Genomic DNA, 44629 nt, shown 5'->3' with positions numbered 1-44629 from the left:
TGACCATCGCCTGCCTGCTGGCCAACACCGTCACCGCCTGCTGCCGGGCGAACGGCCTGGCCGAGCCCGAGGGGCTGACGGCCTGATCCCTGCGGGTGCCGCTCAGAGCGGCACCATCGTCCCGGTGAGAAGGGCGGCGTGGGTCTCGGCCCCGTCCGCCACCGCGAAGACATCCGCCGTGACGATCACCAGCCTGCGGCCGGGTTTCACCACCCGGCCCCGGGCCACCAGCGTCTCGCCCCGGGCGGGGGCCAGCAGGTGGATCTTCATTTCCGAGGTCACCACGTCGTGGTCCTCGGGAATCACCGTGAGCGCCGAGTAGCCGGCGGCGCTGTCGCCGATGGCGAAGGCCAGCGCCGCGTGGGCGAAGCCGCGCTGCTGCTGCAGGTCGCCGCGGACCGCCGCCTCGATGCTCACCGCGCCGGGTGCCACCGAAACCAGCCGCGCGCCGATCGTCTGCATCATCGTCTGCCGGTCGAAGCTCGACCTTATCCGTTTCTCGAGATCCATGCCGCGCAGAAGGCCATGCGACCCGGCGCTTGGCAAGCCTCAGCCGCGCGGCATCGGGATCGCCACAGGCGACGGCCCGGTGAGAATCGCCGTGGCCCCGGGTGCCATGAGCCCGGTCAGCACCGCCGCGTCACAGTGCAGCCCTCCGGTGTAGGCACCATAGGCGGGCAGGATCAGCCGTGCCCGGTCCACGAGGAAACAGGGCCGCGTCAGGGCCCTGCCACGCAGCCGCAGCCGCGCCTTGGGGTGGTAGTGCCCCGAGACCTCGCCCTCGGCGTCGGGCGTGGCGATGTGCCGGAACGCAAGCTCGCGGACCCGCAACTCGGCGCGGTGACTGCCGCCAAGCGCGACCGGGCCCGGGTCGTGGTTGCCCTCGATCCATGTCCAGTCCCGGCCCGCCTGCAGCCGCGCGATCCAGAGCCGTTCGCGCTCGGGCATCTCGTCGGCGATGCCGCGGGCGTCGAAGCTGTCGCCGAGGCAGATCACCCGGGCAGCCCCGGTCTCGGCCAGATCCGTCTCGAGCCGCAGCAGCGTCTCCTGCGTCTCGTAGGGTGGAAGCGCCGCGCCGCCGATCGCCGAGAGCCGGGCGGATTTGCCGAAATGCAGGTCCGAGACCACCAGCAGCCGCTCGTCTTCCCAGTAGAGCGCGCCCGAGGGCAGCGCGGCAAGCTCGGCGCCGCGGAAGGTGAAGCGGAGGGTGTTCATGGGATGTTCCTTGCCGCAATCGGGGGAGCGAGACAAGGGGGCGGCGATCACTCGGGCGATACGCACATGACACGGCCGAGCGCACGCACGATCCACCACCACGCCAGCAGGCCGAGGACAATGCCGGGCAGAATCCACCAGCCCTTTGGAAATGGATTTCTTGGAAATCGCGTCATCGCTCTAAAAACAAAGAATCTGTCACCAAGGGTCGCCGACTTGGCGCCGGCAACGCAAGCAATTGAGTCCCTGGAGGCGACACTCTGCCTGAGCGGTAATCACTTTGCCTTGTCAATCAGCGCGAGGCCCGAGCTGTCGAGAAGCGCCGTCACCTCGTCGCGCAGCAGCCGCTCGTCCGCGCTGCCGGCGATCGGCACCCGTCCGGGCTCGAGGAAGAGCGGCGCCGAGAGCGGCGAGACCCGGTCCAGCCGCAGCAAGTCGATGCGGTCGCCCACCCGTTCGCACATCTCCCGGATGCGGGAGAAATCGACCATGCCGCGCATCGCCTCCTCGCGGGTGATCTGCAGCAGGATGTGGTCGGGGTCGTATTTGACGAGTGTGTCGTAGAGAATGTCCGACGACATCGTGGCCTGCCGCCCGCTCTTGCGCTGGCCCGCGGTGTTGCGCTCGATGAGCCCGGCGATGGTGGCCGAGGCCCGGAACGTGCGCTTCATCACCGCGTTGCCCTGCAGCCATGTCTCGAGCCCTGCCTCGAGCTTGGCGAGGTCGAAGAGCGGCGCGGGATCGGTCACCGCGTCCAGCCCCCAGATCAGCACCGCGTAGTCCGAGGACACGAAGCCCATGGGGGCGAGCCCCTCTTCCTCCATCCGCTTGGTGAGCAGAAGGCCCAGCGTCTGCATGGCGTTGCGCCCGGCGAAGCCATAGGCCACAAGCTGCTCGCGCCCGTCGTGGGGGAAGCTCTCGATCAGCAGGCGGCCGGGCTCGGGCAGGCGGCTGACCTCGCGCTGAAGCGCCAGCCACTCGGCGGTGTGGGCGGGCAGGCCGGGCCAGCCGGGCTGGCGGAACATGCGCAGGATGCGGTGCGAGAGCTGGGTCGAGGTGGCGAACTTGGTGCCCATGAAGGTGGCGATCTTGGGCTTCTTCGCGGCGTCGCGGGTGACCTCGACCACCATTTCGCGCAGGCCCTCGTAACGCACGATCTGGCCTCCGATGAGGAAGGTGTCGCCGCGGCTGAGGGAGGTGGCGAAGCCTTCCTCGATCTCGCCCAGCGGCGCGCCGCCACGGCCGCGCCAGCGGACTTTCAGGGTGTCGGTGTCCTGGATCGTCCCGATGTTCTGCCGGATGCGCGCCGCCGAGCGCGGGTCGCGCAATTGCCAGAGCCCGTCCGGGCGCTGCAGCAAGCGCTGCCAGCGGTCGTAGGCCCGCAGCGCGTAGCCGCCGGTGGCGCAGAAGGCGAGGCAGGCGTCGAACTCGGCCCGGGTGAGGTCGGCGTAGGCCCCGGCCTGCGTCATCTCGGCGTAAAGCGCATCGGCCCCGAACGGCCCGGCGCAGGCGGCGATGAGGATGTGCTGGCAGAGCACGTCGCGTGGCCCGCGTCCGCGCCACTCGCCGTCGAGATCGTGCTCCTTCACCGCCTCTAGCGCGGCGAGGCATTCGACCACCTCGAAGCGGTTGGCGGGCACCAGCAGCGCCTTCGATGGCGCGTTGTAGCGGTGGTTGGCCCGGCCAATGCGCTGCACCAGCCGCTTGACGTTCTTCGGCGCGCCGATCTGGATCACCAGGTCCACGTCGCCCCAGTCGATCCCGAGGTCCAGCGAGCCGGTGCAGACGATGGCGCGCAGCTCGCCCCGGACCATCGCGGCCTCGACCTTTTCGCGCTGGCCTCGGTCGAGCGAGCCGTGGTGGATGCCGATGGGCAGCGCGTCCTCGTTGGCGAGCCAGAGGTTGTGGAAGAAGATCTCGGCCTGCGCCCGCGTGTTGTGAAAGATCAGGGTGGTGCGGTGCTGCTTCACCTGCTCGAGCACCGCGGGAATGCTGTAGGCGGCGCCGCCCCCGGACCACGGCGGTGCGGCCTCGGTGACCAGCATCGAGATGTCGGGCTCGGGGCCGGGGTCGGCCTCGACGATCTCGCAGGGGTCGGGATGGCGGGCGAGCAGCCGGGCGATGGCCTGCGGATCCTCGACCGTGGCCGAGAGCCCGACACGGCGCAGGTCGGGGCACATGCCCTGCAGCCGCGCCAGCGCCAGCATCAGCTGGTCGCCGCGCTTGCTTTCCGCCAGCGCGTGGATCTCGTCCACCACCACCCGCTGCAGCCCCGCGAACATGCGCGGCGCGTCCTCGTAGGAGGTCAGCAGTGCGAGGCTCTCGGGCGTGGTGAGCAGGATGTGCGGTGGGTCGGCGCGCTGGCGCTTCTTGCGGCTGGCGGGGGTGTCGCCGGTGCGGTCTTCGACCCGGATCGGCAGCCCGGCTTCTTCGATGGGGATCAGCAGGTTGCGCCGGATGTCGGCGGCCAGCGCCTTGAGCGGCGAGACGTAGAGCGTGTGCAGCCCGCTGCGCGGCGCCTCGGTCAGCTCGGCCAGCGTCGGCAGGAACCCCGCCAGCGTCTTGCCGCCGCCGGTCGGCGCGATCAGCAGCAGGCAGGGCGCGTCCGCCCGCTCGAGCATGGCGCTCTGGTGCGGGTGGATCTGCCAGCCTCGCCGGTCGAACCAGCCTTGGAGGGGGGGGGGAAGCGCTCTCATGTCGGGGAAGATAGGGGCGCACGAACAGAAGGGAAACGTGCGCTGCGCCGCGACGTCCGGAATCCCCCGTCTGACGAAGGCGCAGCGGCGGCGGCTGCCGTTCCCTGCCCATCGCCAGTTCCGGGCGCGCGCCCGTCGGCATGGTCCCGATGCGCGACATCCCGTCCCGGGACCGCCTCATGGCCGGGCATTTCCGCGACAGATGCGACCCGGCCGCCTGATCTCTGTCCTGCGCGTCCGGGCGCGAGGGACCTGTGCAGCGTGGCACAGGTCCGGGTCTGGCATTTCCCCGATGCGTCGTTACGTTTCACGGGGAACAATCGGAAGGGAATGCGCCAATGACCGAAGAGTACACCCCGCCCCGGGTCTGGACCTGGGAAAAGGAGAACGGCGGCCAGTGGGCGTCGCTCAACCGTCCCATCGCGGGGGCGACCCACGACAAGGAGCTGCCGACCGGAGAGCACCCGTTCCAGCTCTACAGCCTCGCCACGCCCAACGGGCAGAAGGTGACGATCCTGTTCGAGGAACTGCTCGCTGCTGGCCACGCCGCCGAATACGACGCGTGGCTGATCAAGATCGGCGACGGCGATCAGTTCGGCTCGGGCTTTGTCGAGGTGAACCCGAACTCCAAGATCCCGGCGCTGCTCGACCGCTCCGGCGACAAGCCCGTGCGGGTCTTCGAATCCGGCGCCATCCTGATGCACCTCGCCGAGCAGTTCGGCGCCTTCCTCGGCAAGCCCGAGGACCGGGCCGAGATGCTCTCGTGGCTGTTCTGGCAGATGGGCAGCGCGCCCTACCTCGGCGGCGGCTTCGGGCATTTCTATGCCTATGCGCCCTACAAGATGGAATACCCCATCGACCGTTTCGCCATGGAGGTGAAGCGCCAGCTCGACGTGCTCGACCGCAACCTCTCGGACCGCAGGTTCGTCACCGGCGACGACTACACCATCGCCGACATCGCGATCTGGCCGTGGTACGGGCGCACCGTGCATGGCGGCGCCTACGACGCGGGCGAGTTCCTCGACGTGCAGAGCTACAAGAACGTGATCCGCTGGGCCGACGAGATCGCCGAGCGTCCGGCGGTGCAACGCGGCCGCATCGTCAACAAGACCTCGGGCGAGCCCTCGGAGCAGCTGCACGAGCGTCACGCGGCCTCGGATTTCGACAGCCGGACGCAGGACAAGATGCCGGCCTGACACAGGTCCCCCGGCCGTCCCCTGCCGCATGGACAAGGGACGGCCAACCGCTATAGTGCGGGCTTCTTTCAGGGCAGAGGGCACGGAATGGCGGAAGAGGCGGTCAAGGTCGGGATCATCATGGGCAGCCAGTCGGACTGGCCGACCATGGAAGAGGCCGCACGGATTCTCGACGAACTGGGCGTGCGCTACGAGGTGAGGATCGTCTCGGCGCATCGCACGCCGGACAGGCTCTGGAGCTACGGCAAGACCGCGGCCGAGCGCGGACTGCAGGTGATCATCGCCGGCGCCGGCGGTGCCGCGCACCTGCCCGGCATGATGGCCTCCAAGACCCGCGTGCCGGTGCTCGGCGTGCCGGTGCAGACGCGCGCGCTCTCGGGTGTCGACAGCCTCTATTCCATCGTCCAGATGCCGCGCGGCTTCCCGGTCGGCACAATGGCCATCGGCGGTGCCGGCGCGGCCAACGCAGGGCTCATGGCCGCGGGTATCCTCGCGCTGCAGGACCCGGCTCTCGCCGACCGGCTCGACGCCTGGCGCGACGCGCTGTCCGCCTCGATCCCCGACGAGCCCGAGCGCGGCTGAGGCGGGCCCGGCGCCGCTCCGGCGGCGCGTCCGGGGCAATGCCCGCTTGCCTGCGGCGGCGTTTCGCGACAGAACCGCCCCGAGACACCCAGCACCGGAGGCAGACCATGTCCGACCAACTTCCCCAAGGAGCGACCATCGGCATTCTCGGCGGCGGACAGCTCGGCCGGATGCTCTCGGTCGCGGCCAGCCGCCTCGGCCTGCGCACCCACGTCTTCGAGCCGGGGGCGAACCCGCCCGCCGGCCACGTGGCCGATGCTGTGACCACCGCCTCCTACGAGGACCACGACGCGCTGGCGGAATTCGCGGCCTCGGTCGACGTGATCACCTACGAGTTCGAGAACATCCCCACCGCGGCGCTCGACGTGCTGCAGGAGCTGCGCCCGATCCGTCCCGGACGCGAGGCGCTGCGCGTGAGCCAGGACCGGCTCACCGAGAAGACCTTCCTGACCGATCTGGGCCTCAGGACCGCGCCCTTCGCAGACATCACCGACGCCGACAGCCTCGCCGCGGCGCTCGAGGTGATCGGCACGCCCGCAATCCTCAAGACCCGCCGCTTCGGCTACGACGGCAAGGGCCAGGCGCGAATCCTCGGACCCGAGGACGCCGCAAAGGCACTCGAAGACATGCGCGGCGCGCCCGCCATCCTCGAGGGCTTCGTCGAGTTCTCCTGCGAGGTCTCGGTGATCGCCGCCCGCAGCGCCGACGGCTCGGTGGCCTGCTTCGACCCGGGCGAGAACATCCACCGCGAGGGCATCCTGCGCACCACCACCGTGCCTGCGCGCCTCTCCGGCAAGCAGCGCACCGACGCGGTGCTGCTCGCGGCGCAGATCCTCAACGCGCTCAACTACGTGGGCGTGATGGGCGTCGAGCTCTTCGTGACGCCGCAGGGCCTGCTGGTGAACGAGATGGCGCCGCGGGTCCACAACTCCGGCCACTGGACCCAGAACGGCTGCACCATCGACCAGTTCGAACAGCACATCCGCGCCGTGGCCAACTGGCCGCTCGGCGACGGCAGCCGCTACGCCGACGTGCAGATGGAGAACCTGATCGGCGACGATCTCGACCGGCTGCCGGAACTGGCGCGCGAAGCCGACACCGCGATCCACCTCTACGGCAAGGGCGCCGTCAAGGCCGGTCGCAAGATGGGCCACGTGAACCGCATCATCCGCGGCTGACCCGCGTCTGGACCGGGGCGCCACGCCCCGCCTTCATCTTGCCCCTAAACTCCGGGGAGCGCGAGGGGCTGGCCCCTCGCTCCTGCCCCCGCCACGGGCGCGGCCCTCAGATCAGCCGCCCCGCCAGAGCCCCCGAGAGCCAGGCCACCTGCCCGCCGGCCACGGTCATCGAGATCCGCCGCGTCGCGCGGTCCATCACCACCAGATCCGCCCGCAGCCCCGGCTCCAGCCGTCCGCGATCGGCCAGCCCCAGCAGCCGCGCCGGCCCGTCGGAGACCAGCCGCCACGCCTCGGGCGCGTCCAGCAGCCCCAGCTCAACGCAGCGCCACGCCGCCCGCGCCGGCGCCGGGTAGTGGTAATCCGAGGCCAGCGCATCGCAAAGGCCCCGCCCGATCAGCTCGCTCGCCGCCACGTTGCCCGCGTGGCTCGCCCCGCGCACCACGTTGGGCGCGCCCAGCACCACCGCGTCGCCGCCATCCCGTGCCGCCTGCGCCGCCTCGATGGTCTCGGGGAACTCCGACACACGCACGCCCCGGGCCCGCCACCCGGCGCGCGCCCCGGCGGTCCGGTCGTCGTGGCTGCCCATGCGCACGCCCCGCGCTGCCAGCCGCGCACAGAGCCCGTCCAGCGCCTCGGGGACCTCGTCGGCGCGGGCGTGCAGCGCCTGCATCAGCGCGAGATGGGTCTCGGGCGAGCGCCCGGATTTCAGCGCCTGTCCGGTCAGCCGCGGCGGCTTGCGCCCCTCGGCAAGCCGGGCGTGGGGCAGGTGGTCGTTGAACACCACGTAGCCGATGCCGTGCCGCGCCACGGCGGCCTCGGCCTCGGCAAACCTGTCGAGGAAATGCGTCTCGAGCCGCAGCTGCAGCCGCAGGTCCACCGGCACCGTGGGGGCAACCGCGCTGACCGAGGTAAAGACCTCCTCGGCGAACTCCGGCCCGCGCATGCCGCCTTCCCACGACCAGAACTGCGCCAGCATCGCCGTGGTGATGCCGTTGGCGGCAAGCTCCGCCGCGCAGGCCACCATGCCTGACTCGCGTTCGCGCAGCGCCCCGCGGCGCGGTGCCATGTGGCGTTCGAACCCGTCGCCATGGGCGTCGACGATGCCGGGCAGGATGTCGTAGCCCGTCAGGTCAACCCGGCGCCCGGCGGCGCCCTCGACCACCCGCCCGCCGTCGATGGCCAGAGGCGCGTCGTCCCAGCCGTCCGGGCGCATCACCCGCGCCCCCTCGAAGGTCAGCGACAGCATCGGGGCACCTCGTGGCAGGTCGGCGGAAGAAAGGCGAAAAAACCGGTCATGGAGGGGGGAATACGGCCTTCCGCCCCGCCGCGAAAGGTGCAAACCTCCGCGCCATGTCACGCCCTCACCGCCTCGCCTGTCGCGCCGTCATCCTGCACGAAAACCGCCTGCTGCTGGTCAATGCCTGGCCCGGCGGGCACAGCGACCTGTGGTGCGCCCCGGGCGGCGGCGCCGAGACCGGCGCCTCGCTGCCCGACAACCTCGCCCGCGAGGTGCACGAGGAGACCGGCCTCACCGTGGCCGTCGGTCCGCCCTGCCTCGTGAACGAATACCACGAGCCCCGCAGCGGTTTTCACCAGGTCGAGATCTTCTTCCGCTGCACCATCGAAGACGGCACCCTGTCGGACGCCTGGCGCGATCCCGAGGGCGTGGTCCACACCCGCCGCTTCGTCACCCGCGACGAGATGGCGGGCCTGCGCTTCAAGCCCGACAGCCTTCCCGAGGTCGCGTGGGGCACGGGGCCGGGCTACGACCCGCTGGAGCTGCTGGCGCGATGAGCGGCACATCCTCCGCCCGCGCCGCCTAGGGAGCGGACGATGCTTGCCTACGCCCTGAAACGGCTGGTCATCCTCGCGCTCAGCCTCGCGCTTGCCTCGCTGGTGATCTTCCTTGTGGTCGAGGTCGCGCCCGGCGATCCGGCGAGCTACATGCTGGGCATCAACGCCCGTCCCGACACCGTCGCCGCGCTGCGGGCCGAGCTCGGGCTCGACCTGCCGCGGGCCGAGCGCTACCTCGCCTGGGTCGGCGGCATGGTGCAGGGCGACTTCGGCACCTCCTATACCTACCGCGCGCCGGTCTCGCAGATGGTGGCCGAGCGCATCCGGGTGTCGCTGCCGCTGGCGCTCTACGCGCTGACACTGTCGGTCGTCATTGCCTTCCCGGCAGGCATCTTCGCCGCCGCGCGCCGCGGCCGGGCAGGAGATGCGGGGGTGATCGCGGCGACGCAGCTCGGCATCGCCATCCCGAACTTCTGGTTCGCCATGCTGCTCGTGCTGCTCTTCGCCATCAAGCTGCGCTGGTTCAGCGCCGGCGGCTTCCCCGGCTGGGACGACCCGCTGATGGGGCTGAAGGCTCTCACGCTTCCCGCCGTCGCGCTCGCCCTGCCGCAGGCGGCGATCCTGACCCGGGTGATGCGCTCGTCGCTGCTCGACATCCTGCACGAGGATTTCATCCGCACCGCCCGCGCCAAGGGGCTCACGCGCCGGCAGGCGCTGTGGCGGCACGGGGTGCGCAACGCGATGATCCCGGTGCTGACCATCATCGGGCTGCAGTTCTCGTTCCTGCTGGCGGGGGCCATCATCATCGAGCAGGTGTTCTTCCTGCCGGGGCTGGGGCGGCTGATCTTCCAGGCCATCACCCAGCGCGACCTGATCGTGGTGGAATCGGTGGTCATGCTGCTGGTCTTCGCGGTGATCTCGGTGAACTTCCTCACCGACCTCGCCTATGCGGCCGTCGACCCGCGGCTGAGGACAAGCCGATGACCCGCAACCTTGTGCTCGGCGGTGCGCTCACCGCGCTCTTCCTCGCCGCCGCGCTGCTGTCCTATGTCTGGACGCCCTACGACACCGAGGCGATGCAGATCGCCAACCGGCTGCAGACCCCCTCGGCGGCGCACTGGTTCGGCACCGACCATTTCGGCCGCGACATCCTGAGCATGATCATGGTGGGCGCGCGTACTTCCATCGCGGTTGCGCTGGTCGCCGTGGGCATCGGCATGGGCGCGGGCGTGCCGCTGGGGCTTGCCGCCGCCGCCCGCCATGGCGGCTGGCTCGACGAGGCCATCATGCGGATGAACGACCTCGTCTTCGCGTTCCCGAGCCTCGTGATCGCCATCCTCATCACCGCCATCCTCGGGCCCGGCGCCACCAATGCCATCATCGCCATCGGCATCTTCAACATCCCGGTTTTCGCGCGCCTCTCCCGCGGCGCCGCGCTCAGCCTCTGGAAGCGGGAGTTCATCCTGGCCGCCCGGGTCGCCGGCAAGACCGCCCCCCGCATCAGCGCCGAGCACATCCTGCCCAACATCGCCAACCTGCTGATCGTGCAGGGCACCATCCAGTTCTCGCTCGGCATTCTCGCCGAGGCGGGGCTCTCCTACGTGGGGCTCGGCGCGCAGCCCCCGATCCCGTCCTGGGGCCGGATGCTCGCGGATGCGCAGACCATGGTGGCGCTGGCGCCGCACGTGGCGATCATGCCGGGGCTCGCCATTGTCCTGATGGTGCTGGGCCTGAACCTTCTCGGTGACGGGCTGCGCGACCGGCTCGACCCACGCCTGCGGGTGGTGCGCGCATGAGCCTGTCCTCGGTCCGGACATCCCCGCGCGATACGCAGCCCGCAACGCGCCCCTTGCTGCACGTCGACGGACTGTCGATGCGCATTCACGACCGGCAGATCCTTCGCGACGTCTCGCTCACCATCGCGCCGGGCGAGATCGTGGCGCTGACCGGCGAATCCGGCTCGGGCAAGTCGATGACCGCCTTTGCCGCGATGGGCCTTCTGCCCTTCGCCGCCGAGACCACCGGTGCGCTGCGCTTCGACGGCACCGACCTGCTGAGCCTGTCCGAGGAAAGGCTCTGCGCCCTGCGGGGCCGCGACATCGGCATGGTCTTTCAGGAACCGATGACCGCGCTCAACCCGGTGCAGCGCATCGGCGACCAGGTGGCCGAGACCATCCTGATCCACAAGGCCGCCCCGCGCGCCGAGGCCCGCAGGCGCGCCGCCGAGGCGCTGGTGCGGGTCGGCCTGCCGCCCGACCGGGTGCCGCCGACGCGCTATCCGCACGAGCTGTCCGGCGGGCAGCGGCAGCGGGTGGTGATCGCCATGGCCATCGCGCTGCGGCCGCGGCTGCTGATCGCCGACGAGCCCACCACCGCGCTCGACGTCACCACGCAGGCGCAGATCCTCGAGCTTCTGCGCGGCTTCGTCCGGGACGAGGGCATGGGGCTGATGATGATCACCCATGACCTCGCCGTGGTCTCCGAGATGGCCGACCGCATCGCGGTGATGAAGGACGGCGAGATCGTCGAGCAGGGCGAGACCGCGACGCTCTTGCGCACCATGCGCCACCCCTACACGCGGCAGCTCTTCGAGGCGTCGCGCCACCGTGCCGACCTGCCGCCCGCGCGCGCCGAGGCGCCGCTGCTGAGCGTCGACGGGGTCACCCGCCGCTACCCGGGGCCGCGCCGCCTGTTCCGCCCGCGCGAGGATCATGTCGCGGTGAACGGCGTCAGCCTCGAGATCCGGCGCGGCGAGCGCGTCGGGCTCGTGGGCGAATCCGGTTGCGGCAAGTCCACCCTGTCGCGCGCCATCCTCGGGCTCGAGCCGGTGCAGGGGGGCAGCATCAGCCTCGACGGCCGCGCGGTCTTCAGCCATGGTCGCCCCGACCCCGAAGTGCGCCGCCGCGTGCAGGTGGTGTTCCAGGACCCCTACGGCTCGTTCAACCCGCGCCACCGGGTGGGTCGGCTCGTGTCCGAGCCCTTCCACCTGCTGCCCGACCCGCCCAAGGGCGCCGCCCGCGACGCGGCCATCGCCGAGGCGCTCACCGCCGTGGGGCTGAGACCCGAACACGCCGAGAGCTACATCCACGCCTTCTCGGGTGGCCAGCGCCAGCGCATCGCCATCGCCCGCGCGCTCATCATCCGGCCCGAGCTGGTGATCTTCGACGAGGCGGTCTCGGCGCTGGACGTGCGGGTGCGGGCGCAGATCCTCGACCTGATCGCGGGGCTGTCGCGGAGTCACGGGCTCACCTACCTCTTCATCTCGCACGATCTCAGCGTGGTGCGCGGGATCACCGACCGGGTGCTGGTGATGCGCGCCGGCGAGATTGTCGAGCAGGGGCTGACCGACGCGGTATTTGACAACCCGCAGCATTGGTATACCAAATCTCTCATAGCCGCGGCGCCGTCCTTGCCGCAGCCATCGGGAGGAGGAGACACCGATGCTGGACACCCTGTCCCATGAGACCGATCGCATCCTGATCGGTGGCAGCTGGCGTGCGACGCCGGACACCCTGCCTTTGCACGACCCGTCCACCGGCGAAGAGATCGGCCGCATCGCCCGGGGCACCGCCTCGGACATCGACGATGCCGTGGCCGCCGCGCAGGCGGCGCTCGAGGGCGAATGGGGGCGCCTCACTGCCACCGAGCGCGGCCGCATCCTCACCCGCATCGGGCTGCGCGTGCTCGAGCATGTCGACGAGCTTGCCGAGATGGAGGCCCGCGACGTCGGCAAGCCGCTGACGCAGGCGCGGGCCGACGCGGTGGCGCTGGCGCGCTACTGCGAGTTCTACGGCGGAGCCGCCGACAAGATCCACGGCGAGACCATCCCCTATCTCGACGGCTACACCGTCTACACCCTGCGCGAGCCGCACGGGGTCACCGGCCACATCGTGCCGTGGAACTACCCGATGCAGATCATCGGCCGGTCGGTCGGTGCGGCGCTTGCCATGGGCAATGCCTGTGTGCTGAAGCCCGCCGAGGACGCCTGCCTCACGGCGCTCGCCTTCGCCCGCATCGCCGAGGCGGCCGGGTTGCCCGCGGGCGCGCTGAACGTGGTGCCGGGGCTGGGGGCCGAGGCCGGGGCGGCGCTGGCCGGGCACCCGGGCATCCAGCACCTGAGCTTCACCGGCTCGGTCGGCGCGGGCGTCGCCGTGCAGCAGGCGGCGGGGGCCAACGTGGTGCCGGTAACGCTGGAGCTCGGGGGCAAGTCGCCGCAGCTGGTGTTCGCGGACGCGGATCTCGACGCGGCGCTGCCGTTTCTCGTGAACGCGGGGCTGCAGAACGCCGGGCAGACCTGCTCGGCCTCGTCGCGCATCCTCGTGCAGCGCGAGGTTCTGGACGAGGTCAGCCGCCGCATGGCGGAGGCCTATGCCGCCAAGGTGGTGGGCCCGGCCATGGACGACCGCGACATCGGCCCGCTGATCAACGCACGGCAGAAGGCGCGGGTCGAGGGCTTCCTCGGGCAGGGGGCCGACCTGCCGCTGCTGGCGCAGGCGCAGCTTGCCGAGGGGCTGCCCGAGGGCGGCAATTACGTGCACCCGGCGCTCTTCGGTCCGGTGCCGCCGGATCACGTGCTGGCCCGCGACGAGGTCTTCGGGCCGGTGCAGGTCATCATCCCCTTCGACACCGAGGAGGAGGCGGTGCAGATCGCCAACGGCACCGACTATGGGCTCGTGGCCAGCGTCTGGACCCGTGACGGCGCGCGCCAGATGCGGCTCGCGCGGAAGCTGCGGGCGGGGCAGGTGTTTCTCAACAATTACGGCGCCGGGGGCGGGGTGGAGCTGCCCTTCGGCGGTGTCGGCAAGTCCGGGCACGGGCGGGAGAAGGGCTTCGAGGCGCTCTACGGCTTCTCTGTGCTCAAGACCGTGGCGGCGCGGCACGGGTGAGGTGGTTTTCTCGGGGGCCGTCGCGCGCGTGCTGTCGGGTGCGGGCCCCCCGAGAGACGCTTGGAAGGACTGAGGGAGGAGATTTCGATGAGATTGCAGGGGAAATGCGCCATCGTGACGGGCGCGGGATCGGGCTTTGGCGAGGGCATCGCCGTGCGCTTCGCGGCCGAGGGCGCCCGCGTGATGGTGGCGGACATCAATATGGACGGCGCCGAGCGCGTGGCCTCGGCCTGCGGCGGCATCGCCTGCCGGGTGGACGTCGCGGACGGTGCCAGCGTGGAGGAGATGGTCTCGGCCGCGATGGCGGAGATGGGGCAGGTCGACATTCTCGTGAACAACGCCGGGATCACCCACCTGCCGGCGCCGATGGAGGAGGTCTCGGAAGCGGATTTCGACCGGGTCTTCGCGGCGAACTGCAAGTCGGTCTACCTGACGGCGCGGGCGCTGGTCGGTCACATGAAGGAGCGCGGCTCGGGGGCGATCCTGAACGTGGCCTCGACAGCCGGGGTGTCGCCGCGGCCCCGGCTCAACTGGTACAACGCCTCGAAGGGCTGGATGAACACCGCGACGCGCGCCATGGCCATTGAGCTGGCGCCGGCCGGGGTTCGGGTCAACGCGCTGAACCCGGTGGCGGGGGACACGCCGCTTCTGGCGAGCTTCATGGGCGAGGATACCCCGGAGATGCGGGCGAAGTTCCTCTCGACCATTCCGCTGGGCCGGTTCTCGACGCCCGAGGACATGGCGAACGCGGCGCTCTACCTCTGCTCGGACGAGGCGTCGATGGTCACCGGCGTCTGCATGGAGGTCGATGGCGGGCGCTGCATCTGAGGGTCTGTCCGGTTGGTTGCCGTCGTTCTGCGGTGGCGGTTGTCCGGGCGTGTCCGGGGAGTGGGACTTGTCCTGTTGCCGGGAGGTGGCGGGCTCTGATGCATCTGCGTTTCGAGGCTTGAGGCGAGGAAAGAGGGGGCTCTGCCCCCGTCTCCTGCGGAGACTCCCCCGGAGTTTATCTGGCAAGATGAAGGGGCCGGGTTGCGCCAGAGGGAGGCGGTCTTCGCTGGAGAGACGTTCTTCGCGAGGCGGGTGGAGCGAGAACACCCCATCGACGTTTGGCAGGTACAAGCTACGGATGAGCAGCGGGCTCTGCCCCGTCCGCGTGCCGCGGACTCCCCCGGAGTTTATCGGGCGAGATGGAGGGGCGGGGTTGCGCCCGGGAGAGGGACTGCCAAGACTGCGGCAGGATCAGTCTGGAGGATCGACATGCGCCCGGGACCCCGAAATCTCATCACCGACGTGGCCGGTCTTTCGGTCGGCAATGCCCAGGACGCGGCGCTGAAATCCGGGGTGACGGTGATCACGGCGCCAGCGCCGATGGTGGCCTCGGTGGCCGTGATGGGCGGGGCCCCGGGCACCCGCGAGACCGACCTGCTGGCGCCCGACAAGTCCGCGCCCGGGGTCGATGCGCTGGTGCTCTCGGGGGGCAGCGCCTTCGGGCTGGCGGCGGCGCAGGGCGTGATGGACGCGCTGCACGAGGCCGGGCGCGGCTTTGCGGTCGGCCCGGCGCGGGTGCCGATCGTGCCGGCGGCGATCCTCTTCGACCTGTTGAACGGCGGCGACAAGGACTGGGGGGTGAACCCCTACCCGGCGCTGGGGCGGGCGGCGCTCGCGGCGGCGGGCGAGGGGTTCGCACTGGGCAGCGCCGGGGCCGGCACCGGGGCGCTGACCGCGATGCACAAGGGCGGGCTGGGCTCGGCCAGCCTCGTGCTCGAGAGCGGCATCACCGTGGGCGCGCTGGTGGCGGCGAATCCCATCGGCAGCGTCACCACGCCCTCGGGGCGGCATTTCTGGGCGGCGCCCTTCGAGATGGGCGCCGAGTTCGGCGGGCTCGGTGGCGATCCCTCAGGCTACGTGCCGCCGCCCGAGAGCAGGCGGATGGCGGCGATGGCGCAGATGGCGCAGGCCAACACCACCATCGCCGTGGTCGCCACCGATGCCGCGCTCGACAAGGCGCAGTGTCATCGCATGGCAGTGGCGGCGCATGACGGCATTGGTCGCGCCATCGTACCGGCGCATTCGTCGATGGACGGCGATCTCGTCTTTGCCGCGGCGACCGGGGCGAGGCCCCTCGACGGGGCGCCCATGCAGCTGGCGGAGATCGGCCACGCGGCGAGCCTCTGCCTTGCGCGGGCCATCGCGCGGGCGGTGTGGGAGGCCGTGCCCGCGCCCGGGGACACCCTGCCGACGCTGCGGCAGGATCTCGGGCTCTAGCGGGCGCGCCGGGGGATCAGCGCAGGATCGGCGGGCTCTTCGGGTCGGAGCCCGGGGCGATTCGTTCGACCTTGGCCGGGGCCTCGGGCTCGGGCAGGTCGAAGCGCAGGCCGACGCGGGTCAGCGAGGCGGCGAGCGGGTCGCTGTCGCGCACGAAGGCGACGTCGAGCGCGCCCGCCTCGATGCCCGAGAACACCAGCGCCTCGTTCACCGCGCGCGCCAGCGCCTCTTCGGCGCCGGGCACGGTGCCCGCGAAGGCCAGCAGGTGGCTGCGGGTGCCGTCGGAATAGGCGACGCCCGCGAGCCAGGCGCAGCGGGCGAGGCCGGTCGCGGTGGCGAGCTTGGTGTCGAGCGCCGTCACCAGTACCTCGGGCAGGCCGCCGGGGGGGCTTACCTCTTCGATATGGGCCTCGGTCTCCTGCGGGCCGTGGCCGAGGGTCTCGGAGAGCCAGTCCACCGCCTCGGGGGGCAGCAGCATCTGCGAGGGCGCGACCTCGAGGTTGAGGGCAAGCCCGATGCCCTGACCGGCCAGCATGTTGGCGGCGATGCGGCCCGAGAGCGCGGCGTAGGGTGCCTCGCGGCCGACGAATTGCGACAGGCGCTCCTCGCGGTCGAAGACCAGCACGAAGCTGGCGTCGCCGAGTTCGAAGAGCTCGGGCTCGATGTTGTCGCCCTCGGCCTCCTTCGCCAGCAGGACGAAGAGCTCGCCATCGGCCAGCCGTTCGTAGAAGCGCAGGCGCGCCGCGTCGTCCTGCGGTGCGGCCTCCATCGCTGCGTGGGCGGCGTCGAGCGGGGTGATTTCGGTCATTCCATTGCCTCGCGGACACGGGCGCGCAGGACGGGCAGCAGCTCGTCCGCGAACCACGGGTTGCGTTTCAGCCATGCCGTATTGCGCCAGGACGGATGCGGCAAGGGAATTGCGTCGGGCAGGTGGTCGCGCCAGCCCCGGACGGTCTCGGTGACGCCGGTCTTTGCACCGAGGTGGTAGCGGTGGGCATAGCCGCCGACATAGACCCGCAGGCGGATCTCGCCGAGCGCCTCGAAGAGCGCGTCGTGCCAGGTGGCGCGGCAGAGCGGTGGCGGCGGCAGGTCGGCGCCGTTGGCGTCGTAGCCAGGAAAGCAAAAGGCCATGGGCACGATGGCGATGCGCGAGCGGTCCCAGAACTGCGCCTCGGAGAGGCCGAGCCAGTCTCGCAGCCGGGTGCCCGAGGGATCGTCGAAGGGGCGGCCGCGTTCGTGGACCTTGAGCCCCGGCGCCTGTCCCGCGATCAGCAGCCGGGCGCCGCGGTCGAACCAGACCACGGGCCGGGGGGCGTGGCGCGTCGCGGTCGCGGCGAAGCGGTCGGCGCAGAGGCGGCAGCCGGAGAGGCGTGTGGACAGGTCGTCGAGCGTGTCGGTCATGGACTGGAGCTAATGCGCGATGGGGCACGCTGCCAGTCCTGCGTTTATTTCGATAATCGTCGAAATGTTTCTTGCCGGATGCAATCATTTCGATAATGCTAGAAATATGAAACAGGATTCGCCCATCCCATCCGGCCCCGACATGGCGCTGGAAATTGCCGCCTCGAAGTTCTCGGCACTCGGCTCCGAGCAGCGCCTGAACGTGCTCCGGGTGCTGGTGCGTTCCGGCCCCGGGGGGCTGCCCATCGGCGCGCTGGGCAAGCGCGCGGGGGTGACCGGGTCCACGCTGACCCACCACCTCAGGATCCTCGCCGCCGCCGGGCTGGTCACGCAGGAGCGGGACGGCCGCAGCATCATCTGCGCCGCCGCGGCCTATGACGAGGTGCGGGCACTGTCGGAATTCCTGCTGACCCATTGCTGCGCCGATTGCGCCGGGACGGAGAGCGACCATGGTTGACACGACGACACCGACCCGGCGGCTGCCGAGAATCGACCGGGCCTGGGCGGCGAGCGCGGTGCTGCTGGTGCTGGTGGCGATCGGCGAGCGCGGGCAGTTTCTGCCCACGCTTGGCTTTGCGCTGGAAGCGCTGCGAGGCACCGCGCCCTTCATCGTCTTCGCGGTGCTGGCGGTGGCCTTCGTCAAGGCAAGCGGCGCCGAGACCCTGCTGGCGAAGGCCTTCGAGGGGCGCGAGATCCGGATGATCGTCTTCGCGGCCCTGCTGGGCGGGCTGTCGCCCTTCTGCTCGTGCCAGGTGATCCCCTTCATCGCGGCGCTGTTGGCGGTGGGGGCGCCTCTGAGCGCGGTCATGGCGTTCTGGCTGGCCTCGCCGCTGATGGACCCGGCGATGTTCCTGATCACTTCGGGCACGCTGGGCTGGGATTTCGCCATCGGCAAGGCGCTGGCCGCGGTCGGCATGGGGCTTCTGGGCGGCTTCGGGACCATGGCGCTGAAAGGCAGCGTGGTCTTCGCCGATCCGCTGCGGGTGGCGCCCAAGGTGGGCGGCTGCTGTGGCGTGAAGGCGCCATTCCGGGGCCGGCCGGTCTGGCGCTTCTGGCAGGAGAGCGCCCGGCGCGAGACCTTCCGGGACGAGGCCGTGAGCAACGCGCTCTTCCTGCTGAAATGGCTGCTGCTGGCCTATCTGCTCGAGGCGGTGATGCTGCGCCATATCCCGGCCGAGGCCATCGCCGGGCTGCTGGGCGGCAGCGGGCCGTGGCCGGTGCTGCTCGGGGCGCTTGTGGGCGCGCCGGCCTATCTCAACGGCTACGCCGCGGTGCCGCTGGTCGACGCGCTCCTGTCACAGGGCATGGCGCCCGGGGCTGCGATGAGCTTCGTCGTCGCGGGCGGCGTCAGCAGCATTCCCGCCGCCGTCGCCGTCTGGGCGCTGGTGAAGCCGCGGGTCTTCGCGGCCTACCTCGGATACGCGGTGCTGGGCGCGGTGATCGCCGGGCTGTGCTGGGGGCTCTGGGCCTGATCCCGGTCGCGCCGCTCGGCGTCATTCAGGGTTAAGCCGCGCCTGTCATCCCCCGCCCGAACCGGCGGGGGTTTCGCCGTCCGCCCGGCACCGGAGCCGAACAATCGTGACATCCGCAGGGGCAGGAGACTCCTTTGTTTCCGCTCCGGGCCATAATCTCACCAGATTCCCGGCCTAAGACATGCTTAATCACGTTCTGCCATTGCAGGACGGGCAAGAGCCGGGAAACGGTGATGTTAGAGTTCGACATGGTCAGCAAGTCCTTCTGGACCGGCACCCGGCGCAACGTGATCCTTGACCGGGTGTCGTTCCGCGTGGACCTGGGCGAGTCGCTCGGCATCCTCGCGCCCAACGGCACCGGCAAGACCACGCTGATCCGCATGATGGCGGGGCTCGAGAAACCGGACGAGGGCGAGATCCGCCGCAATTGCCGGGTGTCCTTCCCGCTGGGCTTCATGGGCGGGGTGATCTCGAAGATCTCCGCGCGCGAGAACGCCCGCTTCATCGCGCGCATGTACGGCATAGACCCGGATTACGTCGAGAGCTTCTGCCGCTGGCTCTGCGGGCTGGGCGAGTATTTCGAGCAGCCCATCGGCACCTACTCGAGCGGGATGCGGTCGCGGTTCACCTTCGCGCTGATGCTGGCGCTCGATTTCGACATCTACCTGATCGACGAGGGGATGCCGAACTCGACCGATGTCGAGTTCAACCGCAAGGCCGGTGACGTCCTTGCCGAACGGTTGCGCACCACGACCATCGTGATCGTCTCGCACCAGCCGCAGATCCTCGAGCGGTTCGCGCGCAAGGCGGCGGTGCTGATGGACGGCAAGTTGCACATGTTTGAAACCTTGGAAGAAGCGAAGCAGCTCTATGACTACGAAACCCAAGGCTAAGAAATTCCGCACCCGCCGCGGCGTGGCCGGGGAGGGGGCCGCGCCGGACGCGCCGCGCCCCCAGAGCACGAACACGCAAGCCCGCCCCGTGGCTCCCCGCCCGCAGGAGGCGCCGCTGCGCCCCGAATTCGCGTCGCTCGCCGGTGACGACAGCCCCGCCGCGCCCGCGCGGGGCGGCACCGAGGTGGACGCCATCTGCAGCGAAGGGCTCACCGCGCGGCAACTGCGCATGGCGCGCCGGGTGGCGCAGAAGCATGGCTTCGCGCCGGCGACCGATTTCGACGCCGTGCGGCTGCTTCGGGCGCGCGGGATCGACCCGTTCAAGCGCAGCAACATGCTCGAGCTCGTGGTGCCCGACGCGGGCGGGGCCGGGGGTGGCGGGCGGCAGCCTTCCGCCGGGGGAGCCGCGGCTCAGGCCTCGGCCCCGCGTCAGCATCCGCGTGTGCAGTTGCCGCAGACGGTTCCGGCGGGCGGCAAGGCGCATCTGCCCTCGACCCGGATCGCCAGCCCGGCCGAGCGTCGCGCCGCCGAGATCCTGCAGATCCAGCGCGAGCTTGCCACCCGGCGGCGCAAGAAGCTCGTGCTGCTGCTGACCCGGCTGGCGTTCTTCGTGATGCTGCCGACGATCCTCGCGGGCTACTATTTCTACGTGGTCGCGACGCCGATGTTCTCGACCAGGTCCGAGTTCCTGATCCTCAAGGCCGAGAGCTCGGCCAGCTCCATGGGCAGCCTGTTCTCGGGCACCCAGTTCGCCACCAACCAGGACGCCATCGCGGTGCAGAGCTACCTGCTTTCCAAGGACGCGATGCTGCGCCTCGACAGCGACGAGGGGTTCAAGGCGCATTACGAGCAGGACTGGATCGACCCGATCCAGCGGCTCGATCCGGGCGCGTCGAACGAAGAGGCCTACAAGCTCTACAAGCGCAACATCGAGATCGGCTACGACCCGACCGAAGGCGTCATCAAGATGGAGATCATGGCCGCCGACCCCGAGACAGCCGCGCGATTCAGCCGGGCGCTGATCGGCTACGCCGAGGACCGCGTCGACAACCTGTCGCTGCGCAAGCGTTCCAACGCCGTGACCGACGCGGAGAGCGGTCTCGAGGAGGCCGAGCAGGCCCGCTACGACGCGCAGGAGAGGCTGGTGCGGCTGCAGCAGGAGGGCTCGGTGGTCGACCCCGAGGGCCGCATCGCCGCCCTGCGCACCCAGATCAGCAATGTCGAGGTGCAGTTGCAGGAAAAGCAGCTCACCCTGCAGGCGCTGCTCGACAACGCCCGGCCCAACAGCGCCAGGGTCGAGGGCGCCCGGGGCGACGTGCGGCGGCTCGAGACCCTGCTGGCAGAACTGAACGCGGACATGACCAGCGCCACCTCGGGCGAGAACTCGCTGGCCGAGATCGCGGTGCAGATCAAGCTGGCCGAGGCGGATCTCTCGACCCGCGACCTGATGCTGCAGACCGCGCTCGAGCGGCTGGCGCAGGCGCGGCGCGATGCCGACAGCCAGGCGCGTTACCTGACCACCTCGGTGGTGCCTGTGGCCTCCGAGGACCCGAGCTACCCGCGAAAGTTCGAGAACACCATTCTCGCCTTCCTGATCTTCTCGGGCGTCTACCTGATGATCTCGCTCACCGCCTCGGTCCTGCGCGAGCAGGTGGCGAGCTGACGGCCAGAGCGCGCGAGACAATGAAAAAGGCCGCCGAGAAGATCCCCGGCGGCCTTTCCCTGCCCGAAGGCTGATGTATCAGGCGCGTGCCGGAGCCAGCGCCTCGGCCCAGACCAGCAGCTCTTCGAGCATGCCGGTGGTGCCCTTCGCGACTTCCTCGTTCGGCGACAGGGCGCCTTCCTCGGTGATGTCGCCGAAGACCATCGGCATCGGCACGACCTGCTTGATCGGCATGATGTTCATGTTGGCGAGCAGCATGCGCAGCTCCTGCGCGGCGCGCAGACCGCCCGAGATGCCGCCGTAGGACACGACGCCCGCGGGCTTGCGCTCCCACTCGAGGACGAGCGCCTGCAGCGCGTTCACGACCGCGGCCGGCGGGAACGAGTTGTATTCCGGGGTCACGAAGACGAAGGCGTCGGCATCGGCCACGGCGGCGCTGAATGCCTTGGTGTGGTCCTGGGTGTAGGCCTGCATCGCCGGGTGGTTCGGCTCGTCGAGGAGCGGCAGCCCGAAGGTCTCGAGATCGAGGATTTCGACCTCGAACTTGCCATGGGCGGCAGCCTGGGCGGCAACCCAGTTGCTGACGATCGGGCCGATGCGGCCGGGGCGGGTGCTCGAGGTGACGATCTTGAGCTTCAGTGCCATGAGATTCTCCTTTTCGGTGAGACTGTCTGTTGGTGTGGAAGCTAATCACTTGCCGCACTGCGGCAATGGCCGGAACCGCACAGGTCGGGTGCGTGGCTGCACGTGCCGCCCGTTCGTATGTGCAAAAGCAAAAGGCCCGCCGGTGGGGCGGGCCTTCGCGGGTGTTTCGTGAAAGGGGTCAGACCTTGCCGGTGAGTTCGGGCACGGCCTCGAAGAGGTCGGCGACGAGGCCGAAGTCGGCAACCTGGAAGATCGGCGCCTCCTCGTCCTTGTTGATCGCGACGATGACCTTGCTGTCCTTCATGCCGGCGAGGTGCTGGATCGCGCCTGAGATGCCGCAGGCGATGTAGAGATCCGGCGCCACGACCTTGCCGGTCTGGCCGACCTGCCAGTCGTTCGGCGCGAAGCCCGAGTCGACCGCCGCGCGCGATGCGCCCACGGCTGCGCCGAGCTTGTCCGCCAGCGCCTCGATGATCGCGAAGTCCTCTTCCGAGCCCACGCCGCGACCGCCCGAGACGACGATCTTGGCAGAGGTCAGCTCGGGGCGGTCGCTCTCCGCGACCTTGTCTTCGAGCCACTCGGACAGGCCGGGGTTCTCGGCCGCCGCCACGTCCTCGACCGGGGCCGCGCCGCCGGTGGCAGCCGCTTCGAAGGTCGAGGTCCGGAAGGTGATGACCTTCGTTTCATCCTTCGACTTCACCGTCTGCATGGCGTTGCCGGCGTAGATCGGGCGCTCGAAGGTATCCGCATCCACCACCGAGGTGACATCGGACAGAACCATCACGTCCAGCAGCGCGGCAACCCGCGGCAGGATGTTCTTCGCGTCGGTCGTGGCCGGGGCCACGATGTGGCTGTAGTTGCCTGCGAGGCTCACGATCAGCGCCGCGGTGGGTTCCGCGAGGCGATGGCCGTAGATTGCATCCTCGGCGACCAGCACTTTGGCGACACCGGCGATGGTCGCGGCCTCGGCGGCGGCGTCCTTCGCCTTGGAGCCGACGGCCAGGACCGTCACGTCGCCGAGCGGGGCCGAGGCGGCCACGGCCTTGGCGGTGGCGTCCATCGACAGCGCGCCGTCGGTGATTTCTGCAAGAAGAAGAACAGCCATCAGATCGCCCCCGCGTCTTTCAGTTTCGCCACGAGCTCGTCGACCGAGCCCACCATGATGCCTGCCGCGCGCGCTGCCGGCTCGGCGGTCTTGACGACCTCGAGACGCGGCGACACGTCGACGCCGTAGTCGGCGGGCGTCTTCTCGTCGAGCGGCTTCTTCTTCGCCTTCATGATGTTGGGAAGCGAAGCGTAGCGCGGCTCGTTGAGACGGAGGTCGGTGGTGACGATCGCCGGGAGCGAGACCTTGATGGTCTGCAGGCCGCCGTCGACCTCGCGCGCCACGGTGGCGCTGTCGTCCGCGACCTCAAGCGTGTTGGCGTTGGTCGCCTGCGCCAAGCCGGTCAGGGCTGCCAGCATCTGGCCGGTGGCGCCGAGGTCGTTGTCGATGGCCTGCTTGCCGCAGATCACCAGCCCCGGCTCTTCTTCCTTGACGATGGCGGCAAGGATCTTGGCCACGGCGAGCGGCTCGATGTCCTCGTGCACGTCCTCGGCGGCGGTCACCAGGATGGCGCGGTCGGCGCCCATCGCGAGGCCAGTGCGCAGCGTCTCCTGCGCCTGCTTCACACCGATCGACACGACGATCACCTCGGAGGCCTTGCCGGCTTCCTTGAGACGGATGGCTTCCTCGACCGCGATTTCGTCGAAGGGGTTCATCGACATCTTCACGTTGGCCAGATCGACACCGCTGCCGTCCGCTTTCACGCGGACCTTCACGTTGTAGTCGATCACCCGTTTGACAGGCACAAGCACCTTCATCGGCGGTTCTCTCCCTTGATGCGTCGCGGCGGGCGCGACTCCCGAGTTTTGTCTCTCCTGTGGGGTGATAACGAACCAAAGGCAGGGGAAACAGAGCTAAAACGACCTGTTAGCGCCAAATGGACGCCGCGTTTCGTGTCTGTCCGGGTCCCAATCACGCCACGGGTGCCCCGTGTTCTTTCCGAAAATACTCGAAAGAAACACCTTTTGTCTTCCCTGACGTCAATCGCAGATCGACCGGAGCGCCTGCCACTCAGTCTCGGTCAGCGCGGGGCGCGGGGCCAGCTCCGCCGGCGTGGCGTCGCGGGCGGCCTCGATGCGCTCGGCCAGCCGCGGGTGCGAGGCGAAATGCGCCATCGGGCCCGATACGTCGCCGTATTCCTTGCGGAAGGTCTCGAACATCTCGGCGAGCGCCTCGGGCGGCAGGTCCGCCGCGACGAGGGTGTCGAAGGCGAAGGCGTCGGCCTGCGCCTCGGCATCCTGCGTGTAGCTGGCGTTGACCAGCTGTTCGGCCAGCAGCACCATCACCGCGCTGCCGGTGAAATCGCCGAATAGCAGCCCCAGCAGGCCCACCGATCCGGCGGCGCGCAGGGCGTTTCGCGTCGGGTCGCGGTGCGCCACGTGGCCGATCTCGTGCGCGAGCACCGCGGCCACCATGTCGGGGGTCTCGGCGCCCTTGAGCAGCCCGTTCATCACCACGATCTGCCCGCCCGGCACGGCGAAGGCGTTCATCATTCCGTGCTCGATGACCGTCACTTCGAGAGGGTAGCCGATGTCCTGCCCCTCGGTCAGCCGCGCCACCAGCCGGTCGAGCGCGGCGCGGCCAGCGGGCGCGTCGCAGTCGAGCGCGCCGTTCTCCTCGGCACCGAACATGCGCTCCATCTGGGCCTTCACGCTGCGGCCGAAGGCGATCTCCTTCTCGACGGGCAGCAGCTCGGCGAGGGTGCCCGCCAGCGCTGGCAGGATCACGAAGACCATCAGCAGCACCGCCGCGACGGCCCCGCCGAGGCTCAGCCAGATCCGCCGCCACGTGCCGTGGCGCAGGTCGCGCCGGTGCAGGCGCGGGCGGGTGCGGCGCAACCAGGTGACCATCTCGGGGTCGTCGATCACCAGCCTTGCCTGATCGCGCAGGGTCTCGTCCTCGGTGTCGAGATGGCGGGTCAGGATGATCTGGCTGTCGTCCGGATGATCGCCGAGCGCGCGCAGGTCCGGCAGCGGCCAGACCAGCGGCTCGGGCAGGGCGTCGCCGGAGATCACGAGCGCGTCGCGCCGTTCGGTGAGCGTCACGTCGACCCGGTGCCGGATCGCCGAGCGTCCGTCGTAGAGATACGCCTCGCCCTGCACGGGTCAGATCGCCCCGCCGATGTCGAGCGCGTCGGCAAAGCCCTCGGCATCGGCGCCGGGGTCCGAGGCGCGCTGCTGGATCGATGCGAGCGCGGGCAGGTTGATGAGCGTCATCGTGGTCACGTAGTGCTTGATGATGGGCTGGGTGATCGCCGCGAGCGCGCCGGCATGGGCCGCGATCAGTGTCAGCATGTAGCCCGCCGCGGTGACGAGGATCGGCGCGACCATCGCGGGCTGGAACCCCGGGCCGGCGGTCTCGAAATCCACGCCCGAGAGCAGCGCCGCCGCCAGACCGCCCCAGACCGCCGTGGCGACCGACAGGCCGATCGCCAGCACGATGCTGCCGACGATGTAGGCGAGGATGATGTCCTTGGTGCGGGGCTCCGCGTGAAAGGCGATGCGTTCGCCCAGCGTCTTGTTCTGCGCGAGATAGGCGAAGCTCTGGACGTTGTACGAGATCAGGCCGATCCCGAACCAGACCACGCCCACGGGAATCGCGACGATGGCCAGCAGCGTGAGCCCCGAGAAACCGTCGGCGCTCAGCGCGAAGCCGACGCCCGAGGCGATGAGCAGGGCAAGCCCGATGAAAACGTGCTTCATCTTGCCGTAGAGCGCCGTCCAGCGCCCCTGTTGCTCGAATCGGGCGTCACCGAACCAGGTGCGGTCGGTCATGTATTTCTCGAGCCGGAAGGTCATCAGCGGGGTGAGCAGGCCGAGGCTCAGCAGGGTCAGCGCCCAGTAGCCCATGGCACGGAAGGCGTAGCCCCAGGCGTTCTTCTCCATGCCGAACCGGATGCCGCGCCAGCGGGTGCGGGCCATGCGGTAGCGCCGGGCGCGGTAGATGGCGAAGAACACGAAGGGCAGCACCGCGAGACCCGAGAGCGAGAAGCCGATGCTCTGCGCGAGCGCCTGCTCGGGGCTTGCCGGGGTGGCGAAGATGGTCATGCCGAACCAGAACAGCAGGATCTGGATCAGGCCGAGGTAGACCGCGAGGATCACCACCGCCATCAGGAAGCCGAGGAACTTCTCGAGCCCGGTGCCGGTGTATTCGAAGCGCGAGCCGTCGAGCCGGGTCGAGGACCAGATGAAGCGGCGGATCCGGGTCTTGGCCCAGAAACGGTAGATGCCGAGGGTGAAGAACGTCAGGAGCCCGGTGCGCAGGGCAAGGAAGAACAGGGCCTTGCCGTCGCCGGTGTAGTCTCCGTGGGCGTAATTGCCGTCACTCATGCCGAATTGCCTTGCTGCCCGAGGGGATGGGCTCAGGGTGTCAGGTCCCGCCCGAAGGCAGGACCGAAAGCCGCGTTGGGCTCAGGTGAAGGTGTTGTCGCGCGGGAAGCCTCGCGGCGCCATCCGGCCCGAGGTCGCCCGCTTGCCGATCCACTCTTCGAGGTTGGTCTCGGTGCGGGTGCGCCCGGCCGGGTCACGCCACGACAGGCCGTCTGCGAGGGTGAAGGTGGTGACGTCGGACATGCCGCCGTCCTTGTACTTCTGCAGGCGGACGCCCTTGCCGCGGCCCATCTCGGGCAGCTCGTCGGCCATGAAGACCAGCACCTTGCGGTTCTCGCCCACCACTGCCACGGCGTCGCCGGAGACCGGCTTGCAGACCTTTGCCTTTACCCCGTCCTTGACGTTCAGCACCTGCTTGCCGGCGCGGGTCTGGGCCAGCACCTCGGCCTCGGGTACGACGAAACCGTCGCCGGCGGAGGAGGCCACCAGCAGCCGGCGGTCGGGCTGATGGATGAAGATGTCGAGGATTTCGGCCTCGTTCGGCAGGTCGACCATCAGGCGCAGCGGCTCACCCATGCCGCGCCCGCCCGGCAGGCTCGCCGCCGCGAGGGTGTAGAAGCGGCCGTTGGTGCCGAAGACCAGCAGCTTGTCGGTGGTCTCGGCGTGGAAAACGAAGCGCGGGCCGTCGCCGTCCTTGAACTTGAGCTCGCGGTTCAGGTCGATGTGGCCGGTCATGGCGCGGATCCAGCCCATCTGGCTGCACACCACGGTGATCGGCTCGCGCTCGATCATCGCCTCGAGCGGCACTTCCTCGGCCTCGCCCGCCTCGGCGAAGGAGGTCAGGCGCGCGCCACGGTCGAGATCCTTGGCGAAGCTCTTCTTCACCTCGCGCAGCTGCTCGGAGATGCGCTTCCACTGCAGCTCGTCGCTGGCCAGAAGGTCCTCGAGCCCGGCGCGCTCTTCCATCAGCTTGTCGCGCTCGTTGACCAGCTCGAGCTCCTCGAGCCGGCGCAGGCTGCGCAGGCGCATGTTCAGGATGGCCTCGGCCTGCACGTCCGAGAGCCCTTCGGAGCGGCCGCCGAAGCGCTGCGGGATGGTGCCCGGCCCGCCCTCGTCGGCAAGCACGCCACGGGCCACTGCCTCGGGATCGGGCCGCAGCTCGAGCGCCTTCACGTCGACGCCCAGCAGCGGCGACACGTAGTCGCTGTCGTCGGTCGCGCGCGAGATCGTCGCCTGGTGCGGCTTCGACCAGTCCTCGTACATCAGCGCGGCCTTGGGGTCGTCGTCGTAGCGGATGATGTCGATCACCCGGTCGAGGTTCAGGAAGGCGATGATCAGGCCTTCGAGCACCTCCAGCCGGTTGTCGATCTTCGCCATCCGGTGACGCGAACGGCGGCAGAGCACGTCGCGGCGGAAGTCGAGGAAGGCGCGCAGCACCTCCTTGAGCGAGCAGACCTTGGGCGTGAGCCCGTCGATCAGCACGTTCATGTTCAGCGAGAAGCGGATCTCGAGGTCGCTGTTGCGGAACAGCATGTTCATCAGCACGTCGGGATCGACGTTCTTGGTCTTGGGCTCCAGCACCATGCGCACGTCTTCCGCGCTCTCGTCGCGGATGTCGGCGAGGATCGGCACCTTCTTGGTCTGGATCAGCTCGGCCAGCCGTTCGACCAGTTTCGACTTCTGCACCTGGTAGGGGATCTCGGTCACCACCGCCTGCCACATGCCGCGGCCGAGGTCCTCGACCTCCCATTTGGCGCGCAGGCGGATCGAGCCGCGGCCGGTGCGGTAGGCCTCGGCGATGTTCTCGCGCGGCTCGACGATGACGCCGCCCGTGGGGAAGTCCGGGCCGGGCACGTAGTTCAGCAGGGTCTCGTCGCGGGCGTCCGGCGTCTTGATCAGATGCAGGCAGGCGTCGATGAGCTCGCCGATGTTGTGCGGCGGGATGTTGGTGGCCATGCCCACCGCGATGCCGCTGGCACCGTTGGCCAGCAGGTTCGGGTAGGAGGCGGGCAGCACCGTCGGTTCTTCGAGACGGCCGTCGTAGTTCGGGCGGAAGTCGACCGAATCCTCGTCGAGCCCCTCGAGCAGCGCCTCGGCCATGATCGTCATGCGCGCTTCGGTGTAGCGCGAGGCCGCCGGGTTGTCGCCGTCGATGTTGCCGAAGTTGCCCTGACCGTCGACCAGCGGGTAGCGGATCGTGAAGTCCTGCGCGAGGCGCGCCATGGCGTCGTAGATCGCCGCGTCACCGTGCGGGTGGAAGTCGCCCATGGTGTCGCCGCTGATCTTTGCGGACTTCAGGAAGCCTCCGGAGGAACTAAGCCGGAGCCTGCGCATTGCATATAGGATACGACGATGAACGGGCTTCAGCCCATCGCGGGCGTCAGGAAGCGCCCGGTTCATGATCGTCGAAAGCGCGTAGGTCAGGTAGCGCTCGCCGATGGCACGGCGAAGCGGCTCGGCCACGTTACGGGGGTTCATATTGGGGTCATCGACGATGTCATTCATAGATTGTGAGATACAAGCGGCGAGAGCGCCGGTAAAGCGGTCGCCGTCCGGCGGGGCGAATTTTTACGGAATTCCCTTAGAGCCGTCGCGGGAATCTGATACTCTGACAGCGGCGTCGCAGGGTTTTTTCGCGGCGCGGTGCCATTGGTCCCTTCGCGGTAACTGTGGCGGGAGAATTTGAGATGAAGAGTTATATTCTGGTTACCTTCGGCCTGCTGGGAGTGGCCTGGTACGAGATGTCGGGCGGCGCCGACTTCGGGGTCGAACATCGCACCGAAAAGATGGCCTCTGCCGTGACGGCCCCCATGCCCGAGGTCTCTCGCGGGAGCACCGATGCCGCCACTCTCGCAACCGTCGCACAGGCGAAGATCGGGCAGGCCCGGATCGTGCCGGCATCCGCGACGGTCTCGAGCGGCAGCGACCTGAAGACGCCCGACGCCCAGACGCTCGCGCAGACCGCCAAGCCGAAGGCCCGGCCCGAGACCAGTCCGGTTCCGAAACTCGACATCACGCTCGCCTCGGTGCGGCCCATGGCCTCGCCCGGCGTCCCGATCGACGCGGCACAGGGCGACGAGGCCATCCAGCTTGCCGCGGTGGCCACCACCAGCGATGCCACGCCCGAGGATGCCGAGTTGGCCGTGCTGCCCGACATGCGCAAGGTCACCGGCACGCTGGTGAACATGCGCAACGGCCCCGGCACCCGTTTTCACGTGGTCGACCAGTTGAGCCGTGGCGCCTCGGTCGAGGTCCTCGCCGATCCCGGCGATGGCTGGGTGCGCCTCAAGGTGACAGAGAGCAACCGAGTCGGCTGGATGTCCGACGACTTCCTGCGCGTGGCCGCCGACTGAGCCACGCTTGCGCCCCCTGCCGGGCTGGCTTACGCCGGTCGCGACAGGCAGGAAAGGGCGCGCATGACCGGCAGATCCGTTCTCATTACAGGCTGTTCCTCGGGGATCGGCCATGACGCGGCGCACGGGCTGCGCGCCCGCGGCTGGCGCGTCTTCGCCGCCTGCCGGCAGGAGAAGGACTGCGCCCGCCTGCGCGACGAGGGCTTCGCGAGCCCCCAGCTCGACTACACCGACGAGGCCAGCATCACCCGCGCCCTGGACCAGGTGCTCAGCTCGACCGGCGGCACGCTCGACGCGCTCTACAACAACGGCGCCTTCGCGGTGCCGGGCGCGGTCGAGGACCTCCCCACCGGCGCCCTGCGCGAGATCTTCGAGGGCAACTTTTTCGGCTGGCACACGCTCACCCGCGCGGTGATCCCGGTGATGCGGCGGCAGGGGCACGGGCGGATCGTCAACTGTTCCTCGGTGCTGGGGCTTGTGCCGATGCCGTGGCGTGGAGCCTATGTCTCGTCCAAGTTCGCGCTCGAAGGGCTGACCGACGTGCTGCGGATCGAGATGCGCGACACCGACATCAAGGTGATCCTGATCGAGCCCGGCCCGATCACCTCGCGGATCCGCGCCAACTCGGTGCCCTATTTCGAGAAATGGCTCGACTGGAAGGCCTCGCCCCGCGCCGCCCAGTACGAGACTTCGCTGCTCAGGCGGCTCTACGCTTCGCCCTCGAAGGACCGTTTCGAGCTGCCGCCCTCGGCTGTGACCGACGTGCTGGCCAGAGCGCTGGAGCACCCGCGCCCGAAGCCGCGCTACTACGTGACCGTGCCCACCCACCTGATGGGGCGGCTGCGGCGGATCCTGCCGACCGCCGCGCTGGATACGCTGATCGACCGCGCCCGATAGGCGGTTCGCTTTTCCGTCGCGACCGGCTATGTCTCTGGCGAAGCCTGGGAGGGAGAGACGAGATGCGAGACGATCCATTGTTCCTGGCGGTTGCCGGCGTCATGCTGGTGGTCGTCCTGATCCTGCTCTTCGGCATCGGCTCCTTTGCCAAGGGCGGCGAGTTCAACAAGAAATATGCAAACAAGGCGATGCGCTGGCGCATCATCGCGCAGTTCGTGGCGGTGGTGCTGATCGTGATCTTCGTCCTGATCCGCAGGGGAGGCTGACCATGGTCGTGCTCAACAAGATCTACACCCGCACCGGCGACAAGGGCGACACCGCGCTGGTCGACGGCACCCGGGTGCCGAAGTTCAATGCACGGGTCGAGGCCTATGGCACCGTCGACGAGCTCAACGCGGCGCTGGGCGTGACCCGGCACCACGCCGAGGGCGCTCTCGCCGAGGCTTTGGCGCGGATCCAGAACGACCTTTTCGACCTTGGCGCCGATGTCGGTCGCCCGGACATCTCGAAGGACGCCGAGGCCGGCTACCCGGTGCTGCGCATGGTTGCCGCGCAGGTCGACCGGCTCGAGGCCGAGATCGACGCGATGAACGCCGATCTCGAGCCGCTGCGCAGCTTCGTGCTGCCCGGGGGCTCGGCGCTGGCGGCGCATCTGCACGTCTGCCGCACGGTCGCACGCCGGGCCGAACGCCGCACCGTAGAGCTCGCCTCCGTCGAGGAGGTGAACGAACACGCGGTGAAATACCTCAACCGGCTCAGCGACTGGTTCTTCGTGGCCTCGCGCATCTCCAACCACAACGGCCGCGCCGACGTGCTCTGGGTCCCGGGCGCCAACCGCTAGCCAAAGCGGCGAAAAAACACCCACACACGTGGCGCGCGCTCCCGAAATTTGGGCGCCCGCCCCTTCATCTTGCCAGAAAAACTCCCGCCGGAGGCATCCCGCCCTTCCCGCACGGCGCGACGCAAGCCTCGCCAGGCGCCGGCTCAGGCCCCGACCGGCCGTGCTTCGATCACCACGAAGGCCTGTGCCCAGGGGTGATCGTCGGTCAGCGTCACGTGGATGATGGCCTCGTGTCCCGGCGGCGTCATTGCGTCGAGCCGCTCCCTGGCCCAGCCGCTCACGTGCATCACGGGCTGGCCGCTGGCCAGGTTGGTCACCGCCATGTCCTTCCACGATATGCCCATGCGCAGCCCGGTACCGAGCGCCTTCGAGCAGGCCTCCTTGGCCGCCCATCGCTTGGCGTAGGTGCCCGCGACGTCGGCGCGGCGCTCGGCCTTGCGCTGCTCGGTCTCGGTGAAGACGCGGTTGCGGAACCTGTCGCCGAAGCGCTCGAGTGTGCCCGCGATGCGGTCGATGTTGGCGAGATCGGTGCCGATTCCGAGGATCACCGTGCGCTCCCGCGCGAGGTCTCGAGGCAGTAGTGGGCGGGCGCGGTCACGCCCGCGCCTCGTCCATCAGCCGCCGCATCTCGGCGATGGCGGGGCCGAGGCCGCGGAAGATCGCCTCGCCGATCAGGAAGTGCCCGATGTTGAGCTCGATCACCTCGGCAAAGGCCGCGACCGGCTTCACCGTGTCGTAGGTCAGCCCGTGGCCGGCGTGGACCTCGAGCCCCAGCGAATGGGCATAAGCGGTCATGTCGCGCAGCCGCGTGAGCTCGGCGTCGCGCTCGTCGAAGCGGCCCTCGGCGTGGAGGTCGCAGTAGTGGCCGGTGTGCAGCTCGACCACCTGAGCGCCGATGCGTGCCGAGGCCGCCACCTGCGCCTTGTCGGCACCGATGAACAGCGACACGCGGCAGCCGGCCTCGCGCAGCGGGTCGATGAAATGGGCGAGGCGGTTCTCGTTCATCGCCACCTCGAGCCCGCCCTCGGTGGTCACTTCCTCGCGCTTCTCGGGCACGATGCAGACCGCGTGCGGCTTGTGGCGCAGGGCGATGGCCTGCATCTCGTCGGTGGCGGCCATCTCGAGGTTCAGCGGCAGGTTCAGGCTCTCCATGAGCCCGTCGATATCCGCGTCCGAGATGTGCCGGCGGTCCTCGCGAAGATGCGCGGTGATGCCGTCGGCACCGGCCTCTTGGGCAATCTGCGCGGCGCGCAGCGGGTCGGGATAGGCGCTGCCACGGGCGTTGCGCACGGTGGCGACGTGGTCGATGTTGACGCCAAGCCGCAGGCGTCCGGCATAGTCGGTCATGGGGTCCTCGCGAGGGATGCGGTAACGGTCGGACAGTAGACCGGGCGCTGCGCGGGGGAAACCGTTTTTCCGCCGTCGCCGAGGGGCGTTTGCGCGGGCGCGCCGTGGCAGGGGTGGCGGAGTGCCGCGGACCCGGGATTTGCCATGGGCCCTCCACCGTGGCTAAAGGGGCAGGCGAACCAATTGCTTGCAAGAGGTCCTCATGGCCAGACGCGCGTCCCCCGACCGGCTGCTTCCTGCAAAGGCCCAGGCCACCCTGCGCCGTGCCGCCCTGCTTTCTGCCCTCGCGGCGGCGGCCTGGCCGCTGCAGGCGCTGCTGATCTCCTGGGGCATCGGCGGCTGGCTCTCCGGGGCGCCGGGCTCGGCCAGCCTCGGGGTCGCGGCGGGCTTTGCGGCGGTGGGCATCGCGCGGGCGGGACTCGACCGGGTGGCGGCGCGGCTCGCCTTCCGTGCGGCCGATGGGGTCATCCACGACCTGCGCCAGCAGCTTCTGACGCGCGAGGCGCTGCGCCCCGGCGCCGGGGCCTCGTCGGCGGCGCTCGCGGCGATGCTGACCGAGAAGCTCGCGGTGCTGGGCCCCTGGATCACCCGCTACCGTCCCGCCATGGCGCGCACGCGGCTGGTGCCGCTCTTGATCCTCGCGCTGGCCTTCTACGTCTCGTGGGCGGTCGGGCTCGTCTTCCTGATCGCGGGCCCGCTGATCCCGGTGTTCATGGCGCTGGTGGGCATGGCCGCCAAGGAAGCGAGCAGCCGCCAGATGGTCGAGATCGGCGACATGAACACGCTGCTCATCGACCGTATCGCGGCGCTTCCCGACATCCTGCTGCTGAACGCGGGCGATGCCTCGCGCGCGGCGTTCGAGGCCCGCGCCGAGGGGCTGCGCGCCCGCACCATGGCGGTGCTGCGCATCGCCTTCCTCTCCTCGACCACGCTCGAGCTTTTCGCAGCCATCGGCGTCGCCATGGTGGCGGTCTTCGTGGGCTTCTCGCTGCTCGGCGAGGTGACCTGGGGCAGCTGGGGCGGGCTGACGCTGAGCGAGGGCATCTTCCTGCTGCTGCTGGCGCCCGAGTTCTTCCAGCCCCTGCGCGATCTTGCCGCCGCGTGGCACGACAAGGCGGCAGCCGAGGCCGTGGCGGACGAGCTTGATGCGCTGGCCGGTGACGACACCGCGCCGGTGTTGGGGCAGGGCGCGCAGGCCGCACCGCTGGCGGGGCCCGCCTCGGTGGCGCTGCGGGGCGTCACGGTGCTGCGCGGGGCGCAGCGGCTGGCGCTGCCGGATATCGAGGTCGGGCCGGGCGAAAGCGTGGCGCTGTCGGGTCCGAGCGGCGCGGGCAAGTCCACCATGCTCGACCTGCTGGCCGGCCTGCTGGCTCCCGCCGAGGGGCAGGTCGTCGTCGCCGGGCAGCCGCTGACCGCCGGCATCGCCGACGCCTGGCGCGCGCGCATCGCCTACGTGCCGCAAAGCGTGCACGTGCCCGACATGACGCTCAGGCGCTTTCTCGACCCGCATGACAGTGGCGCCGACCTCAATGCCGCGCTGCGCGACGCCCGGGCCGAGGGCATCGTCGCGGCACTGCCCGAGGGGCTCGAGACGGTGCTGGGCGAGACTGGCGCCGGTGTCTCGGGCGGCGAGGCACGGCGGCTGCTGATCGCGCGGGCCTTCCTGAGCGGTGCCGACGTGATCCTTGCCGACGAGCCGACGGCGGATCTGGACGCGGCCAACGGGGCCGCGATCACCGAGGCGCTGGTGGCGCTCGCCAAAGGGGGGCGGACGGTGATCGTCGCAACCCACGACCCGGCGCTCGCGGCGGCGATGGGACGGATCGTACCGGTGGGGGAGGGCGTGGCATGAGACAGCTCTGGCAGATCCTGCGGCTGCTCTGGACCGCCGAGCCGCGCGCCATGTGGCGCGGTGCGGTGCTGGCGGTGACGGTGCTGGTGATGGGCGCGGCGCTGCTCGGCCTTTCCGGGTGGTTCATCACCGCGACTGGCATGGCCGGGCTCGCGGGCATCGGCATCGCCTTCGACGTGTTCCGGCCCTCGGCGGGGGTCCGGATGCTGGCGCTCGGCCGGGCCGCCGCCCGCTACGGCGAGCGGCTGCTGACCCACGATGCGACGCTGCGCGCGCTGGCGCGTCTGCGGGTGACGCTGCTCGCCCGACTCGAGCGTTTCCCAATGCCCGAGCTGCGCCGGATGCGCGGTGCCGCGGCACTGACGCGGATCACCGCAGACGTGGATGCGCTCGACGGGGTCGTGCTGCGGCTGGCGCTGCCGGTGGCGGCGGCGCTGATCACCCATGCCGCGGCTTTCGTGGCGCTCTGGGCGCTGACCTCGCACGCGATCGCCGCCTCCATTGCGCTCGGCTACCTGATCGGCGGCGGCGTGGTGCTCTGGCGGGTGGGGCGCGCGACGCTCGAGCCGTCGAGCCGCGCCGAGGCGGCGATGCAGACCCTGCGGCAGGGCGCCATCGGGCTGTTCCGGGGCCGTCGCGAGGCGATCCTGCAGGGCACGCTGCCGCGCTGGCGGGCGTCTCTCGACGCCACCGAGGCCGAGGCCCGCGCCGCCATGGACCGTCTCGATGCCATCGACACCGGCGCGGGCATGGTGCTGTCGGTCATCGTGGCGCTGGTCGCCGCCGTGGCCTTTGCGCTGGCGGGTGTTCTGGTCGCGGGCGACAACCTCGACCCGGCGCTGGCGGCGGTGGGGGTCTTCGTGGCGCTCGCGCTGGCCGAGACGCTGGTGCCGCTGCGTCGTGGCATGGCCGAGATCGGGCGGATGCGCGACGCCGCCGCCCGGGTGCTGGCCGAGCCGCAGGTCGCGGCAAGGCCCGAGCGCAAGGGCCCGGCACAGGCGGCGGTTCCCGGCGCCGTGCTCGAGGTCCGGCACCTGTCGCTGGCCCGGCCGGGCTGGTCGCGGCTGCTTCTGCACGACCTCGGTTTCGCGGCCATACCCGGCGAGACGCTGGCGATCCGCGGCGCGAGCGGTGCGGGCAAGAGCACGCTGCTCGACGTGCTCGTGGGGCTCGAACCGGCTACGGCCGGCGAGGTGCTGCTGCTGGGCAAGCCGCTCTCCGAATGGGAGCCCGCGGCGCTGCGCGATGTCGTGACGCTGGTGCCGCAACGCTCGGCACTTTTGTCGGGCAGCATCTTCGACAATCTCGCGCTCGCCGATCCGGGGCTGACCCCGGAGGCCGCCCGCGCCGTCCTGCGCGCCGTGGCGCTCGAGGACGCGGTCGAGGCGCGTGGCGGGATCCGGTCACAACTGGGTGAGGGGGGCGCCGGGCTTTCGGGCGGGCAGGCGCGACGTCTTGTCCTTGCACGGGCCCTGTTGCGTCGTCCGAAGCTGCTGCTGCTGGACGAACCGACCGAGGGGCTCGACGGGCCGACTGCACGGCAAGTGCTTGCAGGCGCGAGGGAATTCCTTCCAGACACGGCGATCGTCACTGCCTCGCACCGGGCGGCGGAGCTTGAGTCGGCGGACCGGGTTCTGGAACTCGAAAGATATATTCCAGAGGTCTGATATTTTGATCCAGATCAAGACTGGTGCCGGGCTCAGGGTGTAGCAGGGGGCGAAAGCCGAGTCTGAAAAGGACATTTTGCTGAGTCGTATCGCATTGAAAGTGCGGGCGATTCACACGCTTGAATATGAATCTGTGACATATCTTATCGCTCGCGGAAGGTCTCCCCTCTGACCGCGGGTGCAATGTCACGCAACCAAGGAGACGGAAACATGGAACTCGATATCGTCGAGTTGTCGCGGCTGCAGTTCGCGATGACCGCGATGTATCACTTCCTCTTCGTGCCGCTCACGCTGGGTCTGTCGATCCTCGTGGCGATCATGGAGACGGTCTACGTGATGACGAACCGTCCGATCTGGCGCCAGATGACCAAGTTCTGGGGCACCCTGTTCGGTATCAACTTCGTGCTGGGCGTCGCGACCGGCATCACCATGGAATTCCAGTTCGGTATGAACTGGAGCTACTACAGCCACTACGTCGGCGACATCTTCGGAGCGCCGCTGGCTATCGAAGGGCTGATGGCCTTCTTCCTCGAGGCCACCTTCGTCGGGCTATTCTTCTTCGGCTGGGACAAGCTCAGCAAGGTCGCGCACATGATCGTTGCGTGGCTCGTGGCGCTGGGCTCGAACTTTTCGGCGCTGTGGATCCTGATCGCCAACGGCTGGATGCAGAACCCGGTCGGCGCGGCGTTCAATCCCGACACCATGCGCATGGAGATGACCAGCTTTTTCGAGGTCATGTTCAACGAGGTGGCGCAGGCCAAGTTCGTGCACACGGTCTCGGCAGGCTACGTCACCGCGTCGGTCTTCGTGCTTGGCGTCTCGGCGTGGTACCTGCTGAAGGGCCGCCACGTGGCACTTGCCCGGCGCTCCATCGCGGTCGCGTCGAGCTTCGGCCTTGCCGCGGCGCTCTCGGTCGTGGTGCTGGGCGACGAGTCCGGCTACTCGGCCTCGCACACCCAGAAGATGAAACTCGCGGCCATCGAGGCCATGTGGGAGACCCACCCGGCCCCCGCGCCGTTCACCGCCATCGGCTTCCCGGACAAGGAAGCGCGCGAGACCCATTACGCCATCGAGATCCCCTGGGTCATGGGGCTGATCGGCACCCGCTCGCTGGACACCGAGATCCCAGGCATCAACGATCTCGTGGCCGAGGCCGATGCGCGGGTGCGTTCGGGCATCATCGCCTATGACGCGCTGATGACCATCCGGGCCGAGCGCGACGCCACGCCCGCCGAGGTCCGCGCGACCTTCGAGGAGCATTCGGCCGACCTTGGCTTCGCCTTCCTGCTGAAGCGCTACGTCGACGATCCGCGCGACGCCACCGAGGCGCAGATCGTGCAGGCGGCCGCGGATACGATCCCCGGCGTTGCCCCGCTGTTCTGGGCTTTCCGCCTGATGGTGGGTCTCGGCTTCGCCTTCATCGCGGTGATGATCTACTTCTTCGTGACCGGCAATTTCCGGGGCGGGCAGTACCCGCGCTGGGCGCTGCGGCTCGCGGTGATCATCATCCCCGCGCCGTGGATCGCCGCCGAGCTGGGCTGGTTCGTGGCCGAGTTCGGGCGCCAGCCGTGGACCGTCGACGGGGTGCTCCCCACGGCGCTCTCGGCAAGTCACCTGAGCGTCGGCGACCTTCTCATCACCCTGGCGGGCTTCGTGATCTTCTACACGGTGCTCTTCGTCATCGAGATGAGCCTGATGCTCAAGTACATCCGCAAGGGACCCTACATGGACGTCGACGAGACCGAGACGTGGACCGAGCGCCACGAACACCGGCTGCGCACCCATGACGGCAAGGGCCCGTTTGCACCCAACCCGGCGGAGTGAGGCACATGATCCTGCATGATCTTCTGAGTTTCGAATTGCTGCGCGTGATCTGGTGGGGGCTGCTCGGCGTGCTGCTGATCGGCTTCGCGCTGACCGACGGCTTCGACATGGGCGTGGGCGCCCTGCTGCCCTTCGTCGGCAAGACCGACACCGAGCGCCGCGTGGTCATCAACACCATCGGCCCGGTCTGGGAAGGCAACCAGGTCTGGTTCATCCTCGGCGGCGGGGCGATCTTCGCCGCGTGGCCGCCGCTCTACGCGGTCAGCTTCTCGGGCTTCTATCTCGCGATGTTCGCGGTGCTCGCGGCGCTGATCCTGCGGCCGGTGGGGTTCAAGTACCGCTCCAAGCGCGACAGCGCGGCGTGGCGGAGAGGCTGGGACTGGGCGCTCTTCGTGGGCGGCGCGGCACCGGCGCTGCTGTTCGGCGTGGCGGTGGGCAACGTGCTGCTGGGCGTGCCCTTCCACCTGACCGAGGACCTGATGCCGATGTACGACGGCACCTTCTACGGCAAGTTCCTCGGACTGCTGCGGCCCTTCGCGATCCTGTCGGGCGTGGTCTCGCTGTCGATGCTGATAATGCACGGCGCCGCCTGGCTGACCCTGAAGACCGAGGGCATGGTGCAGATCCGTGCGCGGACCATCGGCACCGTGGCGGGCATGGTCGCGGCCGTGGCCTATGCGCTGGCGGGGCTCTGGCTGGCCTTCGGCGTCGACGGTTTCGCCGTCGTGGGCGAGGTCGCCAAGGACGGGCCGTCGAATCCGCTCTATTCCGAGGTGACGCGCGGCGGCTCGTGGCTTGCGGCCTATGCCGAGCGTCCGTGGATCGCGATTGCGCCGCTCATGGGCTTTGCCGGCATCGCCATGGCGGTCCGCGGGCTGCGCGAGGGGCACGAGGTCTCGACTCTGCTCTGGTCCAAGCTCGCCATCACCGGGATCATCGCGAGCGTGGGCCTGACCATGTTCCCGTTCATCCTGCCCTCGATCGTCGACCCGAACAGCTCGCTCACGGTCTGGGACAGCTCGTCCTCGCACCTGACGCTGTTCGTAATGCTGGTGGCCGCCCTGATCTTCATGCCGCTCATCCTCATGTACACGGCGTGGGTCTACAAAGTGCTCTGGGGCAAGGTCACCGAAGACGACGTGACCGCCAACTCCGAGAGCGTCTATTGAGAAAGGACTGACACGATGTGGTATTTTGCCTGGCTTCTCGGTCTGCCGCTGGCGGCGCTCTTCGCGGTGCTGAACGCCATGTGGTTCGAGTTGAGAACCGACTCTCGGATCGTGGACGAGGCCGACTGCAACGGCGACCAGCCGGTCCGCTGATCCCCCTTTACGAACCTCAGGCGCGCCGTCCGACCCTCGGGCGGCGCGCTGCCGTGTCCGGGCCCGCGTTAAGAGATTATCAGGACTTTTCGCGAAACCGTCATACGTTCATTACGTGTGAGGATTAGTGATACCCGATGATACGCGATTTGCGGGTCTCGTGAGATGAGCAGCTACGGCGAGCAGATCGCAGCCCTGCCCATCCACTGGGACAAGAAAGGCAATCTCAAGGTCCTGATGGTCACGTCGCGGGACACGGGCCGCTGGGTGATGCCCAAGGGCTGGGAGATGAACGGCCGCAAGCCATGGGATGCTGCCGCCATCGAGGCGGTGGAAGAGGCCGGGGCCGTGGGCTACATCAGCCGGGAGGCGATCGGCAGTTTCGTCTACGACAAGCGGCTCGACGACGGCTCGGTGATGCCCTGCCGGGTGCAGGTCTATCCGATGATCGTCGAGAAGCTGAAGCGCAGCTGGAAGGAAAGGCACGAGCGCAAGCGCAAGTGGTTCTCGCCCAAGGGCGCCGCCAAGCGCGTGCATGAACCCGAGCTGTCCAAGCTGCTGACCTCACTGAGCGACAGGCCGCGCCGGCAACCGATTCTCCGCCAGCTTCTTCGCCGCGTCTGAACGGTTCCACCGCGCGCGGCATGGCCGCTTGCCAAGCCGCGCCGGCTCGCGCACTGCTGTGCCATGGATGATCGCGCTCTTCGGAGCCATGGTGCTGCGCGCCCGACGCGTTCCAGCCGGCGGCAATGCTCGCGGTGGGGGCTGCGATCTGCCTCGGGACCGAGCTGGTGGTCATCAAGCGGCTGAGCGGCCGCGAGGGCGCGTTCCAGATCCTGCTGGGCAACAACCTTATCGGCGCGGTCATCGCGACTTTGGCGGCGCTCTGGTTCTGGAAGGTGCCGACTCCGGCGCAATGGGCGGCGCTGGCCGGCATCGGGGTGCTGATGGCCGGCGCGCAGAGCTGCTTCATCCAGGCGATCCGGCGGGCGGACACGAGCTTCGTGTCGCCCTTCTGGTATGCCACGCTGGTCTTCGCGACGCTCTACGACATGGCGATCTTCGGCGTCGTGCCCGACGGCATCTCGGTGCTGGGCGCGGCGATCATCGTGGCGGGCGCGGGCCTTCTGGCCTGGCGCGAGGCCCTGCTGAGACCCGCCGGGGCCGTCACGCCTTCAGCCGCCAGCCGGTCCGAAACAGCGACCACGCCGCCAGCATCACTGCCGCTGTCGCCGCCACTGCCACCGCGAAGCCGAGCACCGGATTCGCGTCGCTGACCCCCAGCATCCCGAAGCGGGCGCCGTCGATCAGGTAGAACACCGGGTTGAAGTGGGTGATGGAATAGAGCACCGGCGGCAGCGCCTCGACCGAGTAGAAGGTGCCCGACAGGAAGGCGAGCGGGGTCACGATGAAGTTGGTGATCGCCGCCATCTGGTCGAACTTGTTGGCCCAGAGCCCCGCCAGCATCCCGAGCGACGACAGGAATGCCGCGCCCAGCGTTGCGAAGACCAGCAGCACCAGCGGGTGCGCCGGGAAGAGGCCGGTGATCAGCCAGAGCCCGAGGGTGATCGCCACCGCGACCATGAGTCCGCGCGCCACGCCGCCGGCGAGGTAGCCGAGCACCAGCTCGAACGGGGCGAGCGGCGGCATCAGCGTGTCGACGATATTGCCCTGCACCTTCGAGATCACGATCGAGGACGAGGTGTTGGCGAAGGCGTTCTGGATCACCGTCATCATCAGGATGCCCGGCGCGATGAAGCTGGTGAACGGCACCCCCATCACGTCTCCGCGACGCGGGCCGATGGCGATGGTGAAGATGAGCAGGAACAGGCCGGCCGTCACCAGCGGCGCCAGCAGGGTCTGGGTCCAGACATTGGCGAAGCGCAGCACCTCGCGGCGGCAAAGCGTGAACAGCCCGAGCCAGTTCACCGCGCCGAAACGACGCTCGCCCGGACCTTTGCGTGAGATGTCGGTCATGTGGGATCCCTTCCTATGCGGGCTTGGCTTGTAACTCGCAGTGCGATGACTACAATAGGGCCATCCGCGGATTTTCCAGGCGGCCCCGATGCCGGGCCGCCTTTTTCACTAAGGAAGCACCATGTCCTGGACCGATGAACGCGTCGAGCTGCTGAAGAAGATGTGGGCGGAAGGCCAGTCTGCCAGCCAGATCGCCAAGGAGCTCGGCGGGGTGACCCGCAATGCCGTGATCGGCAAGGTTCACCGCCTGGGGCTGTCGAACCGTACCGGATCGGGCCCCGCACCGGCGGCGGCAGCACCGGCGAAGGAAGCGAAGCCCGTCAAGGAGGCCAAGGCCAAGCCGGCACCCAAGCCCGCAGAGCCCGAGCCGGAGGCCAAGCCGCGCGAGACCGCCGCGGCGAGCGTTGCCGAAACCCGCCCGGTGCCGACGCCGGCGCGCAAGCAGATCATCCCCGCCGGCCAGCCGCTGCCGCCGCAGCCCTCTGCCAACGAGATCTCGCCCGAGGCGCTCGCCAAGGTGAGCGAGGTTGAGAAGAAGGCGAAGAAGCTCACGCTGATGGAGCTGACCGAGCGCACCTGCAAGTGGCCGGTGGGCGACCCCGCCACCGAGGACTTCTGGTTCTGCGGTTTGCCGGTGCAGCAGGGCAAGCCCTACTGCGAGGCTCATGTGGGCGTGGCCTTCCAGCCGATGTCCTCGCGCCGCGACCGTCGTCGCTGAGGCCCGGGCGCCACTCTCCATATAGAGAGGCGCACCTGTATTTATGACATCAGAAAGGCGGGGCCCCGGGAACGGGCGCCCCGCCTTCTTCTTGTCTTTGCTGGCCTGAACGGTTGTCGCGACACGAGCGACGGGCTCACCAACCCTGTGGCTCGAACCGGCGCGGCTGCGGCATCGGATGCGGCAGGCCCATGTCGTCGCGCTGCGCGTCGGTCAGTTTCTCGATCCGGCGGGTCTCGCGCCACCGGGCATCGCGGCGCAGGACCGCGGCCAGCGCGCCGAGGGCCACGGCGCCAATCCCGTACGTGGGGCGGGTCATGGAGAAGGGTTCTGAAATGGGACGGGGCATGGAAGCGATCCTTTTGAAACGGGAGAGGAGGTAGATGGTCTGCAGTCCGAGATTGACGCTACGTCGCAATCGCTGCGTAAAATCTCCCGTCAAAACCGGCGCGCACTTCGCAAAAACGTCGTAACCCTGCTAGGATCGTTCGTGAATTCGGTTTGATCCTCATCTTTTCCATCGCCTGACGGCCCGCCATGCTCACGATTCACCTCAACGGTCCCTTTCGTCTCAGCGGCCCGGGTGCCCCGGACCAGCTGTCGCGCCGGGGGCAGGCGATGATGGCCTACCTCTCCAGACAGCCCGAGATGCGCGCCGAGCGCGCGGCGCTGGCGGATCTGCTCTGGTCCGACCGTGCAGAGGAGCAGGCACGCGCCTCGCTGCGGCAGGAGCTTTCGGTGCTGCGCCGGGTCCTGCCCGAGGGGCTGCTCGCCGCGGATCGCCAGATCGTGCGGCTCGACCTGCGCAAGGTCGGCACGGACCTGTCCGGCGGCGGGCGCTTTCTCGAGGGGTTCGATCTGGCCTCGGAGGCCTTCGAGGACTGGCTCCGGCAGGAACGCAGCGCGCAGGATGCCGGGCCGCAGCCGGTTCACCCCGCCGGACCGCCGCCGCGTGACAGCCGGCCCGGGCTCGCGGTGATGCCGTTCCAGAGCTACGGGGCGCCGGATGACGAGATGTTGGCGGTGGGCGTGGTCGAGGACATCACCTCGGCGTTGTCGCGGGTGCGCGAGTTCCACATCGTCGCGCGCCAGTCGGCCTTCGGGTTGAGGGGCGGAGACCGGGATGTCGCTTCGGTCGGAGCACGGCTCGGCGTCGACTACGTGGTCGAGGGCTCGGTCCGGCAACAGGGGCAGAGGGTGCGGATTTCGGTGCATCTGGCGGCGGCGCGCGACGGACGGACAATCTGGGCCGAGCATTTCGACGACCGCATCGACGACCTCTTCGACCTGCAGGATCGTATCGCCGCCCTCGTCGCCGGCCAGATCGCGCCGCACCTGCGCGCCGCCGAGATCGCCCGGGCCCGCCGCCGCGCCCCGGAAGAGCGGACCGCCTACGAGCTCACGCTCAGCGCGCTCCCTCATTTCTGGTCGCACCGGCCGGAAGAGAATCTCAAGGCCATGCGGTTCCTGTCCCGTGCGCTTGAGCATGCGCCGGATTACGCCCCGGCCATGGCCTACAAGGCGTGGTGCCACGCGCACCAGTGCTGCTACCTCTGGAGCGAGGATGGCCATTCAGACCGGGACGCGGCGCTCGACCTTATCGAACGGGCCCGACCTCTGGTCCAGAACGACGCGGCTTCGCTGGTGGCGCTCGGGGCGACCTGTTCCATGGCGGCGAACGACTTCGAGCAGGCGGCGGCGCTGGTTGACCGGGCGCTGCTGCTCGATCCCAACAACGCCTGGGGCTGGCTGCGCCGCGGCTGGAACTCCGTCTACAAGGGAGACGCCGCGCAGGCGCTTCGCGACTTCGACCAGTGCGAGCGGCTGAGCCCGCTTGATCCGTTCCACTTCAACGTGCTGTTCGGCCGGTCCGCGGCGATGCGCAATCTCGGGCGTTTCGACGAGGCGGTGGCGCTGGTGAAGCAGGGGCTCCGCGCCGGGCCCGGCGCGACCTGGGCCTACCGGATGCTCTATGGCACGCTCTGGCTGGCGGGGCGGCGCGACGAGGCGATGGAGGCCGCGCGGATGTGGAAGGGCAGCAATCCGCACCTGACGCCCGAACTCATGGCTGCGCTCCTGCCGAAGTGGAGCCACGACCCCGAGTATTTCCGCGCGCTCCAGATGCTCTGGACGCTCGAGACATGTGGGGGCGGCGAGGGCTGACGGGTTTGCAGGGGCGTCGGACCAGTGCTGCCCCTGGGGACTCCTGGGCATCAGCAGAGTGTCGCGCTGATTCCGCTGGCGATTCCGCCGATTCCGGGCGGCCGCAGGGGCCGATCTGTGGATAAGCGTGTGGGTAAGCCGTCAGGGCGCTGCCGGGGCGCCTTGGGTGACCTTGGGGGAGGCAGAGCGAATTGGATGAGTGGCTCGTTTCGTATGAGTTAACCTTTTGAAATCCGTGCCATCTTCTCACTGATGAAAAAAAGATGACGAATAATGGGAAAGGGGGCTTGCGGGTGTCGGGTGTAATCCGTAGATAGCCCCTCACCGGCGGCGCTGAGGCGCTGACGG

At 69.3% G+C, this 44629-nt stretch carries 43 protein-coding genes; 27 read left to right on the top strand and 16 right to left on the bottom strand.

Annotated features, from left to right (window positions below; all coding sequences use genetic code 11):
• Window positions 1-102: 102 nt before the first annotated feature.
• The 3 genes from BLQ77_RS25925 to BLQ77_RS25915 all read right to left on the bottom strand — a co-directional run bounded on the left by BLQ77_RS25925 (window position 103) and on the right by BLQ77_RS25915 (window position 3911).
• Entirely contained in the window at window positions 103-510 is a 408-nt protein-coding gene (locus BLQ77_RS25925; protein ID WP_089964019.1) for a PaaI family thioesterase, read from the bottom strand.
• 39 nt (window positions 511-549) lie between these two features.
• Complete coding sequence (gene pdeM, locus BLQ77_RS25920; RefSeq protein ID WP_089964018.1) at window positions 550-1215, bottom strand: ligase-associated DNA damage response endonuclease PdeM; 666 nt, start codon at window positions 1213-1215, stop codon at window positions 550-552.
• A gap of 275 nt (window positions 1216-1490) precedes the next feature.
• The gene (locus BLQ77_RS25915) at window positions 1491-3911 is read right to left on the bottom strand and encodes a ligase-associated DNA damage response DEXH box helicase (protein ID WP_089964017.1); all 2421 of its coding nucleotides are present in this window, start codon (window positions 3909-3911) and stop codon (window positions 1491-1493) included.
• 338 nt (window positions 3912-4249) lie between these two features.
• Here BLQ77_RS25915 and yghU point away from each other — a divergent pair, with 338 nt between their 5' ends.
• The 3 genes from yghU to BLQ77_RS25900 all read left to right on the top strand — a co-directional run bounded on the left by yghU (window position 4250) and on the right by BLQ77_RS25900 (window position 6867).
• Complete coding sequence (gene yghU, locus BLQ77_RS25910; RefSeq protein WP_089964016.1) at window positions 4250-5107, top strand: glutathione-dependent disulfide-bond oxidoreductase; 858 nt, start codon at window positions 4250-4252, stop codon at window positions 5105-5107.
• 87 nt (window positions 5108-5194) lie between these two features.
• On the top strand, window positions 5195-5689 hold the full coding sequence (gene purE / locus BLQ77_RS25905; RefSeq protein ID WP_008886975.1) for a 5-(carboxyamino)imidazole ribonucleotide mutase: 495 nt from the start codon (window positions 5195-5197) through the stop codon (window positions 5687-5689).
• Window positions 5690-5796: 107 nt separating this feature from the next.
• Entirely contained in the window at window positions 5797-6867 is a 1071-nt protein-coding gene (locus tag BLQ77_RS25900) for a 5-(carboxyamino)imidazole ribonucleotide synthase (RefSeq protein ID WP_089964015.1), read from the top strand.
• 106 nt (window positions 6868-6973) lie between these two features.
• On the opposite strand, the gene BLQ77_RS25895 is transcribed toward BLQ77_RS25900, so the two are convergent.
• A complete protein-coding gene (locus BLQ77_RS25895; protein WP_089964014.1) occupies window positions 6974-8113 on the bottom strand; it encodes an alpha-D-ribose 1-methylphosphonate 5-triphosphate diphosphatase in 1140 nt (379 codons plus the stop codon).
• A 104-nt stretch (window positions 8114-8217) separates the two neighbouring features.
• Between BLQ77_RS25895 and BLQ77_RS25890 the strand changes: the two genes are divergently transcribed.
• The 7 genes from BLQ77_RS25890 to BLQ77_RS25860 all read left to right on the top strand — a co-directional run bounded on the left by BLQ77_RS25890 (window position 8218) and on the right by BLQ77_RS25860 (window position 15812).
• Window positions 8218-8661: an NUDIX domain-containing protein gene (locus tag BLQ77_RS25890; protein ID WP_089964013.1), complete on the top strand. Its 444-nt coding sequence runs from the start codon at window positions 8218-8220 to the stop codon at window positions 8659-8661.
• A gap of 39 nt (window positions 8662-8700) precedes the next feature.
• Window positions 8701-9645, top strand: coding sequence for an ABC transporter permease (locus tag BLQ77_RS25885; protein ID WP_089964012.1), 945 nt, complete (start codon window positions 8701-8703; stop codon window positions 9643-9645).
• Entirely contained in the window at window positions 9642-10457 is an 816-nt protein-coding gene (locus BLQ77_RS25880; protein ID WP_008886646.1) for an ABC transporter permease, read from the top strand. The genes BLQ77_RS25885 and BLQ77_RS25880 overlap by 4 nt, the downstream gene beginning before the upstream one ends.
• A complete protein-coding gene (locus tag BLQ77_RS25875; protein WP_089964011.1) occupies window positions 10454-12124 on the top strand; it encodes an ABC transporter ATP-binding protein in 1671 nt (556 codons plus the stop codon). The genes BLQ77_RS25880 and BLQ77_RS25875 overlap by 4 nt, the downstream gene beginning before the upstream one ends.
• Window positions 12102-13547: an aldehyde dehydrogenase family protein gene (locus tag BLQ77_RS25870; protein WP_089964010.1), complete on the top strand. Its 1446-nt coding sequence runs from the start codon at window positions 12102-12104 to the stop codon at window positions 13545-13547. The genes BLQ77_RS25875 and BLQ77_RS25870 overlap by 23 nt, the downstream gene beginning before the upstream one ends.
• Before the next feature lie 87 nt (window positions 13548-13634).
• Window positions 13635-14375, top strand: coding sequence for an SDR family oxidoreductase (locus tag BLQ77_RS25865; RefSeq protein ID WP_089964009.1), 741 nt, complete (start codon window positions 13635-13637; stop codon window positions 14373-14375).
• Window positions 14376-14804: 429 nt separating this feature from the next.
• Window positions 14805-15812 carry a P1 family peptidase gene (locus BLQ77_RS25860; RefSeq protein WP_089964008.1) on the top strand — a complete coding sequence of 336 codons (1008 nt, stop codon included), beginning with the start codon at window positions 14805-14807 and terminating at the stop codon, window positions 15810-15812.
• A 16-nt stretch (window positions 15813-15828) separates the two neighbouring features.
• Here BLQ77_RS25860 and BLQ77_RS25855 read toward each other — a convergent pair whose 3' ends face one another.
• Both BLQ77_RS25855 and BLQ77_RS25850 read right to left on the bottom strand, forming a co-directional pair.
• On the bottom strand, window positions 15829-16620 hold the full coding sequence (locus BLQ77_RS25855) for an SseB family protein (RefSeq protein WP_008886775.1): 792 nt from the start codon (window positions 16618-16620) through the stop codon (window positions 15829-15831).
• Window positions 16617-17213: a uracil-DNA glycosylase family protein gene (locus BLQ77_RS25850; protein ID WP_089964007.1), complete on the bottom strand. Its 597-nt coding sequence runs from the start codon at window positions 17211-17213 to the stop codon at window positions 16617-16619. Before BLQ77_RS25850 ends, BLQ77_RS25855 begins: the two co-directional genes overlap by 4 nt.
• Window positions 17214-17319: 106 nt before the next feature.
• Here BLQ77_RS25850 and BLQ77_RS25845 point away from each other — a divergent pair, with 106 nt between their 5' ends.
• The 4 genes from BLQ77_RS25845 (at window position 17320) to BLQ77_RS25830 (ending at window position 21241) form a co-directional block, all read left to right on the top strand.
• Window positions 17320-17670, top strand: a complete 351-nt coding sequence (locus BLQ77_RS25845; RefSeq protein WP_089964006.1) for an ArsR/SmtB family transcription factor — start codon at window positions 17320-17322, stop codon at window positions 17668-17670.
• Entirely contained in the window at window positions 17663-18685 is a 1023-nt protein-coding gene (locus BLQ77_RS25840) for a permease (protein WP_089964005.1), read from the top strand. The genes BLQ77_RS25845 and BLQ77_RS25840 overlap by 8 nt, the downstream gene beginning before the upstream one ends.
• A gap of 233 nt (window positions 18686-18918) precedes the next feature.
• Window positions 18919-19578, top strand: coding sequence for an ABC transporter ATP-binding protein (locus tag BLQ77_RS25835; protein WP_089964004.1), 660 nt, complete (start codon window positions 18919-18921; stop codon window positions 19576-19578).
• A complete protein-coding gene (locus tag BLQ77_RS25830) occupies window positions 19556-21241 on the top strand; it encodes a KpsE/RkpR family capsule polysaccharide export protein (protein WP_089964003.1) in 1686 nt (561 codons plus the stop codon). The genes BLQ77_RS25835 and BLQ77_RS25830 overlap by 23 nt, the downstream gene beginning before the upstream one ends.
• A gap of 78 nt (window positions 21242-21319) precedes the next feature.
• Here the strand turns inward: BLQ77_RS25830 and BLQ77_RS25825 are convergent, their stop codons facing one another.
• The 6 genes from BLQ77_RS25825 to BLQ77_RS25800 all read right to left on the bottom strand — a co-directional run bounded on the left by BLQ77_RS25825 (window position 21320) and on the right by BLQ77_RS25800 (window position 28825).
• Window positions 21320-21886 (bottom strand): NADPH-dependent FMN reductase, encoded by a 567-nt coding sequence (locus BLQ77_RS25825; protein WP_089964002.1) that lies wholly within the window; start codon window positions 21884-21886, stop codon window positions 21320-21322.
• Window positions 21887-22064: 178 nt separating this feature from the next.
• Complete coding sequence (locus BLQ77_RS25820; protein WP_008887101.1) at window positions 22065-22991, bottom strand: electron transfer flavoprotein subunit alpha/FixB family protein; 927 nt, start codon at window positions 22989-22991, stop codon at window positions 22065-22067.
• Window positions 22991-23749, bottom strand: a complete 759-nt coding sequence (locus BLQ77_RS25815; RefSeq protein WP_089964001.1) for an electron transfer flavoprotein subunit beta/FixA family protein — start codon at window positions 23747-23749, stop codon at window positions 22991-22993. The genes BLQ77_RS25820 and BLQ77_RS25815 overlap by 1 nt, the downstream gene beginning before the upstream one ends.
• Window positions 23750-23971: 222 nt before the next feature.
• The gene (locus tag BLQ77_RS25810; protein ID WP_089964000.1) at window positions 23972-25093 is read right to left on the bottom strand and encodes a M48 family metallopeptidase; all 1122 of its coding nucleotides are present in this window, start codon (window positions 25091-25093) and stop codon (window positions 23972-23974) included.
• A gap of 3 nt (window positions 25094-25096) precedes the next feature.
• Window positions 25097-26320: a DUF898 family protein gene (locus BLQ77_RS25805; protein WP_089963999.1), complete on the bottom strand. Its 1224-nt coding sequence runs from the start codon at window positions 26318-26320 to the stop codon at window positions 25097-25099.
• An 81-nt stretch (window positions 26321-26401) separates the two neighbouring features.
• Window positions 26402-28825: a DNA topoisomerase IV subunit A gene (locus BLQ77_RS25800; protein ID WP_089963998.1), complete on the bottom strand. Its 2424-nt coding sequence runs from the start codon at window positions 28823-28825 to the stop codon at window positions 26402-26404.
• Between the two features lie 182 nt (window positions 28826-29007).
• On the opposite strand from BLQ77_RS25800, the gene BLQ77_RS25795 reads away from it, so the two are divergent.
• The 4 genes from BLQ77_RS25795 (at window position 29008) to BLQ77_RS25780 (ending at window position 31411) form a co-directional block, all read left to right on the top strand.
• Complete coding sequence (locus BLQ77_RS25795) at window positions 29008-29673, top strand: SH3 domain-containing protein (RefSeq protein ID WP_089963997.1); 666 nt, start codon at window positions 29008-29010, stop codon at window positions 29671-29673.
• A 63-nt stretch (window positions 29674-29736) separates the two neighbouring features.
• Window positions 29737-30570 carry an SDR family NAD(P)-dependent oxidoreductase gene (locus tag BLQ77_RS25790; RefSeq protein ID WP_089963996.1) on the top strand — a complete coding sequence of 278 codons (834 nt, stop codon included), beginning with the start codon at window positions 29737-29739 and terminating at the stop codon, window positions 30568-30570.
• A gap of 62 nt (window positions 30571-30632) precedes the next feature.
• Window positions 30633-30836, top strand: coding sequence for a twin transmembrane helix small protein (locus BLQ77_RS25785; protein WP_008887325.1), 204 nt, complete (start codon window positions 30633-30635; stop codon window positions 30834-30836).
• Window positions 30837-30838: 2 nt separating this feature from the next.
• Window positions 30839-31411, top strand: a complete 573-nt coding sequence (locus BLQ77_RS25780; protein ID WP_089963995.1) for a cob(I)yrinic acid a,c-diamide adenosyltransferase — start codon at window positions 30839-30841, stop codon at window positions 31409-31411.
• Window positions 31412-31554: 143 nt separating this feature from the next.
• Here the strand turns inward: BLQ77_RS25780 and acpS are convergent, their stop codons facing one another.
• Both acpS and BLQ77_RS25770 read right to left on the bottom strand, forming a co-directional pair.
• Window positions 31555-31959: a holo-ACP synthase gene (acpS, locus tag BLQ77_RS25775; RefSeq protein ID WP_008887038.1), complete on the bottom strand. Its 405-nt coding sequence runs from the start codon at window positions 31957-31959 to the stop codon at window positions 31555-31557.
• Between the two features lie 46 nt (window positions 31960-32005).
• Entirely contained in the window at window positions 32006-32758 is a 753-nt protein-coding gene (locus BLQ77_RS25770) for a pyridoxine 5'-phosphate synthase (protein ID WP_089963994.1), read from the bottom strand.
• Between the two features lie 202 nt (window positions 32759-32960).
• On the opposite strand from BLQ77_RS25770, the gene cydD reads away from it, so the two are divergent.
• The 7 genes from cydD to BLQ77_RS25735 all read left to right on the top strand — a co-directional run bounded on the left by cydD (window position 32961) and on the right by BLQ77_RS25735 (window position 40700).
• Window positions 32961-34610, top strand: a complete 1650-nt coding sequence (gene cydD, locus BLQ77_RS25765) for a thiol reductant ABC exporter subunit CydD (protein WP_089963993.1) — start codon at window positions 32961-32963, stop codon at window positions 34608-34610.
• A complete protein-coding gene (locus BLQ77_RS25760; protein WP_089963992.1) occupies window positions 34607-36277 on the top strand; it encodes an amino acid ABC transporter ATP-binding/permease protein in 1671 nt (556 codons plus the stop codon). The genes cydD and BLQ77_RS25760 overlap by 4 nt, the downstream gene beginning before the upstream one ends.
• Before the next feature lie 210 nt (window positions 36278-36487).
• Window positions 36488-38101 (top strand): cytochrome ubiquinol oxidase subunit I, encoded by a 1614-nt coding sequence (locus BLQ77_RS25755; RefSeq protein ID WP_008886887.1) that lies wholly within the window; start codon window positions 36488-36490, stop codon window positions 38099-38101.
• A 5-nt stretch (window positions 38102-38106) separates the two neighbouring features.
• Window positions 38107-39270 (top strand): cytochrome d ubiquinol oxidase subunit II, encoded by a 1164-nt coding sequence (gene cydB, locus BLQ77_RS25750; RefSeq protein WP_008886595.1) that lies wholly within the window; start codon window positions 38107-38109, stop codon window positions 39268-39270.
• Window positions 39271-39285: 15 nt separating this feature from the next.
• Entirely contained in the window at window positions 39286-39423 is a 138-nt protein-coding gene (cydX, locus tag BLQ77_RS25745) for a cytochrome bd-I oxidase subunit CydX (RefSeq protein WP_008886675.1), read from the top strand.
• 165 nt (window positions 39424-39588) lie between these two features.
• Window positions 39589-40047: an NUDIX hydrolase gene (locus BLQ77_RS25740; protein ID WP_089963991.1), complete on the top strand. Its 459-nt coding sequence runs from the start codon at window positions 39589-39591 to the stop codon at window positions 40045-40047.
• Between the two features lie 125 nt (window positions 40048-40172).
• Entirely contained in the window at window positions 40173-40700 is a 528-nt protein-coding gene (locus BLQ77_RS25735; protein ID WP_110476946.1) for a DMT family transporter, read from the top strand.
• On the opposite strand, the gene BLQ77_RS25730 is transcribed toward BLQ77_RS25735, so the two are convergent.
• Window positions 40591-41400 (bottom strand): ABC transporter permease, encoded by an 810-nt coding sequence (locus BLQ77_RS25730; protein ID WP_008887194.1) that lies wholly within the window; start codon window positions 41398-41400, stop codon window positions 40591-40593. The two genes, BLQ77_RS25735 and BLQ77_RS25730, sit on opposite strands and share 110 nt — an antisense overlap.
• Window positions 41401-41521: 121 nt before the next feature.
• Between BLQ77_RS25730 and BLQ77_RS25725 the strand changes: the two genes are divergently transcribed.
• A complete protein-coding gene (locus BLQ77_RS25725) occupies window positions 41522-42118 on the top strand; it encodes a GcrA family cell cycle regulator (RefSeq protein ID WP_008887292.1) in 597 nt (198 codons plus the stop codon).
• Window positions 42119-42254: 136 nt separating this feature from the next.
• On the opposite strand, the gene BLQ77_RS25720 is transcribed toward BLQ77_RS25725, so the two are convergent.
• A complete protein-coding gene (locus BLQ77_RS25720; protein ID WP_131822062.1) occupies window positions 42255-42437 on the bottom strand; it encodes a hypothetical protein in 183 nt (60 codons plus the stop codon).
• 218 nt (window positions 42438-42655) lie between these two features.
• On the opposite strand from BLQ77_RS25720, the gene BLQ77_RS25715 reads away from it, so the two are divergent.
• Window positions 42656-44281 (top strand): hypothetical protein, encoded by a 1626-nt coding sequence (locus BLQ77_RS25715; RefSeq protein ID WP_089963989.1) that lies wholly within the window; start codon window positions 42656-42658, stop codon window positions 44279-44281.
• Window positions 44282-44629: the final 348 nt, after the last annotated feature.

Origin of the sequence: Salipiger thiooxidans, from assembly GCF_900102075.1 — a bacterium.
Taxonomy (GTDB): Bacteria; Pseudomonadota; Alphaproteobacteria; order Rhodobacterales; family Rhodobacteraceae; genus Salipiger; species Salipiger thiooxidans.
The sequence above is the reverse complement of the archived record's forward strand: the minus strand, read 5'-3'. Positions and strand labels throughout refer to the sequence as shown.

What these genes read in the sequence shown, in the direction of transcription:
- BLQ77_RS25925 (WP_089964019.1), bottom strand. Translation starts at nt 510, where the DNA reads ATGGATCTCGAGAAACGGATAAGGTCGAGCTTCGACCGGCAGACGATG.
- BLQ77_RS25840 (WP_089964005.1), top strand. Translation starts at nt 17,663, where the DNA reads ATGGTTGACACGACGACACCGACCCGGCGGCTGCCGAGAATCGACCGG.
- purE (WP_008886975.1), top strand. Translation starts at nt 5,195, where the DNA reads ATGGCGGAAGAGGCGGTCAAGGTCGGGATCATCATGGGCAGCCAGTCG.
- BLQ77_RS25845 (WP_089964006.1), top strand. Translation starts at nt 17,320, where the DNA reads ATGAAACAGGATTCGCCCATCCCATCCGGCCCCGACATGGCGCTGGAA.
- BLQ77_RS25725 (WP_008887292.1), top strand. Translation starts at nt 41,522, where the DNA reads ATGTCCTGGACCGATGAACGCGTCGAGCTGCTGAAGAAGATGTGGGCG.
- BLQ77_RS25735 (WP_110476946.1), top strand. Translation starts at nt 40,173, where the DNA reads ATGCTCGCGGTGGGGGCTGCGATCTGCCTCGGGACCGAGCTGGTGGTC.
- BLQ77_RS25855 (WP_008886775.1), bottom strand. Translation starts at nt 16,620, where the DNA reads ATGACCGAAATCACCCCGCTCGACGCCGCCCACGCAGCGATGGAGGCC.
- BLQ77_RS25835 (WP_089964004.1), top strand. Translation starts at nt 18,919, where the DNA reads ATGTTAGAGTTCGACATGGTCAGCAAGTCCTTCTGGACCGGCACCCGG.
- BLQ77_RS25715 (WP_089963989.1), top strand. Translation starts at nt 42,656, where the DNA reads ATGCTCACGATTCACCTCAACGGTCCCTTTCGTCTCAGCGGCCCGGGT.
- BLQ77_RS25865 (WP_089964009.1), top strand. Translation starts at nt 13,635, where the DNA reads ATGAGATTGCAGGGGAAATGCGCCATCGTGACGGGCGCGGGATCGGGC.
- BLQ77_RS25830 (WP_089964003.1), top strand. Translation starts at nt 19,556, where the DNA reads ATGACTACGAAACCCAAGGCTAAGAAATTCCGCACCCGCCGCGGCGTG.
- BLQ77_RS25895 (WP_089964014.1), bottom strand. Translation starts at nt 8,113, where the DNA reads ATGCTGTCGCTGACCTTCGAGGGGGCGCGGGTGATGCGCCCGGACGGC.
- BLQ77_RS25900 (WP_089964015.1), top strand. Translation starts at nt 5,797, where the DNA reads ATGTCCGACCAACTTCCCCAAGGAGCGACCATCGGCATTCTCGGCGGC.
- BLQ77_RS25885 (WP_089964012.1), top strand. Translation starts at nt 8,701, where the DNA reads ATGCTTGCCTACGCCCTGAAACGGCTGGTCATCCTCGCGCTCAGCCTC.
- BLQ77_RS25880 (WP_008886646.1), top strand. Translation starts at nt 9,642, where the DNA reads ATGACCCGCAACCTTGTGCTCGGCGGTGCGCTCACCGCGCTCTTCCTC.
- BLQ77_RS25795 (WP_089963997.1), top strand. Translation starts at nt 29,008, where the DNA reads ATGAAGAGTTATATTCTGGTTACCTTCGGCCTGCTGGGAGTGGCCTGG.
- cydX (WP_008886675.1), top strand. Translation starts at nt 39,286, where the DNA reads ATGTGGTATTTTGCCTGGCTTCTCGGTCTGCCGCTGGCGGCGCTCTTC.
- BLQ77_RS25720 (WP_131822062.1), bottom strand. Translation starts at nt 42,437, where the DNA reads ATGACCCGCCCCACGTACGGGATTGGCGCCGTGGCCCTCGGCGCGCTG.
- BLQ77_RS25780 (WP_089963995.1), top strand. Translation starts at nt 30,839, where the DNA reads ATGGTCGTGCTCAACAAGATCTACACCCGCACCGGCGACAAGGGCGAC.
- cydB (WP_008886595.1), top strand. Translation starts at nt 38,107, where the DNA reads ATGATCCTGCATGATCTTCTGAGTTTCGAATTGCTGCGCGTGATCTGG.
- BLQ77_RS25785 (WP_008887325.1), top strand. Translation starts at nt 30,633, where the DNA reads ATGCGAGACGATCCATTGTTCCTGGCGGTTGCCGGCGTCATGCTGGTG.
- BLQ77_RS25800 (WP_089963998.1), bottom strand. Translation starts at nt 28,825, where the DNA reads ATGAATGACATCGTCGATGACCCCAATATGAACCCCCGTAACGTGGCC.
- yghU (WP_089964016.1), top strand. Translation starts at nt 4,250, where the DNA reads ATGACCGAAGAGTACACCCCGCCCCGGGTCTGGACCTGGGAAAAGGAG.
- BLQ77_RS25875 (WP_089964011.1), top strand. Translation starts at nt 10,454, where the DNA reads ATGAGCCTGTCCTCGGTCCGGACATCCCCGCGCGATACGCAGCCCGCA.
- BLQ77_RS25755 (WP_008886887.1), top strand. Translation starts at nt 36,488, where the DNA reads ATGGAACTCGATATCGTCGAGTTGTCGCGGCTGCAGTTCGCGATGACC.
- BLQ77_RS25770 (WP_089963994.1), bottom strand. Translation starts at nt 32,758, where the DNA reads ATGACCGACTATGCCGGACGCCTGCGGCTTGGCGTCAACATCGACCAC.
- BLQ77_RS25890 (WP_089964013.1), top strand. Translation starts at nt 8,218, where the DNA reads ATGTCACGCCCTCACCGCCTCGCCTGTCGCGCCGTCATCCTGCACGAA.
- BLQ77_RS25730 (WP_008887194.1), bottom strand. Translation starts at nt 41,400, where the DNA reads ATGACCGACATCTCACGCAAAGGTCCGGGCGAGCGTCGTTTCGGCGCG.
- BLQ77_RS25850 (WP_089964007.1), bottom strand. Translation starts at nt 17,213, where the DNA reads ATGACCGACACGCTCGACGACCTGTCCACACGCCTCTCCGGCTGCCGC.
- BLQ77_RS25825 (WP_089964002.1), bottom strand. Translation starts at nt 21,886, where the DNA reads ATGGCACTGAAGCTCAAGATCGTCACCTCGAGCACCCGCCCCGGCCGC.
- BLQ77_RS25790 (WP_089963996.1), top strand. Translation starts at nt 29,737, where the DNA reads ATGACCGGCAGATCCGTTCTCATTACAGGCTGTTCCTCGGGGATCGGC.
- BLQ77_RS25760 (WP_089963992.1), top strand. Translation starts at nt 34,607, where the DNA reads ATGAGACAGCTCTGGCAGATCCTGCGGCTGCTCTGGACCGCCGAGCCG.
- BLQ77_RS25820 (WP_008887101.1), bottom strand. Translation starts at nt 22,991, where the DNA reads ATGGCTGTTCTTCTTCTTGCAGAAATCACCGACGGCGCGCTGTCGATG.
- cydD (WP_089963993.1), top strand. Translation starts at nt 32,961, where the DNA reads ATGGCCAGACGCGCGTCCCCCGACCGGCTGCTTCCTGCAAAGGCCCAG.
- BLQ77_RS25860 (WP_089964008.1), top strand. Translation starts at nt 14,805, where the DNA reads ATGCGCCCGGGACCCCGAAATCTCATCACCGACGTGGCCGGTCTTTCG.
- BLQ77_RS25915 (WP_089964017.1), bottom strand. Translation starts at nt 3,911, where the DNA reads ATGAGAGCGCTTCCCCCCCCCCTCCAAGGCTGGTTCGACCGGCGAGGC.
- pdeM (WP_089964018.1), bottom strand. Translation starts at nt 1,215, where the DNA reads ATGAACACCCTCCGCTTCACCTTCCGCGGCGCCGAGCTTGCCGCGCTG.
- BLQ77_RS25740 (WP_089963991.1), top strand. Translation starts at nt 39,589, where the DNA reads ATGAGCAGCTACGGCGAGCAGATCGCAGCCCTGCCCATCCACTGGGAC.
- BLQ77_RS25815 (WP_089964001.1), bottom strand. Translation starts at nt 23,749, where the DNA reads ATGAAGGTGCTTGTGCCTGTCAAACGGGTGATCGACTACAACGTGAAG.
- BLQ77_RS25870 (WP_089964010.1), top strand. Translation starts at nt 12,102, where the DNA reads ATGCTGGACACCCTGTCCCATGAGACCGATCGCATCCTGATCGGTGGC.
- BLQ77_RS25805 (WP_089963999.1), bottom strand. Translation starts at nt 26,320, where the DNA reads ATGAGTGACGGCAATTACGCCCACGGAGACTACACCGGCGACGGCAAG.